The organism is Shewanella sp. SW24, from assembly GCF_025653395.1.
Taxonomy (GTDB): domain Bacteria; phylum Pseudomonadota; class Gammaproteobacteria; order Enterobacterales; family Shewanellaceae; genus Shewanella; species Shewanella oncorhynchi.
The window spans coordinates 1-48,789 of record NZ_JAKKSH010000035.1 but is presented as its reverse complement, the minus strand read 5'-3'; the positions used below and the strand labels follow the sequence as shown (position 1 = coordinate 48,789).

Annotated in this window: 39 protein-coding genes, 1 rRNA gene and 1 pseudogene; 14 read left to right on the top strand and 27 right to left on the bottom strand. The window is 43.9% G+C overall.

Features of this window, described 5'->3' with window-relative positions; translation table 11 throughout:
- Positions 1 to 233, top strand: a pseudogene (locus L5M17_RS20455) (IS4 family transposase); the annotation flags it as partial.
- A gap of 9 nt (positions 234 to 242) precedes the next feature.
- Here the strand turns inward: L5M17_RS20455 and L5M17_RS20450 are convergent.
- From L5M17_RS20450 to murJ, 11 genes are all read right to left on the bottom strand, one after another.
- The gene (locus L5M17_RS20450) at positions 243 to 629 is read right to left on the bottom strand and encodes a type IV pilin protein (RefSeq protein WP_263148976.1); all 387 of its coding nucleotides are present in this window, start codon (positions 627 to 629) and stop codon (positions 243 to 245) included.
- A gap of 11 nt (positions 630 to 640) precedes the next feature.
- On the bottom strand, positions 641 to 4,147 hold the full coding sequence (locus tag L5M17_RS20445; RefSeq protein ID WP_263148975.1) for a pilus assembly protein: 3,507 nt from the start codon (positions 4,145 to 4,147) through the stop codon (positions 641 to 643).
- A gap of 3 nt (positions 4,148 to 4,150) precedes the next feature.
- A complete protein-coding gene (locus L5M17_RS20440; RefSeq protein ID WP_028760917.1) occupies positions 4,151 to 4,612 on the bottom strand; it encodes a PilX N-terminal domain-containing pilus assembly protein in 462 nt (153 codons plus the stop codon).
- A gap of 12 nt (positions 4,613 to 4,624) precedes the next feature.
- Complete coding sequence (locus tag L5M17_RS20435) at positions 4,625 to 5,593, bottom strand: PilW family protein (RefSeq protein WP_028760918.1); 969 nt, start codon at positions 5,591 to 5,593, stop codon at positions 4,625 to 4,627.
- Positions 5,594 to 5,604: 11 nt separating this feature from the next.
- Positions 5,605 to 6,192: a type IV pilus modification protein PilV gene (gene pilV, locus L5M17_RS20430; protein ID WP_212601294.1), complete on the bottom strand. Its 588-nt coding sequence runs from the start codon at positions 6,190 to 6,192 to the stop codon at positions 5,605 to 5,607.
- Positions 6,193 to 6,375: 183 nt separating this feature from the next.
- Positions 6,376 to 7,332, bottom strand: a complete 957-nt coding sequence (ispH, locus tag L5M17_RS20425) for a 4-hydroxy-3-methylbut-2-enyl diphosphate reductase (RefSeq protein WP_028760920.1) — start codon at positions 7,330 to 7,332, stop codon at positions 6,376 to 6,378.
- A 1-nt stretch (position 7,333) separates the two neighbouring features.
- A complete protein-coding gene (fkpB, locus tag L5M17_RS20420) occupies positions 7,334 to 7,756 on the bottom strand; it encodes an FKBP-type peptidyl-prolyl cis-trans isomerase (RefSeq protein ID WP_028760921.1) in 423 nt (140 codons plus the stop codon).
- Positions 7,753 to 8,268: a signal peptidase II gene (gene lspA / locus L5M17_RS20415; RefSeq protein ID WP_173496297.1), complete on the bottom strand. Its 516-nt coding sequence runs from the start codon at positions 8,266 to 8,268 to the stop codon at positions 7,753 to 7,755. Before lspA ends, fkpB begins: the two co-directional genes overlap by 4 nt.
- 9 nt (positions 8,269 to 8,277) lie before the next feature.
- Positions 8,278 to 11,100 carry an isoleucine--tRNA ligase gene (ileS, locus tag L5M17_RS20410; protein WP_263148974.1) on the bottom strand — a complete coding sequence of 941 codons (2,823 nt, stop codon included), beginning with the start codon at positions 11,098 to 11,100 and terminating at the stop codon, positions 8,278 to 8,280.
- 32 nt (positions 11,101 to 11,132) lie between these two features.
- Positions 11,133 to 12,068, bottom strand: a complete 936-nt coding sequence (gene ribF, locus L5M17_RS20405) for a bifunctional riboflavin kinase/FAD synthetase (protein WP_105249940.1) — start codon at positions 12,066 to 12,068, stop codon at positions 11,133 to 11,135.
- A 65-nt stretch (positions 12,069 to 12,133) separates the two neighbouring features.
- Positions 12,134 to 13,693, bottom strand: coding sequence for a murein biosynthesis integral membrane protein MurJ (gene murJ, locus L5M17_RS20400; RefSeq protein WP_105249941.1), 1,560 nt, complete (start codon positions 13,691 to 13,693; stop codon positions 12,134 to 12,136).
- A gap of 252 nt (positions 13,694 to 13,945) precedes the next feature.
- Between murJ and rpsT the strand changes: the two genes are divergently transcribed.
- Complete coding sequence (gene rpsT / locus L5M17_RS20395) at positions 13,946 to 14,212, top strand: 30S ribosomal protein S20 (RefSeq protein WP_011790375.1); 267 nt, start codon at positions 13,946 to 13,948, stop codon at positions 14,210 to 14,212.
- 63 nt (positions 14,213 to 14,275) lie between these two features.
- Here rpsT and L5M17_RS20390 read toward each other — a convergent pair whose 3' ends face one another.
- Complete coding sequence (locus L5M17_RS20390) at positions 14,276 to 14,572, bottom strand: ArsR/SmtB family transcription factor (RefSeq protein WP_006084975.1); 297 nt, start codon at positions 14,570 to 14,572, stop codon at positions 14,276 to 14,278.
- Positions 14,573 to 14,708: 136 nt separating this feature from the next.
- Between L5M17_RS20390 and L5M17_RS20385 the strand changes: the two genes are divergently transcribed.
- Entirely contained in the window at positions 14,709 to 16,112 is a 1,404-nt protein-coding gene (locus L5M17_RS20385) for a M28 family metallopeptidase (RefSeq protein WP_131525271.1), read from the top strand.
- A 65-nt stretch (positions 16,113 to 16,177) separates the two neighbouring features.
- On the opposite strand, the gene yaaA is transcribed toward L5M17_RS20385, so the two are convergent.
- Both yaaA and L5M17_RS20375 read right to left on the bottom strand, forming a co-directional pair.
- Entirely contained in the window at positions 16,178 to 16,951 is a 774-nt protein-coding gene (gene yaaA, locus L5M17_RS20380) for a peroxide stress protein YaaA (RefSeq protein ID WP_131525270.1), read from the bottom strand.
- Positions 16,952 to 17,080: 129 nt separating this feature from the next.
- Positions 17,081 to 18,523 (bottom strand): alanine/glycine:cation symporter family protein, encoded by a 1,443-nt coding sequence (locus L5M17_RS20375; protein WP_028760928.1) that lies wholly within the window; start codon positions 18,521 to 18,523, stop codon positions 17,081 to 17,083.
- A gap of 428 nt (positions 18,524 to 18,951) precedes the next feature.
- On the opposite strand from L5M17_RS20375, the gene L5M17_RS20370 reads away from it, so the two are divergent.
- The 5 genes from L5M17_RS20370 to L5M17_RS20350 all read left to right on the top strand — a co-directional run bounded on the left by L5M17_RS20370 (position 18,952) and on the right by L5M17_RS20350 (position 25,932).
- Complete coding sequence (locus tag L5M17_RS20370) at positions 18,952 to 21,318, top strand: phosphoketolase family protein (RefSeq protein WP_105249944.1); 2,367 nt, start codon at positions 18,952 to 18,954, stop codon at positions 21,316 to 21,318.
- A gap of 238 nt (positions 21,319 to 21,556) precedes the next feature.
- Positions 21,557 to 22,666, top strand: coding sequence for an OmpA family protein (locus tag L5M17_RS20365; RefSeq protein WP_219252935.1), 1,110 nt, complete (start codon positions 21,557 to 21,559; stop codon positions 22,664 to 22,666).
- A 250-nt stretch (positions 22,667 to 22,916) separates the two neighbouring features.
- The gene (gene tal / locus L5M17_RS20360) at positions 22,917 to 23,873 is read left to right on the top strand and encodes a transaldolase (protein WP_263148973.1); all 957 of its coding nucleotides are present in this window, start codon (positions 22,917 to 22,919) and stop codon (positions 23,871 to 23,873) included.
- A 19-nt stretch (positions 23,874 to 23,892) separates the two neighbouring features.
- Positions 23,893 to 25,530, top strand: a complete 1,638-nt coding sequence (gene pgi / locus L5M17_RS20355; RefSeq protein ID WP_263148972.1) for a glucose-6-phosphate isomerase — start codon at positions 23,893 to 23,895, stop codon at positions 25,528 to 25,530.
- A 216-nt stretch (positions 25,531 to 25,746) separates the two neighbouring features.
- Positions 25,747 to 25,932 (top strand): DUF3545 family protein, encoded by a 186-nt coding sequence (locus tag L5M17_RS20350; RefSeq protein WP_006080618.1) that lies wholly within the window; start codon positions 25,747 to 25,749, stop codon positions 25,930 to 25,932.
- A 311-nt stretch (positions 25,933 to 26,243) separates the two neighbouring features.
- Here L5M17_RS20350 and L5M17_RS20345 read toward each other — a convergent pair whose 3' ends face one another.
- From L5M17_RS20345 to L5M17_RS20330, 4 genes are all read right to left on the bottom strand, one after another.
- Positions 26,244 to 26,780, bottom strand: a complete 537-nt coding sequence (locus L5M17_RS20345; protein ID WP_105249947.1) for a hemerythrin domain-containing protein — start codon at positions 26,778 to 26,780, stop codon at positions 26,244 to 26,246.
- Positions 26,781 to 27,016: 236 nt separating this feature from the next.
- Positions 27,017 to 27,751 carry a hypothetical protein gene (locus L5M17_RS20340; protein WP_263148971.1) on the bottom strand — a complete coding sequence of 245 codons (735 nt, stop codon included), beginning with the start codon at positions 27,749 to 27,751 and terminating at the stop codon, positions 27,017 to 27,019.
- On the bottom strand, positions 27,744 to 28,349 hold the full coding sequence (locus tag L5M17_RS20335) for a sigma-70 family RNA polymerase sigma factor (RefSeq protein WP_263148970.1): 606 nt from the start codon (positions 28,347 to 28,349) through the stop codon (positions 27,744 to 27,746). The genes L5M17_RS20340 and L5M17_RS20335 overlap by 8 nt, the downstream gene beginning before the upstream one ends.
- A 45-nt stretch (positions 28,350 to 28,394) precedes the next feature.
- The gene (locus L5M17_RS20330) at positions 28,395 to 30,266 is read right to left on the bottom strand and encodes a vWA domain-containing protein (protein WP_263148969.1); all 1,872 of its coding nucleotides are present in this window, start codon (positions 30,264 to 30,266) and stop codon (positions 28,395 to 28,397) included.
- A gap of 232 nt (positions 30,267 to 30,498) precedes the next feature.
- On the opposite strand from L5M17_RS20330, the gene dauA reads away from it, so the two are divergent.
- The 4 genes from dauA (at position 30,499) to L5M17_RS20310 (ending at position 35,542) form a co-directional block, all read left to right on the top strand.
- Entirely contained in the window at positions 30,499 to 32,262 is a 1,764-nt protein-coding gene (gene dauA, locus L5M17_RS20325; protein WP_173496303.1) for a C4-dicarboxylic acid transporter DauA, read from the top strand.
- A gap of 268 nt (positions 32,263 to 32,530) precedes the next feature.
- Complete coding sequence (purE, locus tag L5M17_RS20320; RefSeq protein WP_168823554.1) at positions 32,531 to 33,022, top strand: 5-(carboxyamino)imidazole ribonucleotide mutase; 492 nt, start codon at positions 32,531 to 32,533, stop codon at positions 33,020 to 33,022.
- Positions 33,022 to 34,125 (top strand): 5-(carboxyamino)imidazole ribonucleotide synthase, encoded by a 1,104-nt coding sequence (gene purK / locus L5M17_RS20315; protein WP_263148968.1) that lies wholly within the window; start codon positions 33,022 to 33,024, stop codon positions 34,123 to 34,125. The genes purE and purK overlap by 1 nt, the downstream gene beginning before the upstream one ends.
- Before the next feature lie 163 nt (positions 34,126 to 34,288).
- Positions 34,289 to 35,542 (top strand): sensor domain-containing diguanylate cyclase, encoded by a 1,254-nt coding sequence (locus L5M17_RS20310; protein ID WP_263148967.1) that lies wholly within the window; start codon positions 34,289 to 34,291, stop codon positions 35,540 to 35,542.
- Positions 35,543 to 35,748: 206 nt separating this feature from the next.
- Here the strand turns inward: L5M17_RS20310 and L5M17_RS20305 are convergent, their stop codons facing one another.
- The 5 genes from L5M17_RS20305 to L5M17_RS20285 all read right to left on the bottom strand — a co-directional run bounded on the left by L5M17_RS20305 (position 35,749) and on the right by L5M17_RS20285 (position 42,289).
- Positions 35,749 to 36,366 (bottom strand): hypothetical protein, encoded by a 618-nt coding sequence (locus tag L5M17_RS20305; protein WP_317629601.1) that lies wholly within the window; start codon positions 36,364 to 36,366, stop codon positions 35,749 to 35,751.
- 167 nt (positions 36,367 to 36,533) lie between these two features.
- Positions 36,534 to 36,998, bottom strand: coding sequence for a hypothetical protein (locus L5M17_RS20300; RefSeq protein WP_263148965.1), 465 nt, complete (start codon positions 36,996 to 36,998; stop codon positions 36,534 to 36,536).
- Positions 36,995 to 38,644, bottom strand: coding sequence for a glutamate--cysteine ligase (gene gshA, locus L5M17_RS20295; protein ID WP_219252925.1), 1,650 nt, complete (start codon positions 38,642 to 38,644; stop codon positions 36,995 to 36,997). The genes L5M17_RS20300 and gshA overlap by 4 nt, the downstream gene beginning before the upstream one ends.
- A 185-nt stretch (positions 38,645 to 38,829) precedes the next feature.
- A complete protein-coding gene (locus L5M17_RS20290) occupies positions 38,830 to 41,682 on the bottom strand; it encodes a M16 family metallopeptidase (RefSeq protein ID WP_263148963.1) in 2,853 nt (950 codons plus the stop codon).
- Positions 41,683 to 41,863: 181 nt separating this feature from the next.
- Entirely contained in the window at positions 41,864 to 42,289 is a 426-nt protein-coding gene (locus tag L5M17_RS20285; RefSeq protein ID WP_263148962.1) for a YqaA family protein, read from the bottom strand.
- A 291-nt stretch (positions 42,290 to 42,580) separates the two neighbouring features.
- Between L5M17_RS20285 and L5M17_RS20280 the strand changes: the two genes are divergently transcribed.
- The gene (locus L5M17_RS20280) at positions 42,581 to 43,834 is read left to right on the top strand and encodes a dicarboxylate/amino acid:cation symporter (protein WP_263148960.1); all 1,254 of its coding nucleotides are present in this window, start codon (positions 42,581 to 42,583) and stop codon (positions 43,832 to 43,834) included.
- A 250-nt stretch (positions 43,835 to 44,084) separates the two neighbouring features.
- Complete coding sequence (locus L5M17_RS20275; RefSeq protein WP_168823570.1) at positions 44,085 to 44,252, top strand: hypothetical protein; 168 nt, start codon at positions 44,085 to 44,087, stop codon at positions 44,250 to 44,252.
- Between the two features lie 166 nt (positions 44,253 to 44,418).
- Here L5M17_RS20275 and L5M17_RS20270 read toward each other — a convergent pair whose 3' ends face one another.
- From L5M17_RS20270 to rrf, 4 genes are all read right to left on the bottom strand, one after another.
- Positions 44,419 to 45,549, bottom strand: coding sequence for a sodium ion-translocating decarboxylase subunit beta (locus L5M17_RS20270; RefSeq protein WP_028760946.1), 1,131 nt, complete (start codon positions 45,547 to 45,549; stop codon positions 44,419 to 44,421).
- An 8-nt stretch (positions 45,550 to 45,557) separates the two neighbouring features.
- Positions 45,558 to 47,384 carry a sodium-extruding oxaloacetate decarboxylase subunit alpha gene (gene oadA, locus L5M17_RS20265; protein ID WP_263148958.1) on the bottom strand — a complete coding sequence of 609 codons (1,827 nt, stop codon included), beginning with the start codon at positions 47,382 to 47,384 and terminating at the stop codon, positions 45,558 to 45,560.
- 11 nt (positions 47,385 to 47,395) lie between these two features.
- Complete coding sequence (locus tag L5M17_RS20260; protein WP_113941635.1) at positions 47,396 to 47,662, bottom strand: OadG family transporter subunit; 267 nt, start codon at positions 47,660 to 47,662, stop codon at positions 47,396 to 47,398.
- A 900-nt stretch (positions 47,663 to 48,562) separates the two neighbouring features.
- Positions 48,563 to 48,678, bottom strand: a 5S ribosomal RNA gene (gene rrf / locus L5M17_RS20255).
- Between the last annotated feature and the right edge of the window lie 111 nt (positions 48,679 to 48,789).

Genomic DNA, 48,789 nt, shown 5'->3' with positions numbered 1-48,789 from the left:
TGATGGTTCAATGCCTGTTGTGGCTAGTTGGTTTACACGCACAGCAACAGGGCTGGGATAAGCATTTTCAGGCCAATACCATTGGGCATCGAACGGTACTCTCAACGATTCGCTTGGGATTGGAGGTACTCAGGCGGCCTGATTATCAAATCACGGAGAAAGAATTGCTGGCGGCCTGGGTATTATTCGCCAATCAGTTGCTCAAATATGGCTATGCTATGGCTGATTTATGAGGGGATCCTTCAGCACTCCGCACTCGGACCTTTTGCCCCAGTATCTGATATTGTTAAAGAAGAGCACGAGGCATCACGACTAGCCTGAACCCCTTGAGCAACTGCCTTAATCGTAAAGCTTGATTCACCACTTGATGATACAGAGTAATGTTTATGCTCAGTGATATAAGGGTTTGCCCCTACAAGTTTTGTTAAATCAGTAGCATATTTTTTATTATCGAGATAATACTGTTCCTGCAAGTTTGCTATACGCATCAAAGCAGCTAACCCTTCTGATCTTGCACTCTGAGCAATGTATTGCGTATAAGAAGGGTATGCAATCGATGCCAAAATACCAATGATCACGACGGCGATCATCACCTCTATCAGGGTAAAACCTTTAAGTTTAACCTTCATAAATTAATAACTCATTCATTTATATGATAATAAATTTTATTAACACCTAACCCAGAAGCAACGTTGATTGTACCTGTATAATCCCCATTTTCATTTTTCTCACCTTTACCAACTCCAATAATATAGATATACGGATCTTTACCGGATTCAGGTGCAGGAATAACAATCTGCGGTGTATCCGGTACACGTTCACCCAGTTCATAATATAATTGAGAAAAGGATCTCGTTCCTTTGTGCAAATCGAACGGATATAACTTGCCAGAACCAGACACCAAACACACGTTATCGGCAACCGAGTCAGCAGGGGGAGAATAAGAAGTGAAATAAACTTTGCCTTGGACAATCAAGGCAGCTGTTAAACTCTTTTCACCTAGACCACTAAAATCATAGAACCAGCCGAGTTTTTTACCGAAACTTATGTTGTCGGCTTCAGACGCAGGTGCAGTAGAAGTCACATCATAGAGATCATTGATTGTGATCGCCTCGGGAACATCACCGCCAGTAAAACTCTTAGTCACCACATTACGATCTTGCAATGTAAAAAACATATCATTGATATCAGTAGATGATGGGTGGGGTCGCGTTCCACTTCCAATCACCACCGCATCATAGGGAACATTTTGATAAGTTTTAGTCGTAGTAGTACCACTCTCTGTTGTCACCTTAACTTCGGATAAATTAGTAAACATCGTTTGTGCTACAACAGGTTCTGCATAAAAACGACGATTATTACTATCAGTACCACCTAAAGAAGCAAATTTAAATGCACTCCAACTCGACTTACTTGCACTTGGAAGATCAATGCGCCAGACATTTGCACCGACATCGGAGGCATAAATCCTATCTGTATACCCATCATTATTACTATCAAGTACGGCGACTGAGTTTGGAATGCTATCCTGAATACCCGAAAGTACTGTTGCACCCGATGCAGAGCCACCAAATGAATGAATCAAAGTTCCCTTCTCTGCATCGACAATATAAACCGCACGACCTACCGGAGAAGATGAAGGAGTTGCATCAAAACTAACATCGTAGCCACCACCAAAAATGAGTACAGGCTTTTCATAACCAACGATTTTCGTCACTATAGGCTCAGACCATGTTTGTCCAAGATCAGAAAAACCATCCGTTGATGGATTAATAGTCCACATTAGAGAAGGGCTATCAGGGTTTGTCACATTGAGGGCATAATAAGACGAACCACCTCGACGCATCCCCATATAGACCCATGCTTTAATCACTTTACCCTCAGCATCAGTTTCTGTGTAAGCAACTGGAGATGAATCCATTCCGTATACTGTGTGTACACCTGAAGGATCATTACTTCTCAGTTCTGTTAAATTAGGCAATAACTCATAGGGAATAAAGCCCCAAGTCTCTGATACAGATTCGCCCGCATCTTTAAACATATGCACAACACCTTGATTAGTGCCAAGCATGATACGAATATCAGTCGCGTTTTTTGTGCCGAAATTGAGTGCAAGTGGCTTAGAATGAAGAGGATCACCCATAACATCATTACGTATATCTGTCGTACTACCATCTTTATTATCGTCGTCGACATCTATCCCATTAAGCCAATTTAACGTATTAGCAAGCTCATCTACGCTAGTTCTCATATAGCTAGCTAGCGCAGCATCACCGCCTGCTGCAGTTTGTGCATTAGCAAGTGTTAAGGGCGTTAAACTGGAGGACCCATTTAAGTTACTTACAATATTCCTAACTTCTTGCTTTCTGATTTGTGCCGCGACTCCGCCGACTTCAACTTTATTCCCATCCTTTTGCGCAACACAATCCGACCATATAGTACAGGCACCATCTTTAATATTGCCGTTATCTGCTATAGCTGCATTCCCTTTACTATCAACCAATGTTCCATCTGCGGTTACTTTTAATTTTTTTAAATTACCGCTCCAACGAGGTCCTTTGCCTGGGAGAAACATAGCGTAATAAGCGGCATCAAATGTCTGAGTCCTATCAAAATTATTACTAGCAATACTTGGAGATGTAAAACTTGAATCAATATTCAAAATATTTGATAACGCATCATTAAGTGCATTCTGTAGTTCAAGACTGTTCTGAGCAGCAAAATATAAACCACCACCTCTTTTAGCCGTCTCAGCAAGTAAAGGTGCGGCATCTTCTGCACCTTTACTAAAACCAATAGTATAAGTACGAACATTCTGCATTTGTTCAGTATTTGAACTGTCCAATTTGTTAATTAAGTCGTTATTAAACATATAACTAGCTAATGCGGGCAAATAGCTTGCTGTATCTAGATTTTTAGAAAATGAAGAGTAATCCCCTTCCTTACTTCCAGTGGCAGTTAAACTAATAACGTCATTATTCGCATTTTTATCAACTGTTGGAGAGCCATCAGTGACATAGATAACATAAGCAATATCCGTACATACTTTAAATGGACTTGCGTAGTTACCACTCTTCTCCACTGAACTATCATACGGGGGTTTATTTCCTACATACGAGCCATAATCAGTATCACTATGACCATATTTAACGCCCTTACCTGCAAAGTAACGGTAAGCTTCATACATAGTCTCACATAATGGCGTATTTGTTTTTGCTGGCAAACTATCAATAGTAGATAATAAACTAGCACGCGTACTATCCGTCATCTGAGTAATGCCAGATACAATTCGACCACCGTCTCGATTACCTTCATTTGGATAATTATAATTAAATACAGCAAGTCCAAAATCCACTGTTGGAGTTGAACTAATAATATTAGAAATCGCTTTCTTCGCAATTTCTAGTCTTGAAATTTTTACCGTTGGTAATTTTCCCGCTTTAGATAATCCGTACCATCTTAAGTAATTATCAGTGTACAAGGTAATAGGTTGTCCAACACCAAAGTCAGTATTATTAGCTGCGGCTAAAGCATTGGTCCAAGTTGTTCCTGGTAGTGAGGAAGTAAAATATGGATACGCTTTCTTTTTACTACCTGACCCCGTTGTTACCCCGTTAGCAGGAAATCCATTAGGATATGATGATGAATTACTCGGATTTATTTGAGAAATATCTTCCCAACAATCAATTACTTTTATTGCTGTACCGTTTGTTTCAGGTAGTTCTTTCCAAACACCAGTAGTACCACTTGATGTGAACTCTCTTATATACCCAGTAAAACGACCAAACTCTGCTAATGCAGCTTTGCTTTGACTACATCCATTTAAACTAGCTTTAAAATTACGCTTATCAGAGCTAGTATCAGGGGTGGGTAATCCTCCACCGCCAACAGCATAATAAATAAGAGTATCACTATACCCAGAACCACTTACGGCTGGGTAGTCATAGTTAGGGTCATAATCTACAACCTGAGTAATTTCTTCAGTCGACATACTTCCTGAGTTATCAAATATAACGAGCACTTTAGGTCTTGCGCCCGTTCGAGTTGTTGATTCTTTTACATATAACTCAGTATCATCGGCAAAAGTTGGTCCAGACGAAACAACCATCGCAGACAATATAAGACTAGCCAGCTTCTTGATTAACATATATCACCACCCTGTCCCAGCGATAACTTCTTGCTCCACTAACATAACAACTGTAAGTTGCCCTAAATTATCACGCCCAAAATTAGCAGTACTTCTAATTTCTACTCGACGACAATCTATAAAAGGTGTTGGTTTAGGGCTTCGTTGACAGGCAACATCTTTCGCACTAATAACTACGTTACCAGCTGCATCCACTTCAAATGGGCTTGGTGTAAATGTTTGCTGGGAACCGAACTCTGTCGTAGTCATAACATTAGATAAGGTTGTTAAACTCGTTCCTTTATTAGCTTCTATCGTAGCTACTAATCCACCATCGGCGATTGATTTTGCTTCTATACGCTCAGAGCCAGCTCCAGACATACGCATGGACTGGGTCGAATTAACAGCCAAAGCGACACCTATAATAGTCATAAGTAACAATATGATAAGTGCAAAAAATAATACAATTCCTTTTTGCTTTTTCATCTTACCAACCTTCTAATTTCTAATTAACACTGGATTAGCCAGCACCATAGTCGTCGAAACTATCTTGCGTCGATAATGATCATTCAAATTTTTAATTTCCTTATCGCCCAGAGTGTAAGTAGTTTCATTGGTATAACTTTTATCTTCATCAATAGCGCGAACCAACAAGAAAACCCTTAAGGCAACAAGTCTTTGAAATAATTCGTTGTCCCACATTAATGTGGTTACATTTTCTGCTGGCATAAAACTATCGGCGGTATCATCTCCATTACTATCAAAACCATAAAGAATACGCATATTCTCAATGCCTTCAACTAACTGCTCTTCGTTATTCATGCCATTATTCTTGGTTAATGTTTTTCGGCGTAGAACAGGTACAGAACCATCATTTTTAATAAAATAAATATGATGCTGATATTCCCAAAAACGAGCATTTTCGAGTACTGGATTGGGAGGATTACCGCCTTTAAACATCACAGCTTCACTCGAAGTTGCAGCCATATAAAAACGCTCGCCATTGGGATTAGTCACTGGTGGGCCAACTAATCTTTTAATTTGAATGACATCCGTATTCTGATTCACACCTGATAAGCAACTTAATGTATCCCCACTCTCGCCCTCTTCATATCCCCATAGACGCCTAAAGTGTGCAGGTTCAGCATTAGGTAAAGTACCGTTATTTACGCCTGCACCAATACAATCATTTGCAACACCATCCCTCAAGGTCATATTGGTTCCAAGTACAAAATCTGTTCCCGTTATGTCCCCCATAAAACCTAACTGACTAATGTCTCTTTCCATGAGTGACAAAGCAATTCGTCCATTTTCTTGCAATTGGTTAAACTGGCTCGTTGTGATCACATTGGAAGAAGACATACTAAACATGCCAAAAAGCCCAAGAGTGAGAAATAAGCCAATGACCATAGAGACCATTAGCTCAACCAGCGACATCCCTTTCTCACAGTTTTTTAAATTATCCATACATAGTTAACCTAAATAATCATTGTCGAAAGAATAAAAAGCCGCCTACGCGTACCAATATCTTCTCCACATTCACTCCCAGAATAACTTGTACCCGCGCCCTCTCGGATCCCTCTCCACGCAATTGCGACCGTTACAGTTGAACCATCTACATTAATGCAAGCTGTTGGAGAGTCTAACCCACCAACATTCTGGCTATCCATAACTTCGGCTGCCCCCATAAAACTCTGTTCCCACTGGTAAAGATCCCAAGCTTCAGTCTCTTCTGGAGTACATATACTCACTGCGCCAACAGCAACGTCACAAACATTACCGGGTTTACCCAGAGAGCCTGTATACTCACCATCGTAATTGACCAGTTGTGTTCTATTAAGCTTCATCCGGTTGATAATATCATTTGCATAATAGGAGGCTTGAGTTTGCTGAAAGGATTCAAAGCTGCCACGCTTTGCAACAATATGCAGATTAAAAATACCAATTAAGCCAATGACTAAGATCACTAACGCAACAAGCACTTCAATTAATGAGAAGCCCCGTTGAAATCCCCTTTGTGTCAACCTTTCGATTTTAGCCATATTTTTGACAAGCTTTTCAGCTATTTACCTTTTAAAATCTTAGTATTACGATAAAAATCACCAACAGTTAATAATAGATGAGTAAAATGTAAGTAGCCAGTAACATTAGCACATAAGCATTGACATCATTATGCTTTGAATGAATTTGAGACAATAAAAAAGAGGCTTATAGCCTCTTTTTTATTGTCGATTAAACAGTACACAGATTTAACGTAATTCGGCTGGCACAGCAAAAACAGTGTCTTCTTTACGCCCTTCAACTTCAGTCACAACACTAGGGGCAAGTTTAGCGATTGCTTGAACAACTTGTTGGACTAAGACCTCGGGGGCTGAAGCTCCTGCAGTGACGGCTACACGTGTAACATTATCAAACCAACTAGACTCAACATCATCTGCAGTATCCACTAGATAAGACTGGGTTCCTGTTTTCAATGCTAGCTCGCGTAAACGATTAGAGTTAGAGCTGTTCTTTGAGCCAACAACAATCAACAAATCAACGTCTGCAGATAAATTGCGTACCGCATCTTGACGATTCTGCGTTGCATAACAAATATCGTCTTTTCGCGGACCTTCTATAGAGGGAAACCTTTTCTGTAACGCAACAATAATGTCCAAAGTATCATCTACAGACAAAGTAGTTTGTGTCACGAAGCAGAGATTATTGGGATCGCGCACTTCCAAAGCTTCAACATCCGCAGGCGATTCAATCAGATAAACTCCACCATTAGGATTATCGTATTGTCCCATAGTACCCTCGACTTCAGGGTGCCCTTCATGGCCAATCAGGATGCACTCAATACCTTTGCGGCTGGCACGCGTCACCTGAAGATGTACTTTAGTCACTAAAGGACACGTCGCATCAAAGACTCTCAGCCCTCGCGCCTTAGCCTCTTGTCTCACCGCTTGAGATACACCATGGGCACTGAAGATAACAATGTTGTTATCCGGCACTTGATCTAACTCTTCGACAAAAACCGCACCGCGATCCTTCAGATTCTGCACGACATAGCGGTTATGCACGACTTCATGGCGAACATAGATAGGAGGCGAAAATAATTCCAACGCCCGTTCAACAATACTGATAGCACGATCAACACCCGCACAAAAACCGCGCGGGTTAGCGAGCATAATATTTAAACTTGGGCTAGTAGGATCGAGTTTCATCTTAAAATACCTTTACTACGTCCAGTTCAAAAGTGATCTTGTGTCCTGCCAGAGGATGATTAAGATCGACTGTGATGGAATCACCCGCAACATCACGGACAATACCTGGGATCTCACTACCACCAGGGCCAGCAAAACTCACAATCACGCCAGCCTCTAAACTCATGTCAGCCGGAAAACGGCTTCGATCTAGATAATGGATAGCATCAGGATTGGATTCGCCAAAGGCATCAATCGCTTCAAGCGTGAAACTGTGCTTATCACCTTCAGCAAGCGTCACCAGCTGCGCCTCAAATGCAGGACTTAAAGTACCATCACCCACATTTAATCGAGCCGGTTTACCCGAGGCTTTAGTGCTATCGGCAGTTGAGCCATCAGCAAGCACAATGTTCATGTGGCATAATAATGAACGTGTCACAGTCACTTTTTAACCCCTTCAGCGCTATCAGCTTCAGACTTATCGCTTACAAATGCATCCCAAATAATCAGCACTGCACCGACAAAAATAGCAGCGTCGGCAATATTGAATGCTGGATAATGGCTCTTATTCCAGAAGAAATCGATAAAATCAACCACGAAACCATGCATCAATCGATCGACTAAATTACCTAAAGCACCACCAATCACTAAGGTGTAAGCTAGATTCAGTTTCCACAAAGAAGACGATTGCTTACGCAACCACACAGTTAATAACGTACTGAATCCAATCGCAACAATCGTAAACAGCCAGCGCTGCCAACCTCCAGCTTCACTTAAAAAACTAAAAGCTGCACCATAGTTACGTACATAAGTGAAATTAAAGAAAGGCAATAATTTCACTGATTCATACAAATCAAAATTGGCTAAGACCCATTGCTTAGATAGCTGATCGGCTAAAAACACCAATACAGCTACCCAATACCAACGTAAGCCACTGTCTTTCCAAGTTAATGGCATACAGATCCTTTACGCAAACTGACGAACTTCGCCGTCACCTTCAATATTGGTTACGCAGCGAGTACAAAGTGTTGGGTGAGCCTCAATAGTGCCAACCTCTTCTCTGTGGTGCCAACAACGCTCACACTTCTCGGCAGTGCTTGAAGCAACCACTAATTTCAGTGATGCCAACTCAGTCTCAACCGCTTCCAATGTAGCATCAGCTAAAGGCAATACTTTGGCTTCAGAGGTCAACAACACAAATCTCAGCTCGTCACCGATATGGGTTAATTGCTCAGTCAAGGTAGCATCCGCAAACAAGGTCACTTCAGCTTCTAATGAGCCACCGATACGTTTGTCGCGGCGAGCTTGTTCAATCACTTTGTTGACTTCATTACGCACGGTTAGCAACTGCTGCCAATAGTCATCGCTCAAATCAGTCGCTAAGGTGACTGATTTCAAGCCTTGATACCATTCTTGGGTAAAGACATAAGCATCACGCTCGCCAGGCAGTAATTGCCATACTTCGTCAGCAGTGAAGCTTAGAATTGGCGCAATCCAACGCACCATGGCCTCAGAGATCAGATACAGCGCCGATTGACAACTACGGCGCGCGTGGCCTTCTTGCTTAGCCGTATATTGGCGGTCTTTAATGATATCCAGATAGAAACTGCCTAACTCAACCGAGCAGAACTGCATCAGTTTTTGAGTCACTATATGGAAGTTATATTGATCATAGGCTTCGATGATTTCCTGTTGTAGCGCAGCGGCACGGCGAACAACCCAACGATCTAACGCCACCATATCTTCAACGGCCACTAAATCCTTAGCGGGCTCGAAACCGTTTAAGTTGGCTAATAAGAAACGCGCAGTGTTGCGAATACGACGATAGGCATCGGCACTGCGATTTAAGATTTCGTCTGAAACCGTCATCTCACCGCTGTAATCAGTTGCCGCAACCCATAAACGCAGAATATCGGCGCCTAATTTGTTGGTTACCGTTTGTGGTGCAATGACGTTACCAATAGATTTTGACATCTTACGGCCTTTACCATCGACGGTAAAACCGTGGGTAAGCACTTGCTTATACGGTGCTTTGCCATTCATTGCGGTTGAAATCATCAAAGATGACATAAACCAACCGCGATGTTGATCGCTACCTTCAAGATACAAGTCAACCCCGTGTCCGTGGAATTCAGGACGTGCGGCTACCACTGATGAGAAGGTTGAACCAGAGTCATACCAAACGTCCAAAGTATCAGTGACTTTACGGTATTGTTCCGCTTCATCACCCAGCAATTCTGCGGCATCAAGATCCCACCAAGCTTGAATACCCTGCTGTTCGATACGATTCGCCACGCGTTCCATTAACGACACGCTATCAGGGTGCAACTCTTCGGTTTCTCGGTTCACAAACAGCGTGATAGGCACACCCCAAGTACGTTGGCGTGAGATACACCAGTCAGGGCGGTTTTCAACCATTTTTTCGATACGACTTTGGCCCCAATCAGGGATCCATTGGGTTTGTTCGATTTCTTTCAATGCTTGCGTACGTAGGCCGTGGTTATCCATAGAGATGAACCACTGCGGTGTCGCGCGGAATATAATTGGTGTTTTGTGGCGCCAGCAATGTGGGTAGCTGTGACGGTAAGCCACGTGATTCAGCAAGGCACCTTTTTCTCTCAGTAAAGCTACGACGTTATCGTTAGCTTTAAAAACATGTTGCCCAGCAAAATACTCAGTATCAGGCTTGTATACACCGTTGTCGCCAACAGGGTTTGCGACTTCTAAGCCGTACTTTTGCCCAACAACAAAGTCGTCTTGACCGTGACCAGGGGCAGTATGAACGATACCAGTACCCGCATCAGTAGTAACATGATCGCCTAAAATTGCAGGCACATCAAAATCCAAGAACGGGTGATTAAAGCGGACAAGCTCAAGCGCAGCGCCTTTGGTTGTACCAAGCACTGTATGGCTTTCGATGTTATAGCGAGTCAGGCAAGATTCAACCAAGACTTCAGCTAAAATAAGCGCTTGCGTCACACCGTCTTTTTCGAATTCGACTAAGCTGTAATCCAGTTCAGGACTCAAAGACAAGGCGCGGTTCGCTGGTAGCGTCCATGGCGTGGTCGTCCAAATTACCATAGAGACAGGATGTGAGTAATCGCTTACCCCAAACTTAACCGCAACAGCTTTGCTATCGGCAGCCACAAACGCCACATCGATAGCAGGTGATGTTTTGTCTTCGTATTCCACTTCAGCTTCAGCTAAGGCAGAACCGCAATCAGTACACCAATGCACTGGTTTGACGCCTTTATGCAAGTGACCACTCTCAATCACTTTCGATAAAGAACGAACGATATTAGCTTCCGTTGAAAAATCCATCGTTAAGTACGGATTTTGCCAATCACCCAGCACACCTAAACGGATAAAGTCTTCACGTTGACCGTTAACTTGCTCTGCAGCGTATTTACGGCATTCTTCACGGAATTCTGCCGCAGAGATTTTTTGACCTGGTTTACCCACTTTTTGCTCAACTTTCAGCTCAATAGGCAAACCATGACAATCCCAACCTGGTACATAAGGTGCGTCAAAACCAGACATGGTTTTTGACTTAACAATAATATCCTTGAGGATTTTATTAACTGAGTGACCAATATGAATACTGCCATTCGCATACGGTGGGCCGTCATGCAAAATGAAGGGAGTACGGCCAATTCGGCTATCACGGATCTGTTGATACAAACCGTCTTTTGTCCAGCGCTCTAACATCTCTGGCTCGCGATTTGCCAAATTACCACGCATCGGAAACTCTGTTTCCGGCAAATTCAAAGTAAATTTATAGTCGCTCATTGATCCTATACCGTTAATTAAACTGATAAATTTCAGCCTGCATCATTACCAAATAAAGCTCTGGCTTCATTTGCATCATTTAAAATCTGTTTTTTTAGCGCATCCAATGAGTCAAAAGGTTGCTCATCTCGGAGTTTAGCCACCAACTCGACTTCAACATGTTTGCCGTAAATGTCACCTTCAAAATCAAAAAGATGCACCTCAAGCTGACACACTTGACCGTTCACTGTCGGGCGAAACCCAATATTGGCTACGCCCTCATAAATATCGCTGTTATCCCAATAACATTTAACCGCAAACACACCGCGTACCGGCACAACATTGCGCTTTAAGGCGATATTCGCGGTGGGAAAACCAATTGTGCGGCCAATTTTTTGCCCATGCGCTACACGACCACTCAAGGTAAAAGGGTGTCCTAATAGGCGTCTCGCCTGTTCAAGATTGCCCTTCGCCAATTGTTCACGCACAGCAGTCGAGCTCACTCTTTGCGAGCCCAGCATAAAACTTTGAGTGCTGACCACAGTAAAGCCATATTGGATACCCGCCTGCACTAGCATCTCAAAATTGCCTTTACGGCCTTGGCCAAAACAAAAATCATCACCGACGACGAGGTATTTGACCCCCAGTTTGCGGACCAACAATTCTTCAATAAAATGCTCAGCAGGTTGATTAGCAAAAGTGCGATTAAAGTTAACACACACTAACCGCTCAACCCCGAGTTCATCGAGTAAAATGACTTTATCACGTAATAAACTTAAACGAGCCGGCGCGTTGTCACCGCTAAACAATTCTTGCGGCTGAGGTTCAAACGTCATTAATGTCGATGGCAGCGATAACTGCTTCGCCTTCTGCACTAAGTTCGCAATCACCTGCGCATGACCACGATGGACGCCGTCAAAATTACCTATAGTCAATACACACCCGTGGTGGGATGACAAAATGTTATGTATACCGCGGATTAATTCCATAACGTTAGACAACTGCCAAGCGCAAATCGGCTGATTATATAACAGCTAGCGATGAGAATCAGCAATCAAGCTCCCCGTTTAATTGACCAAGGACGAATTCCGAGCAAAAGCAGACACAATAAGTAACTGACTGCCCCAACTAAAATTAAGCCTATCAAGGCTTTCGCACGATCGAACAAATGCCAATCTAACCAAATTTGTTGTGAAGGCAAAAAGTAATACAAGACTACCACCATCAAGGCTGTAGAGACCACGGCTTTAGCAAAAAACACCATAGTCGGCCTAGAAACACGATAAACGCCAGCTAAATGCAAGCCTCGGTATAGTAATGTGGCGTTAAGCAATGCTGACATCGAAGTCGCAATCGCCAGTCCAACATACCCAAAAGGAATAGCAAACAGCAAGTTAAAGCCCATGTTTGTGATCATGGCAATAATGCCATAACGCACAGGTGTTTTAGTATCTTGACGAGAGTAATAGCCAGGAGCAAGCACCTTTATCAGCATAAAGCTAAGCAAACCACTGCCATAAGCCATCAAACTATAGGAAGCCATTTCAACATCATGCAATGAAAAAGCGCCGCGCATAAATAATACCATCAGCATGGGCTTTGCGAGCACGATCAACCCCATCATAGCCGGTAGACCTAGCAGTAGAATCGCTTTAATCCCCCAATCCATCGTCTTGCCAAAGCCCGCACCTTCGTCATTCACATGGTTTCGTGACAGCGCAGGTAAAATTACAGTAGCAATCGCGATCCCAAACAATCCTAAGGGAAATTCGAGTAAACGGTCGGCATAATAGAGCCAACTTATTGAACCCGTCATCAAAAAACTGGCGATAAATGTATCAAATAGCAGGTTAATCTGTGAGACAGACACGCCGAACAATGCTGGGATCATCAAAGTTCTGATTTTCACCACGCCCGGGTGATGCCAGCCCCAAGAAGGCTTGACGAGCGCATTTTCACGCAATAAAAAGGGAATTTGAAATAGGAACTGAATCAAACCACCACAAAAAACGCCCCAAGCCAAGGTAATCTCAGGCTGGGTCGATGTAGGCGCATAGAAAATAGCCGCCGCAATAATTGCCACATTGAGAAATACGGGTGTAAAAGCCGATACCGCAAAACGGCCTCGGGTATTTAAAATTGAGCCCGCTAATGCCGTAAATGTGATAAACCACAGATAAGGAAAAGTAATTTTAAGCACAACGGTAGCGAGTTCAAATTTAGCACCATCTGGCTCGTTGTTAAGCCAAGCGATGAACCAACCACCACCGAATAAAGCTGACAACACAGGTGATGCAACCACCCCCAAAAGGGTCACTATTGTCACTAGTAAACCTAATGTGCCCGCAACTTTACTCAATAAATCACGAGTCTCTTCTGCGGTATGTTTCTCTTGGTACTCAGTTAAAACAGGTACAAACGCCTGTGCAAAAGCCCCTTCAGCAAACAAACGGCGTAAAAAATTAGGAATTTTATTTGCAAAGAAAAACACATCAGCACTTGTCCCTGCGCCCATCAAATTAGCAACAACCACATCCCTAACTAGACCTAAAACTCGGGATATCAATGTCATAGCACTAACAATCAGGCCAGATTTTAATAATTTTCTACTCAAACGTCCCCCAGACCCATATCGAATTGATTAGGTGATACATCTCAAAAAATCGATTCAGGCTCTGTCACACTGCGGTAATAGCTGCTAGAATTGCGCCACATATTACACGAGTTGGGTCGAAGATAGCCAAGGCAGGTTGGATTAATTTATCTTTATGATGAATATTCAATCATAGTCATTGACAAAGTGACTAAATGCAGGCATATTCCTCGGCCTTTAAAAGTATCAAATCCAGTTTTTAGGAGTTGCACCTTGGCTAATAGCAAGTCTGCAAAGAAGCGCGCGCTTCAATCTGAAAAGCGTCGTCAGCATAACGCCAGCCGTCGCTCAATGTTACGTACATACGTTAAAAAAGTAATCGCTGCAATTAAAGCAGGCGATCACAAAACAGCAACAGAAGCTTTTGCTGTTGCACAACCAATCGTTGACCGTATGGCGACTAAAGGTCTTATTCACAAGAATAAAGCCGCTCGTCAAAAGGCACGTTTGAACGCTAAGATCAAAGCAATCGCTGCTTAATCTATAACATAGCAAATGAAAAAAACCGGCAATTGCCGGTTTTTTTATACCTGAAAAACACTATTAATGACAATAAATGTTGTTCAATAAGTGAATCATCTCCCGTACTTCATCACTCTTGAGTGAATAAAATACCGTTTGCGCTTCTTTGCGTGTGGTTACTAAATTATCTTTGCGTAACCAAGCAAGATGTTGTGATAGTGCCGATTGACTTAAGCCTAATTTTTTATTCATTTCGCCAACGCACATTTCTCCTTCATTCAATAAATAACAAAGAATAAATAAACGGCGTTCGTTCGCGAGTGCCTTTAATAGCACTACGGCATGATCGGCTCGCTCCTGCATTAATTCAATATTCATTACGCACTTTCTCTCCTAAAACTAACCCCTGCGCTAATATAGCGTCGCCTTACGGATATAGTCGGGACATAAAGCACACTTTTTGCTAGATTGTTTTTAAAAATGGGACATGCTTAATAAAAATAAAGGAAATCTAATGAAGCCCTATCAAACTACACTTCTCTCGAGTCTTTTAATCGGGAGTTTAAGTGCGTGCCAAACTCAAGTAGAAACTGCCCCTAGTGAAGTCATTCAATTACAACAGGCAGCATTATCTTCGCAATTAAGCTATGACTTAGTCGAATCACTCACGGTTGAAGTGGGTCCAAGACTTGCTGGAAGCCCAAAAGATATCCTCGCCGTTAATTGGGCGATAAATAAACTGACCAGCCTTGGTTTTGACCGTGTTTATAAAGAAGCCGTACAAGTGCCAATTTGGGAGCGCGGTGAAGCCAAAGCCAAAATCACCGTCCCTGTAGAACAGCCGTTGGTCATTACTGCGCTTGGTGGCAGTATTGCGACTCCTGCTGGAGGTATACAAGCTAAAATCGCGCGCTTTGATAGCCTAGAGGCATTACAACAAGCCAAGCCTGAAGAGGTGCAAGGTAAGATTGTTTTTATTGACCAAAAAACAGAGCGCCATATCACTGGTGAAGGTTATGGTAAAAGCGTTGGTGGCCGCTCGAAAGGGGCAGTCGCTGCAGCACAAAAAGGCGCAGTTGCTATCGTGATCCGCTCTATTGGCACAGATCATGACCGCATGGCCCATACTGGCATCATGCGCTACCAAGATGGCGTGCCTAAGATCCCCGCGGCTGCCATGTCAAATCCCGATGCTGATTTGGTTGGTGCATTGCTAAAACGCGATCCTAATGCCCTGCTCGAATTGCATATGTCGCCAAAAAACTTAGGTTTTAATACTTCTTACAATGTCATTGCCGAAGTAACGGGCAGTAGTAAGCCCAATGAAATAGTGCTCATTGGTGCTCATTTAGATTCCTGGGATGAAGGTACTGGCGCGATTGATGATGGCGCTGGTGTCGCCATTGTGACGGCTGCAGCCAAGCATATTCAAGATCTCCCCATAAAACCCGCTCGCACAGTTAGAGTCGTGCTATATGCCGCTGAAGAAGTTGGGCTCGTTGGCGGTAAAGCGTATGCAGAGGCTCATAAAGCGGAATTACCGCTGCACTACATAGCTGCAGAGTCTGATTTTGGGGCCGGTAGAATTTATCAAATCGACACTAAAGTGAATGAGAACATATTCACAGAAGTACAGCAAGCGCTCAGCCCTATGTCATTCAATGGCGTTGCACTGGGCAATAACCAAGCTTCAGGCGGGCCAGACGTGTCTATGCTCCCCGCCTTAGGTGTTCCAGTTGCATCTTTGAGGCAAGATGGCCACGATTATTTTGATTACCATCACACACCGAATGATACCTTAGATAAAATCGACCCTGCCGCATTGGCTCAAAACGTCGCCGCCTACGCACAATTTGCTTATATCATGGCAAATTCAACGGTGACATTAACGCCTTTAGTCACCCAATCTGAAAAATAGGCCATCAATGATATAGAGAACAGCATTAGCTGTTCTCTATCAATTAACATCTTATCGATATTTCGCTATTGCTCTTCACGTAAAAACGTTGGATTTGTTAGGGAACTCTGCTCTTCACTATAATAATAACCAGCAACATTAAATGCTTTTAATTCATCTAAAGTGTTAATTTGATGCGTAATGAGATATCTCGCCATCATGCCTCTAGCACGCTTAGCAAAAAAACTGATCACTTTATATTGACCATTTTTACAATCTTTAAATATGGGTGAAATTAATTGCCCTTGAAGTTTTTTAGGCTTTATTGCTTTGAAATATTCATTAGATGCAAGATTGACAATAATATCACTACTCGTTTCAGCAAGCGTTTCATTTACCGCTTGAGTTAACGTCTCTCCCCAAAACTCATATAGGTTTTTACCTTTAGGATTAGAAAGTGCCGTGCCCATTTCTAAACGATAAGGCATAATTAAATCCAGCGGTCTGAGCAAACCGTAAAGTCCAGATAAAATACGTAGTTGTGACTGAGTTCGAGCAATTTCATCTTCAGACAATGTATCAGCATCAAAGCCAGTATACACATCGCCTCTAAAAGCAAAAATGGCCTGTTTTGCATTATCTAAACTAAAATCTGGCCGCCACTCCCCAAAACGTGCCGCATTTAAACCCGCAATTTTATCGCTCACTTTCATTAAAGTGGCGATGTCTGTAGGGGTCAATTGCCGACACACTTGGATCAACTCCTGACTATAAGTTAAAAAATCAGGTTGTGAATACACCTGCGTCAGTGGCGGCTGTTCAAAATCTAAGGTCTTCGCCGGCGAAACCAATATCAACATCAAAAACTCCCAACAGAAACAAAAATATATGCCTATGATACTGAACGAGCATAAAAAAACCACGCTTTAACAGCGTGGTCTTTTCGATTACAACAATCAGTAATGCCTATTGTCGATGCGCTAGGCTAATTAAAGCTTTTTAGCCGGCACAAGACTGGTATCTTGCCAAATATCATCATCAAGCTGATCCATCAACTCAGGAAATTTACTACGATCGAATTCTGGAGTCTTACCCGCTTTGATCTGTTCGCGATAATCATTGATAACGCGAATTGCCAGACCCGATAATAGTAATAGAGCAACAATGTTTACCGTCGCCATCAATCCCATCGAAACGTCAGCCAAGTTCCACACTAAACTTATCTTAGCGACGGCACCAAACATGACCATGCCAAGCACACACAAACGGAATAAGGGCAGTGCTTTGGTACTATTTCCCATTAAATACATCACATTTGTTTCAGCGTATGAGTAATTGGCTATGATGGATGTAAAGCAGAATAAGAAAATAGCCACCGCAATAAATGCGCCACCCCAGTCGCCAACATGTGCAGACATGGCATTAATGGTTAATCGAATCCCATCATCACTCGAGCCAATATCCCCTGATAGCAGGATTATCGCAGCCGTTGCAGTACAGATAACGATAGTATCCGCAAACACGCCCATCATCTGCACAAAACCTTGGGATGCTGGATGATTAGGGTTAGGCGATGCACTTGCCGCGACATTCGCCGCACTGCCCATACCCGCTTCATTCGAGAAAAGTCCACGAGCAATACCCGCTTGCATTGCCTGCGCGACAGTATAAGCCACGCCGCCAGCGGCAGCCTCTTGCCAACCAAAAGCACTTTTCACAATTAAGCTAATAATCGCAGGTAATTGTTCTAGGTTGAAAATAACGATAATGAAGGCTACAAGAATGTAGGCTAAGGCCATAATGGGGACAAGAAATTCAGATACTCGCGCGACTTTACGTAGACCACCGACAATCACAAATCCACTGGCAATCACTAGCCCAATCCCTACATAGGTTGGATTAAAACCAAATACTCGCTCCATGGCACCGGTAATAGTGTTAGCTTGTACTGCATTGAATACTAAACCAAAAGCAATGATCAAAAAGACAGCAAATAAAATGCCCATCCATTTCTGACCCAATCCTTTTTCCATGTAGTAGGAAGGACCACCGCGGAACTGGCCATTATGATCTCGGACTTTATAAACCTGCGCTAAGGTTGATTCAACCATAGCAGTCGCCATACCTAAAATAGCGATAAGCCACATCCAAAATACTGCACCTGGACCCGCTGCACCAATAGCAACAGCAACACCGGCCATATTACCAGCACCGACACGGGCTGCCATACTCGTACAAAAGACTTGAAATGAAGAAAGACCGCTATCGCAACCTTGCCGACTCATGGTCATAACTTTGATGGAATGTTTAAAGTGGGTTAACTGAATAAAGGCAAGTCTAATGGTGAAATAGAGACCAGCTCCTACTAGTCCATATACTAACAACTTACCCCAAAGTAGCGCATTCAAAAAATTAACTATGGTTTCTAACATATTATTTTACTTCTTCCCGTAGCAAATGCTCCTCTAATTGCAATTAAAGGTACAACATCTGTGGTGAATGAATCCTTCCAAGTTAAAGGTAAGAATTTCGGTAGATTTATTTTTTCAAATTATCCTTCCGTGAATTTACAACATCACGGCTACCGAATTCAACGCAGCAAAATAGCACAGTATTCGAAATTGCTCATGTGATCAAGCTCGCGTTTGCACAGTTAAACGTCATTGACATCACGTCTTACAACACTAGCTAAGCTACTGTTAAAGCTAGATTAACAAAAGGTCTAAGTTGAGCTATTATTTTTAACAGCAAAAACAACTTTTAAAATTTGGATGTAGGGCACATTTTTGTAATAAAACTACAAATATAGTAACCCCATAGAAACTTCAATCATCTCTTGTTTGTTTTAGTGAGGCTTAACATGACACAAATACATGAAATCAATGCTCTGAAAAAGTATGTCAGAGCGACAAACTTTCTTGCGACCTCGCAAATTTACCTCAAACAAAACGTCTTACATAAACGTCCACTTGCCCATACTGATATCAAGCCACGTTTACTTGGCCATTGGGGTACCTGCCCAGGTATTAACTTTGTCTATGCCAACATTAACCGCTTGATAGTGAAGCATAACCGCTCTTTTATCTATTTAGTCGGTCCAGGCCATGGTTTTCCCGCTGTACAAGCAAACTTATTCATTGAAGGCTCTTTAAGTCATTTCTACCCAGAAACTATTCCCTACAATGAAACTGGCATCGAAGATATTTGTAAGAAGTTTTCTGCCGCTTATGGTTATCCTTCACATGCAAACCCTGAAGCACCTGGACAAATTCTTGAAGGTGGCGAATTAGGCTACTCACTCTCAGTAGGCTGGGGGGCAGTATTAGATAATCCAGATCTGATCGCAACCGTCTTAATTGGTGACGGCGAAGCAGAAACGGGACCATTAGCCGCATCTTGGTATGCAAACCGCTTAGTTTCACCAGCGACCAGCGGTGCAGTATTGCCAATTGTGCATATTAACGGCTATAAGATTTCCGGTCCTACCCGCATGGGACGTATGAGCCATGAAGAACTGGATCTTGAATTCCGTGGTCTTGGCTATTTCCCCATCATAGTTGATAACGAATTAGAAGAAGATATCTATGTGCAGATGACAAATGCCATGGATACCGCTTATACCATGATCAATGACATTCAACGTCGAGCACGCAGTGGCGAAGACGTAGTTAAACCAAAATGGCCCGTCATTTTAATGCGTACAGCCAAAGGTTGGACTGGTGTCAGTGAATATAAAGGCAAGAAATTAGAAGGTAACTGCGAATCGCATCAAGTAATCGTCAATAAATGTGCCACTGATAAGGGTCATTTAGATGCGCTGGATAATTGGCTTGCCAGTTACGACTTCCAAGAACTCTACCAAATGAATGAAAAAGGCGAACTGATTTTTGATGCCGACATTTGTTCATTAATCCCACCCAAACAACTTGCCTGTGGCCGTCAACATTTAACCTATGGCGGAGAAGTTGTTAGAGCATTAACCAATCCAGATCTTGAAAAACTCAGCTATGGCCCAGAAGTACCACGTGGTCAACGTGGCTATTCAATGCTAAAAATGGGCGAATGGATGCGCGATGCATTCAAGTTAAACCGCGACCAACGTAATCTACGTATTTTTAGCCCTGACGAAACCTATTCAAATCAACTACAAGCTGTATTTGAAGAAACCGATCGTGCATGGCAGTGGCCAATTGAGAGTTGGGATGAAGATATGTCCCGTGAAGGTCGAGTCATTGAACTGCTTTCTGAAAACTTACTTTTTGGCATGCTACATGGTTACACAGTAACAGGCCGCCACGGCATGCTACCCACCTACGAAGCATTCTCACAAGTTATCTCATCGATGGCCGATCAGTACTGTAAATATGTCTACGCCAGCCAAGGCGTACATTTCCGTAAGCCACTGCCAGCCTGTAATGTCGTATTATCTTCATTACTTGAGCGCCAAGATCATAATGGCTATTCACATCAAAACCCATCTTTCCTTGGGGCTATGCTGGAGAAACATCCAAAAATAATCTCGGCTTACTTACCCGCAGATGCCAACAGCACATTGGTTTATACAGAGCGAGCCTTCGCAGACCGTGACAAACTCAATATTCTGGTTGCAGGTAAAAAAGAGTTACCACAATGGCTAAGCTTGGAAGAAGCGCGTAAACAAACAAAAGACGGCGTAATGGTGTGGGATTTTGCCTCAGATGAGAATCCCGATATTGTGCTGGCAGGTTGTGGAGATTATGTCACTCAAGAATGTATGGCTTCTCTAGTATTAATCAGAGAACTCCTTCCAAGAGTGAAAATCCGCTTCGTTAGTGTCACTGAATTAAGCAGTGATGGCTTAGGTAGCCGTAAATTTAAAGAAAAACCTTGGTTAATGGACGAAATATTTACTCAAGATAAAGGCGTGGTATTCAACTACCATGGTTACCCAAATACAATCAAAAAGTTAATTTTTGATTACAAAGGCAGCCGTCGCTTCAGAATTAAAGGCTACGAAGAAGAAGGTTCAACAACAACGCCATTTGATATGGGTGTTCGTAACGGTACATCACGCTATCACCTTGTAATTGATATGGCTTACAAGCTGTTCCAACAGGGCGTTATTGATGAAACTATGCACGTCTCTATCACCACTGATATGCTGCAAAGATTAGTTGACCACCGCAACTATATTAAAGCGAATGGTGTAGACCCAGTGGAAATCGAAAATTGGGTATGGACACGCTAATAGAAACATCTAATTAACATTAGATTGTAATTTAAAGGCATTCTTCGGAGTGCCTTTTTTGCATTAAAAATACCAGTTACAGAATGACAACCATTAAAAGGTTGATCTTAATACTGGAAAAAGTTAACAAACCAAGTGATAATTAACCGCTGGCTAAAATATCAAAGGATCCCCACACTAAGTGCTAGCAATGTTTTGCACAAAACCAGCAAAGCATATTGGTGGAGAATCATAATCAATGGACGTAAATAAAATGATGAAGAACACATTAAAAGTAGTATTACTGACATCTCTGCTTCCACTCGCAGCCAGCGCATCTCAGGAACTTACACCTTGGTATGTTGGTGCCGGTTTAGGCGTTAATAACTATGAGCACGTTGCCACTCAGAACGGTGAAGACAGTCCATACGCTTGGGATGTTTTCGCAGGCTACATGTTCAACGATTACTTCGGTGCTGAAATCGGCTTCCGTGATTTAGGTAATACAGATTGGAACGCAGCGGGTATCAGCAATGATGCAAGCGTAAAAGGTTCTACACTTGGTCTAGTTGGTATTTGGCCACTAGCTAACCGCTGGAGCCTATCTGCTGAAGCTGGTGCAATGTACTATTCACTCGAAAACAGCCAAAACAATGGTGTAACTTCGAGCAAATACAGTACAAATGATTTTGCTCCATATTTAGGTGCTGGTGTTGGTTATAACTTCACTGACAACTTAAAATTACAAGCTAAATATCGTCGTTATGAAAACTTAAATGATGATTACAATATTGTTGAAGCTGATAGCAACTACTGGGGTCTAGAACTGAGCTACCGTTTCGGAACTCCAGTTGCAGCAGCTCCAGTTGCCGCAGCAGTCGTTGCAGCAGCACCTGTTGATTCTGACAACGATGGCGTTTACGACGACAAAGATCAATGTCCAGCAACACCAGCAACTCACAAAGTTGACTCTGTTGGCTGTACTATCTATGAAAACGTGAAGAACAAAGAAGACGTAGGTTCAATCCAGTTTGCTAACGATTCTGCTGTAGTTAAAAATGTTTACTACAAAGACATCGAAAGATTAGCTAACTATTTGAACAAAAACCCAGCTTTCACTGTTGAAATCGCAGGTCACGCCTCAAATGTAGGTAAACCAGAATACAACATGGAATTGTCTGACAAACGTGCTGACGCCGTTGCCAAGATTCTTGTAGAGAAATATGGTATCAGCGGAAGCCGCGTAACTTCTAACGGTTACGGTGTTACTCAGCCATTGGTTGCTGGTGATTCAAAAGAAGCTCACGCTGCGAACCGTCGCATCGAAGCTATCGTGACTACCACAACAAAACAACCTGTTCTGAAGTAATAGTACTTACTGAAGTAAAAAAGTCGCTGCTTGCAGCGACTTTTTGTTTTTGTGGGGTATACACTAGGACAAGCGACGCCCTCTACTGCAGCCAAGATGATAGCCCGTAGCTCGAGCCATACCTTAATAGACATAAAATTGTCATTTTTGTAATTTTTTTACATTCAAGGTTGGAAAAGTTGGCAAAATCGCTTCTAATAGTCATCAGTGAATTCCGAGTTAAAACTGCTACCTGAGAAGGATGTTTTTCATGGCCAATACATTAGAGCAACTCAAGTTATATACCACTATCGTCGCTGACACAGGCGACATCGAAGCGATTAAACGCTACCAACCTGAAGATGCGACCACTAATCCATCACTCATCTTGAAAGCGGCTCAAATTCCTGAATATGAATCCCTTATAGATAACGCTATCGACTGGGCAAAATCACAAAGTACCGATCTCGTGCAGCAACTTGATGATGCCAGCGACAAACTAGCGGTCAATATCGGCGTAGAAATACTGAAACTCGTTCCTGGCCGTATTTCAACTGAAGTTGATGCCCGTTTATCATTCGATAAAGAAAAATCAATCGCTAAAGCCCATAAATTGGTTCGCCTATATAAAGAAGCGGGTGTAGATAAATCACGCATTCTGATCAAACTTGCTTCAACTTGGGAAGGCATTTGTGCCGCTAAAGAGCTAGAGCAAGAAGGCATCAACTGCAACTTAACCCTACTATTTAGCTTTGCTCAAGCGCGTGCGTGTGCCGAAGCGGGTGCTTATCTCATTTCTCCTTTTGTAGGCCGCATACTTGATTGGTACAAAAAAGATACAGGTAAAGATTACAATGCCGTAAATGACCCTGGTGTCATTTCAGTGACTGAAATTTATAACTACTACAAACAACACGGTTTTGACACTGTTGTTATGGGTGCAAGTTTCCGTAATATCGGTGAAATTATTGAGCTAGCAGGTTGCGATCGTCTGACCATTGGCCCTTCTCTATTAGAAGAACTGGCTAATTCGCAAGTTGACATCACACCTAAACTGGCTGCAGCAACGACCACTGTCGCTGCAGAACCCCCATTGACTGAAGCACAATTCCGTTGGGACTTTAACCAAGATCCAATGGCGGTTGATAAGCTTGCCGAAGGCATTCGAAACTTTGCGATAGACCAAGGTAAGCTCGAAGTCATGCTCACGGCTAAGCTCGCGAACTAAGCACTCTGGAGACGGTGAAATGACACTCTTGACCCAAAGCTCAACATGGCAAGCTTTATCAGCACACAGTAAAAATGTTCCGCATATGCGGGAATTGTTTGCAACTGACGCGGCACGTTTCAATAAAATGTCGCTATCAGCCTGTGGTTTATTACTGGATTACTCTAAAAACAGAGCAACAGCGGAAACGCTGGATCTGTTATTTGCGTTGGCAAGCAATAGCCAACTTGAAGCAAAAATCAAAGCGATGTTTGCAGGTGAAATCATTAACACCACAGAGAAGCGCGCCGTACTGCACACAGCGCTTCGCAGTACTGCAGAACAATCGATTATTGCCGAGGGTCAAGACATAGTTCCTGAAGTTCAACAAACTCTAGATAAGATGCAAGGGTTTGTGAACTCAGTGACGTCAGGTCAATGGAAAGGTTACACAGGTAAAGCGATAACCGATATTGTGAGTATTGGTATTGGCGGCTCTTTCCTAGGCCCCAAAATCGTCTCTCAAGCGTTGCGCCCTTATTGGAACCCCGAATTAAATTGTCACTTTGTGGCAAACGTCGACGGGACTTCTATTAGTGAAAAGCTGAAGTTACTGGATCCTGAAACGACCTTGTTCATCATGTCATCCAAATCTTTCGGGACACAGGAAACCTTAACTAATACCCTCACCGCAAGAGACTGGTTCCTGGCGAAAGGCGGTTTGCAGTCTGATGTGGCAAAACACTTTGTCGCAGTCACTTCAAACGTAGCAAAAGCGACAGATTTTGGTATCGATGCAAACAATATTTTTCCTATGTGGGATTGGGTTGGTGGCCGTTACTCTCTCTGGTCAGCGATTGGCTTGCCGATTGCACTTTTGATCGGTATGGATAACTTCAGGGCTCTACTCACGGGTGCGCATCAGATGGATGAGCACTTCGCCACAGCGCCACTGACTGAGAATATGCCGGTTATCATGGGATTACTCTCCCTATGGTACGGAAACTTCTTTAATGCTCAGTCCCATGTCGTATTAACCTACGATCATTATCTGCGAGGCCTACCCGCTTACTTCCAGCAGCTCGATATGGAAAGTAACGGTAAGTCAGTCACCTTAAATGGTACTGATGTTGACTACAGCACAGGTCCCGTCATTTGGGGGGGCGAAGGCACTAATGGCCAACATGCCTACCACCAGTTATTACATCAAGGTACCGCACTGATCCCTGCCGATTTCATTATGCCGCTGCAAAGCCATAATCCTATCGGTGAGCACCATGACCAATTAGCGTCAAACTGCTTCGGTCAAACCCAGGCCTTAATGCAAGGTCGTACTTTTGATGAAGCTTTAGCCGAACTTGCTAATAGCGCATTATCCACCACAGAGAAGCAGCTGATCGCTCAACATAAAGTCATGCCTGGTAACAAGCCGAGCAACACCTTGCTTATGGATAAGCTCACTCCATGTACCCTAGGCGCTTTAATTGCCTTATATGAACATAGAACCTTCGTTCAAGGTGCTATTTGGGATATCAATTCCTTCGATCAATGGGGTGTAGAACTCGGTAAGAATCTCGGTAACGATGTGTTAGCACGCATTGGCGCAGAGCAAGATTCCGATGCTTTAGATGCCTCAAGCAACGCATTGATTAACCTTTATCGACAAGGCAAAATCTAATCGAACAAAAAGCCAGCAATTGCTGGCTTTTTAATTCTACCCCGTTCTTTTTATTAAATTTTCCTGCTTAACTCCGCTCTACTTCTGCATATAACATCAATGACATATCACTCAAAGTTCATTTCAACTTAACACAAATGAAACATAATTCTTGCACCCTGTTTTAAAAATATGTTATTTAATCGCTGACAAAACATACAACAACAGGAGGTTGCCATGGATCGTTTAGATTATGGTTGTGCGCTAGATGAAGTCGTTGAAAGACCCGATCGTTCGCGAGGCTCCAATAAAAAACGTAAATGGCGTGAGATCGAAGCGTTAAAAGATAAGCATCGTTTGCTCAAAGAACTCCAAGAAATCGATAATAACTTTAACTACGACATTGATGCTATCCAGTTGTAATTACATGTTTATATGAGCTAGTTATCATTTCAAACATGAATAGAAAAGCGCCCTTCGGCGCTTTTTTTATTTACAACTATTGGAGCAAACAGAATATAAGCGGGGTATGGTCTTACGAGCAGGAATTTTAAAAAATAAATCAACAACAGTAGCTTACGATGGCACCGAACGTCATCGACACCGATAATACTTTACAAATCCCAACCAACTTTGGCTCACGAGACATAGCTGTCTGAATAAAAGATGTGCTCCTTAGCTGTATAAAAACACCAGCTTAAGCCCACAACATGGGCCCAATAAACTAAAGAGTATTAGTCAGACGCTGTGAGATAAACCCGTAAATCTTCAAATTCTTTCTGCTCTCGATCAAGAAACAAAGGATCATCGATCAGCGATTTCTGACACTCTAACTCAATAACTTGCCAATCTTGCTCAGTTAAACTTTTGGCTAACAAAGGAAATATTTCCCGTTCCTCCATCTGCATATGTCGCTCTTGCAATGCGACATACTCTGCAAAATCAACAATCAGTTTCTCGCGTGCAACCACAATATCACTGAGGATCAAGTTTAAAGTCGCCATCAAGGTGGCCGAGGATTGGATCACCGACTCATGTTCGGCACTCAATTTATCGATAGTATCGTTCGTTTTATGGGCTAGGTAGTAGGCATAAATAATGTCTTCAATGGGATGATGGCAACGTTCAGCATATCCTTGCATATATTCAACAATATCGCGCACGACGCTGAAGTTGATTGACTCACCTTCGGATAGTTTCATCTGCTTGTTTTTTAAAACATTTAGCAATACAGCTATATGTTTATGATCATGCATGAGTCTTTTAAGCATAATGCCTCCTGAATATGGGTCTGACTATTGATACTAGCCAAGTCGTGAACTAACACCAATATAACAGGCTAAAACCTGTTCACTTTATGATGTTGATCAAGTAAATCACATACCAAACAGTAAACAGACCACAAACATTAGCACGTCTCGGCATATTTCAGGGAAATTTAGCTGTTTATCTCACCACTTTGCGATTTCTAATCACTTTTTTATTCGTAAATACCACAACCACATAGTCATTTGGCAAGCTGATGTAATTGCTGTTGTAGCTTTTTAAACTCAAGTCTTAATACTTGCTGCGATTCGATTAGCTGCGCTTCATCGACATCCTTAACTGCAAGATACGGGTAATCCTTGAGCAGTTTTTGTTCCAGCACGAATGCTTGCTCAGTCTCCTTCGCTTCGATAAGGACTTGTAACCGATGTAAATACTCAGTCAATGACACTTGATTGATTTCAGCAGACTCAGATAATTTTGGTGCATTCATAGACCTTGCAGCGATAGCGGGGCTAATTGCATCCTGCTGTTCAGTTGCTCCCAATGCGGCTTTAGCTTGCTGCATTTCCGTCTGTCTTTTATGTTCAGCCACGGCTTCTGTTTGCATGTTTAAAGATTGCATCGCTTCAGTATCAGCCATTCTTGCCATCGTTTGTGGCGCAGGGGCACTCATCACCATAGGACTTGGAGCAAGCGCATCTTCGACTTGAGGTCGATTCAGCACCAGCAGACCAACAACAAGCACTAACGATGCCGCGCTCGATAACGCCCAAGGATGGCGTCGCCAGACGGAACTTGGCGCTTCAACGACGGTTATTTTGCTTTGATGCATTTCAGCTAAGTGAGTTTGCGCCAGCTGTAAGATATCTTGATCAAGTTGCCGCGGTGGAACCTCTAAAGCCTGTTGGCGATACCAAGCTAATACCTGCTGTTGCAGCGCAATCTCATCGGCATTTGAAGAAGAATTACTCATGACCCGCCTCCTGCCATTTAGTGCTGACACAATCTTTTAGGCTTTGGTAAGCATAACGAATACGGCTTTTAGTCGCTTCTAAGGTCACGCCCGCAATGTCGCTAATGATGGCAGCCGTAAAACCCATTTCAATATTCAGGATAAATGCCTCTTTCTGAACTTGGGGTAACAGTGCGATACAAGTCTTTAGCAATAAGCTCTTTTGCGCTTCTTGCCACTGCACATCGGGTTTATCTTGCTCGCCCGCCACAAAAGTATCGAGTCCGGCATCATCTTCATCAGTAGCGACTAAATCCACGGGCTTAACCGCCCGAACATGATCAATCAATAAGTTATGAGCGATACGATATAGCCAAGTAGTAAACTTAGCACTGGCTTCATAGTTAGCCGCAGCGCGGATCACCCGCCCCCAGGTTTCTTGATACAAATCTTCAGCTAACTGCTTATCACCTAACTGGCGCACAAAGTAGCGATAGAGTGCACCTTTGTGCTTCAGATATAACTGTTCAAATGCTTTTGAATCGCCCTTGGCATAGCACAACATCAATTGCTCATCTGAGTGCTCATGGTTTGATAATTGCGCTATTGCTAATGCCACGGGAAATTCCTCATCATTGGGGTTAGCCCCACGAATTTACTTTTACTATTGTAATCTCTCATTGCGCGTATTGCTCTTGTCTCTCACTGGCTCGCCATGAAGCTTATCTTGGGGAGGAAAAGGTTTATCCGTACCATCGAATACCTTCTTAATCGGCACATGACTAGATTGCTCTATGGCCGCGGCGGTTTCCATTAATTGCACAAACTCATGGCGATATCCAAAAGGATCGTCCCCTAATGCCGAACGTGCTAACTGGCTTAACTTAGTATAATCAAATTGATGTAGATAATGGCTGCCATTCAGTAATTGCCCTAATCCTGCAACCGCTGCTGCAAATCTAAAATCATCACTCGCTTGTTCTAACAGCTTAACATTTTGGTCTAACCTGATGGGATAGCTCAGTAACTGACTCTGTGTTTGCTCTGGCAGCTTGTATCTCAGTTTAAGGAAAGCGATTTCTTCACGGCTGTATTTTTCTTGCCCCGTTTGAGCATCAACGCCATATCTGAGTTTATCATTCGCCATCTGCCCTGCTTCAACATATCTTAATTCATATAAGGCAGTCACTGTATGACCCGCGCCAATTTCGCCCGCATCCACCTTATCGTTGTTGAAATCCTCCCGTGCTAAAGCACGATTCTCATAACCGATTAGACGATACTCAGACACTAAGGCCGGATTAAACTCCACTTGCACTTTGACGTCTTTAGCAATAGTGAACAAGCTTGAACTTAACTCGTCCACCAGCACTTTTCGAGCTTCATTCAGGGTATCGATATAGGCATAGTTGCCATTGCCCTTATTCGCTAATTGCTCCATGAGTTGATCGTTGTAATTTCCCAAACCGAACCCTAAGGTTGTCAGGCCAATACCATGATCTTTTTCCTTCTCAATCAAGGCAATCAAATCATCAAAATCTGTCATACCAACGTTGAAATCACCATCCGTCGCGAGGATGACTCGATTAATACCATGGGGGATAAAATGCTTTTTCGCCAATTGATAGGCTTGTGTGATTCCTTGCCCACCATTGGTTGAACCACCTGCGCTCAATTGCTCTAACGCATAGGTTAAAGTTTGAGTGTCATTCCCCGACGCGCCATCGAGCACTACACCAGCAGCCCCTGCATAAACCACAATAGAGACTTTATCCTGCGCGCTTAATTGCGCCGTCAGCAACTTGAGTGCAGTTTGCAGTAAAGGCAATTTATCGGCAGATGCCATAGAACCTGACACATCGAGCAAAAAGACTAAGTTACTCGCGCCTAATTGAGATTTAGGTAAGTCATATCCTTTAAGACCAATCCGTAACAGCATCATGTCATCGTTATAAGGGGATGGAGCAAGCTCTGTCGTAACGCTAAACGGCGCGGCATTTTTAGCAGGTAAGGGATAATCGTAGGAAAAATAATTGAGCATTTCCTCAACTCTGACAGTGCCTTTCTCAGGCAAGCGCCCTTCCCTAAGCATCCGCCTTAAGGTGGCATAACTGCCAGTATCGACATCGATGGAAAAAGTCGATACTGGGATTTCTCCTGCCACCATGATGCCATTTTGCACCAGCGGCTCGAATTTATTTTGTGCTAACGGAATCGCGGCATAGTCTGACGGCATTGGGGCTATGTTCATTCCCATCACTGCACCATGGGTAGACATTTGCATCGGCGCCGCGACTCTGGCCATCTCAATCTGAGTAGCATCACGCATTTCAGCACGGCGCAGTGACACTTCTTTATGACTCTGTTCGGCTTGCAGCTCCGCTTGTCGTTGTTGAGCCTCAGAGCCTTTACCGCCACAGGCCGTTAAACTCAGCATGACTAAGAATAAAGCTGCGCTATTGCTCGCCGATATGCTGACGCTTCCCCAAGATAATAAGGAATGTGCAATGGTTTTCTGGGAGTATATTGTTTTCATGTTGAATGCCTTTGATGTTGACCTAAGGCTGTAAACGGCGCAAATGACTAAAAGGGTTAAAGTATCAAAATATTTTACAAACCACTCTTAAATGAGAATCAAACAGCCTCCAAGCACACTATTTATACAAAACAAAGTATTTTCAATCGTTTTTGCAATCAAGCTCACACTGCGTCTTGTATCAGGTCACTAAAATAGAAGCTTGTTACTCGCCTCGCTATTGGACCCACTCGTGTCACACTCAGCTCATTTGTTTTCCCTAAGAATCGCCCACGCACTCACAGAAGCTTGCGTGAAGGATAAGTATTCGTTTAAACGTTTTGGGCAAGATCTTCTTGCAGGTCTCACTGTCGGCATTATTGCCATTCCGTTAGCAATGGCATTAGCCATTGCCAGTGGAGTAGCACCTCAATACGGTTTATACACTGCGATTGTCGGCGGTTTTATTATCGCCATATCTGGCGGCTCACGTTATAGCGTGTCAGGCCCGACAGCGGCATTCGTGGTATTACTCTATCCAATAGCCCAACAATTTGGTTTAGCAGGATTATTAATCGCAACTGTGATGTCCGGAATGATACTCGTCGGCATGGCAATGCTGCGACTTGGTCGATTAATTTTGTATATCCCTGAATCCGTCACCTTAGGCTTTACCGCGGGGATAGGTGTCGTCATCGCTACCTTGCAGCTCAAAGACTTTTTCGGACTCGAGATAGCCCAGATGCCAGAGCAATATCTGGCTAAGTTGATGACATTAGCTCAAGCGCTACCCTCGGTGCATTTACCTAGCCTACTGGTAGCATCCGCGACCTTAGCGACAATGCTACTTTGGCCAAAACTCAAAACACCCGTGCCAGCGCACCTTCCGGCTATTATACTCGGCACTATGTTCGCCTTGGTTCTCAATGCCATGGGTGCAGATATAGAAACCATAGGAACCCGTTTTCACTATCAACTGAGTGATGGCACCACAGGCATGGGAATTCCTGCCGTATTACCCAGTTTCGAATGGCCTTGGCTGCAAGCTGGCGCGAATGGCCAAGCGTTTCAGTTTAATCTCGCGACCTTTCAAGCTTTATTACCAGCCGCCTTTGCCATTGCCATGTTAGGCGCAATTGAATCGCTACTGTGTGCAGTGGTGCTCGATGGCATGACAGGTAAACGTCACAGTGCCAACAGTGAATTACTAGGGCAAGGTATAGGTAATATCATCACACCGTTTTTTGGCGGTATACCGGCCACTGCAGCAATTGCCCGTAGCGCGGCAAACGTCAAAGCGGGAGCTCAGAGCCCGATAGCGGCCATGATCCACGCCATAGTAGTCTTAATTGGTTTAGTCGCCTTAGCGGGCGTATTAGCTTATTTGCCCATGTCAGCCATGGCAGCCCTGCTACTTGTTGTGGCTTGGAACATGAGTGAAGCCCACAAGGCACTACATTTAATTAAAACTGCGCCCACCAGCGATATCATGGTTTTTGTCAGTTGTTTTTCATTAACGGTTATTTTCGACATGGTGATCGCCATCAGTGTTGGAATTATCCTTGCTGCCTTGCTGTTTATGAAAGAAATTGCCGAGATGACAAAGCTTTACGATATCAGCACCAACAAGCGTTATGTGGATCAAGAGCTACCTGCCGATTGGGCTGTCCTTAAAATTAACGGGCCGCTATTCTTCGCTGCTGCTGACCGCATTTTCTCCGAAATCGCGAGTCTCACTGAAGATAAACAAGTGATAGTGCTTTATCTCGATGGAGTATCTATTCTGGATGCGGGAGGATTAGCCGCACTGACGAAGCTGATTGAAAAATGCAAAGCGAATAAGACTAAGCTCATTATCGCCGATCTGCAGTTCCAGCCCATCCGAACGCTGGCGAGAGCGAAGATCCAGCCAATTGAAGGTGTGTTGAAGTTTTACTCGACCCTACGTGAAGCCATGACAGAAGCGCCAGTTATCACTCAGCAAACTGAAATCACTGCGGATAAGCAGACACAGTAAACCAGTAGCACGATCTCAGGGCTTAATGTTGCTGACTTATCTCAAAGGCCAACCTCAGTGTTGGTCTTTTTTATAGCTCCATCACCTCACCTATTCATCGCCGCGAAAGACGTTTTTTCACACGCAAAAACGGGCAGAAATCGCTAGGATCATGGTATTATTCAGCGCCATGATGCTAGCTACCGATGACGGCTAGACAAGCATCAACTGTACCTAGACCTGAAACAAGGTCAAAATATAATTAAAATTAGTGAGTTAAGGAGTTATCATGCAAGCCCTTGTTGCTGTTGTTATGGGTTCTAAAAGTGATTGGCCCACGATGGAAGCCGCCGCTGAGATAATGGATAAACTGCAAGTGCCTTATCATGTTGAAGTGGTTTCCGCCCATAGAACGCCAGATAAACTCATGGAGTTTGCAGCCTCTGCCGCCGAACGTGGTTTTAAAATCATCATTGGTGGCGCCGGTGGTGCAGCGCACTTACCCGGTATGATTGCCTCTAAAACTCGCTTACCCGTATTAGGTGTACCAGTCCAAAGTAAAGCCCTGTCAGGTATGGATAGCTTATTGTCTATCGTTCAAATGCCAAAAGGCATCGCCGTCGGCACCTTAGCCATAGGTACAGCGGGCGCATTCAATGCGGGATTATTGGCCTGCCAAATCCTTGCGAATAACGATACAGAATTAGCGGCTCGTGTTGACGCTTTCAGAGAAGAACAGACCCGTGCGGTACTGGACAATCCAGACCCGAGGGAAGTCTAATGACCCAGACAAACACTAAACCTAAGGTTTGGGTATTAGGTAATGGTCAGCTGGGCGCCATGTTGACCCACGCTGGTGAGCCATTAGCGATTGAAGTTAACGCCGTCGATATCATGACGCCTACGGATGACATTCTACCACTCGCGCCCCACGACATTATTACCGCCGAGCGCGAACAGTGGCCAGAGTCCGCCCTGAGTTTACAACTCAGCTCACACCCCCATTTTGTTAATGGTCCGGTATTTAGCCGTTTAGCCGACCGTTTTAGCCAAAAAAGTCTACTCGACCAGCTCAGTGTTCCCACAGCGCCTTGGACCTTAGTTGACGATAACACCCAAGTCGATACCCTGTATCAGCACTATGGTCCTAGAGTCTTGATGAAACGCCGTACTGGGGGTTATGACGGTAAAGGTCAACATTGGCTAAAAGAAGCCGAAGCGGGTGATATTCCAAACGATTGGCGTAACCTTGCGATTGCTGAGCAAGCGATTAATTTTGATGAAGAAGTATCATTGGTTGGCGTGCGTACTCGCAAAGGCGAATGTGTGTTTTATCCGCTGACGCTGAACTTACATCAGGACGGCATTTTAATGGCGTCGATTTCGCCACTAGCACGCTTAACCCCCTTGCAAGCCCAAGCCGAAACTATGCTCAGCGTTATTATGCACGAGCTTGAATACGTTGGCGTAATGGCAATGGAATGCTTCCGTGTTGGCGATGAGTTACTGGTGAATGAGCTGGCGCCGCGAGTGCACAACTCTGGCCATTGGACTCAAGCCGGAACCCATATGGATCAATTCCAGCTGCATCTTAGAGCACTTTGCGGAATTGCGATCCCACAGCCACAAGTGAATTTTCAGTGTGTTATGGTCAACCTTATCGGTATCGATAATGACCCTCGCTGGTTAAGTTTGCCCAATGCTGAGTTGTACTGGTACAACAAAGAAGTTCGCCCGGGTCGTAAAGTCGGACATTTAAACCTATCAGTGCCAAATCAAACTGTGCTCAACCAGAGCATAGCCGCACTGCAAACTTGGATGCCAATCCAATACCAAGCACCATTAGCTTGGATATTGGCCGAATACGCAGAAAATTCGCGTTAATTCAGTATTTAGTACCAAAATCACTGATATGAAATTGTTCACAGTTTCATATCAGTTTATATTTCAATTTTCGTTATATACTTAACTGAACTCAGTGTGAATACGTTAGTGATGTATAGCATTCAATGATTACTAGCAATGACACAGATAAAGGAATAGTCGAGTGAAATTAAGGGATAATTTCAAACGTAAGACCATAGATCGCTTAGATTATCGCTATCATCTGCTACTGCTTATAGTGCCGATATGTCTATTCATCCTGCTGTTTATCTTTAATGCATCCACAGAAAATTGGACTATCCTGCCCTTACTGTTTGTTTGCATCATTTATATTTTTGCCTACAGCCTAATTTACTATTTGCATCAGGGTCGTTTAACTCGACTATGGCAGCATTTAGAGCAAGTCGTCACCATCAACGATGCCATCTATGAACTCGCCCATCTCTCGAGTCATTATAAAAATGAGCATGCCTTTCTGGACGCCTTACTCAATAAAGCCGTGTACGTGATTAATGGTGCCGAAATGGGCAGCATCATTAAAATCAACGAGGTGAATAATAAACTGTATTTTGAATCTGTCGTGGGGCTCGATTTAGCAAAGCTCAGACAACTGGATTTTACCTTAGAGCAAACTTTTGAATATCGACTCACTGAAGGGAGATGCGATCAAGTGGTGGTCATCAATGATATGAAGAATATCAATGCGGCTAGCACTTTAACGGAAGATGATCAAAAAGTGTTACTCTCAGTGTCGAAGCAGCCGATACGCTCAACCCTGTCTAGCCCTATTCGTATTGATGGCAAACTGTATGCCATGCTCAATCTCGATAGCAGTAGCATTGGCGCCTTTAGCGATTACGACCGCAATCTTGTCTCTATCCTAACTCACGAAGCTAGCAATGCCATTGCGCTCTATCAGAAGTCACTGCAGATCACTAAACTTGCCAATTTTGATCCATTAACAGGGCTTTATAATCGAAAGAATTTTGAAGATGAACTGCACCACTGGCAGCACAAACCTCACTTAGGCAGTTTTTTAATTATTATCGATATGGACAATCTCAAGTCCATTAATGATGCCTATGGGCACCAGATGGGTGATGTTGCCATCAAGCGAACAGCCACCGCCATGCTCACCTATTGGCAAAATAAAGGCATTATTTCCCGTTTTGGTGGAGATGAGTTTGTCGCTTTATGCCATGGGCCGTTAGCTCAAATTGAACAGGACTTAGATGATATGCGCAAAACCTTGAATCAAGGTTCAGAGCTTAGCCTAGGTTTTAGTTTTGGTATTGCGCCGTTTGAAACCGATTGGTATCAATCCTTTAAGACTGCAGATCATGCTATGTATGAGCAAAAGCGTGCGAAGAAAAAAGCCATTCAGGCATTAGAAACCTTCGCAGTGAAAGCGCAATAAATCAATTGAAGTATGGTGCTGCAGCCGATGTCAAAAGGCTAATATCAACAATCAGTAAGCGTCGGAGTTGAATATCTGAGTTTAAGATTTGAGTTTACTATCTCGATTAGCTATCTCAATTAGCTATCTCGATTAAATATCTAAATTGAACACCGACAGTCAGCCATTCTCACTTAAGTGGCTAACAATGATATAAAAACGTAATCCTAACCAAAAAATAAACGCCACAGCCAAGATGAATCTAAATCTTCTTGGCAGGTTTTATATTGAGACGCGTAGCGTTTCGACCTTTCATCCACCTTATTCGCCACTTTCACTAACCACGCCTTAGATTTATAACTGCCACGGCGATAACCGCCCCAGCCTTCGTGATAATTAAGATACTGCGCCCGCGCATCCCATTTAGATACGCCATTTATCTTATGGGTTTTGCTGATAAACCAGCCCATAAAATCCAAGGCATCATCGAAATCACTGCGGCTCGACCAACTGTTTCCCGTCTCACGCACATAATCATCCCACGTCATGGTCTTAGCCTGCGCATACCCATAGGCATCACTGGCACGGCCAATAGGGATAAAACCTAAAAAGTATTCCATCGGTGGCGCGGCATTGTGCTTGAATGAGCTCTCTTGATACATCATAGCTAACGGCACATGCACTGGCACACCCCATTTATCACGGACATCTTTAGCTGCATCGTACCAATCTCGGTGTTCTTGAAATATCTCACACAAATTTTCGGGAGACTTAGGCGGAGATGTCGCGCAACCTGACAAGATGCCGAGACTTGCGCAGAGTAAGATAGCGGAGGATTTATTCATTAATATCATGTTCTTTGGAGAGTTAGCTCGCGCCATGATGTCATAGACTCAGGCTGAGGCAAGCATAAAAAGCCTTTTTTGTGCTTAGAAGATCTCAGCACTAGAGGCTAAATCAATATGACTTAAATCGAATGCAGCTGGCTTACCACTTGAGCTTAACACTTTGGCTATTTCGTTTCGGGACTCAGCTCAAACTGACACTCATGATCTTCTTGCTGCCACACGCCGGGTTCCCAATACGCAGTGTCTTTACCCATATAGCGCTTATCGGTGTGAAATAACGCACCGATATGATAACGCTGATGACTTTCGACATTGAGCTTGAATACTTTGGGTGTCCGCGCGGCAAGCGTGACTGACAAACTTGGATCATCAATCAGCTCCGCAACGGTAAATTCATATTCGCCAGGCGCTAACTGATAATTAGGCTTAGAAACGACTGCCTGCCCGTTTAAATGGGTCACCACCACTCGATACCAGTGAGTACTGGCATCTGGCTGCAAATAACCCGACACAGTACCACAGCCCAGTGGATCTTCAGGTGACGCGGCGCAGCCAGATAACAAGGCACTAAACCCAATCAAAGCTACGCGGGCACGTAGGCCAGTGAAAGAGAATACCCCCTCTTTCACAGCTTCACTCCAAAGTAATCTTCCAGATAATCATCGAATGAAACTGCACTCTGCGCCGCCTCTAGTTCAGCTTGCTTGTTAAGCGAACTGGATGCTTCAGCTTGATACTGCGCTATGGTCTCGCTCGACAAGGGATAATCGATAAAGTATTGATAGTATTGCTGCGCTAACGTCATCACCCACTGACCATGATCTTGGCCCTTGTTGATCACGTTTTGCAGTACTTGTCCCGACAGGGTTAAATTCGGATCTTCAGCCGCTTTACGCCAATGGGCCAAAGCCACTTGATAATCCGTCCCCTCACCATCAAGCAATACTGCCAAAGGTTGCAAGGCATCAAACAACTCTTCTAACCAAGATTTAAGCGAACGTGAACCGTCTGCAGTTAATAACTCAAGCCCAGGTTTACGGCCTTCAAGCACCACAGCTTTAAGATTCGCGCTTAATCTCGCCTCTTCGCTCGCCTCAGACTTAGGCGACTGCGTTAATAAACAATAGAGTAGGAATAAATCGAGGAAACGTACTTGTGTCGCCTCAATGCCAACTGGGCTAAATGGATTAACATCCAACGCTCTCACTTCAATGTATTCCACCCCAGCACGGGCCAAAGCTTCAGACGGTTTCTCGCCACTACGTGTGACCCGTTTCGCACGGATTGGCGAGTAGAACTCGTTTTCAATCTGCAATACATTGGCATTAAGTTGACGATACTCACCATCGACTTTAACGCCGATATTAGCAAAGTTTGCTGAAGGCATTTTAGTGGCAGCATTCACGCCAGCCAGATACTCAGGCAAAGAGTTATAGCTGATATTTAGATCTTCTTGCTCTTTGTTGGTATAGCCTAAATCACTCATACGCAACGAAGTGGCATAGGGCAGATACAGAGTTCCATGGCCCGTTTTTTCAAACTTGAGGTCGGTTTTTTGATCTTTAATAAAGGAGCTACATAACGCTGGCGAGGCACCAAATAAATAAGGAAGTACCCACACTAAACGGCGATAGTTACGGATCAAGCCGAAATAGGATTCTGAAATAAAATCATCGTAAGTTAACTCTTTATCACTTAACTCATACAGGCTTTGCCATAATTCTTGCGATACCGAAAAGTTAAAGTGCACCCCAGAGATGATCTGCATCAGGGCACCATAACGATAGGTTAACCCCTTACGATACAAGGTTTTCATCATGCCAGTATTCGATGAGCCATAGCGGGCAACGGGGATCTGTTGCTCATCTTTCACATAGCAAGGCATGCTCACGGGCCACAAACGTTGACCATTTAAGTGGCGCACGCTGAAGGCATGAGTCTCAGTTAACCCAGTGAGAAGTTGCTCAACATTGTGATTTACTGGCGTAATAAACTCGAGCAAGGCTTCACTGTAATCCGTCGTAATACGCGAATGCATTAACGCCGAGCCTAATGCTTCGGGATGCGAGTCTGTAGCGAGATAACCAAACTCATCAATCCGCAACGCCTCACGTTCTATGCCACGTAACATACCCAAGAGTGCGGTGCGCCCATTGGCGTCCGAGAGATGTTGTACTAATTCATTGAATGACTTCAATTTGCGCTTCTCTAATTGGTGATTCGCTATCGCGACAAGGTTAACAGTCAGACCTTTATTTTGAGGCTTATCTTGCAAAATATGCCTCAAAATAAATCTAAACCTGTCTGTGGGGCAAGCCAAATTCACACCTTGTATGATTAAAAGCAGACGGTGACAGCTAATGCTGTCACCGTCTTTCGATGTAAATCCGGTAAATATAGGGCAAATAGCCGTTAACTAATGCACCCGTCTATCTACCTATATAAGGGCGAAATACTAATTTACAATACTAAAGTTTCAATTGGATAGCCCAATACCGCTAAATCCGCTTCAATTGTCGCTTTATCTCCCACCACCAGAATCACCATTTTATTGATATCTAGCTCGGAAGCCGCGAGGGCATTGAGTTCATCTTTTGTTACAGTATTAATGATCTTGTCCTGTTGAGTCGTAAAATCTTGACTCAATTGGTAACGTTGGATCATCCGCATAAAGCCCGCTTTTTGATACGGTGTTTCATAATCAAGAGCTTGCCCTTGAGAGACTGAATTACGCATAAAGGCAAGTTCAGCATCTGTCATGCCCTGCTGCTGATAAGCACTGATTTCTTTTACAAACTCAATGAGTGCTTTCGCCGTCACGTCACTGCGAACGTTACTTGATGCGACAAAATCGCCCACTTCAGCACCGCCAGTAAAACGAGTGCGAGCACCATAGGTATAACCTTTATCCTCACGTAAATTCAGGTTGATACGGCTATTGAATGCGCCGCCTAACGGATAATTCATCAGATAGGATTTAAAATAATCGCCTGTGGCATCGTAGGGTAATGCGCGCTTGGCAATATTGATTACCGATTGCGCCGCACCAGGTTTATCAATCACATAAATTGTGCCGCCTTTTAATGCAGGGAGTGGCTTAAGTGGCGGTACCACAGCTGCTTCTCCTTTCCACTGGTTTAATCCCGCTAGTTTAGGCAGCAATGCAGATTCAGATAAATTAGCAACAGTGACAATTTTAGCGTTGCCGCCTTGATACTGCTGGGCATAAAACGCTTTTACATCGGCTAACGTAAGCGCCGCGACTGAATCGAGCGTACCAAGATCATTCACACCTAACGCATTGTCTTTACCGTATAACAAAGACGACAACGCCGTATCAGCCAGATAGCTAGGATCGGACTGCATATGCTGGATCTGTTGTAATTGCTGCTGTTTCACTCGCGCAAAGTCAGCTTCGCTGAACGCTGGCTGAAACAGCTTTTCTTCCATAATCGCCAGCGTCTCATCTAAATGTGCTGTCAGAGCCGATACTTTGATCGAACTTTGATATTCAGACGCACTAAAGTCGACACTACTACCTAGCATTTCTAAGGCTTGTGATAGTGCTTCACTGTTGCGCTTCTGGCTCGATTCATTAAGCATTTCAGCAGTCAGCGTTGCTAAGCCTGCTTTTTCGACGGGTATGAGTCTATGGCCACCATTGAGATAAACAATTAACTCAACTGTTGGTGTTTCAGTACTTTGGGTGCCCATGACTTCGATGCCATTGGCTAAGGTTTTTGTCCAAATTTTAGGTACTTTAAGCATAGGTGCAACGCCAGATGCAGGCATCTTAGTCCGATCAAAACTTGAAACAAGTTCAGGCTTGGGCAAATCCCCCTCTACCGCAGTGTGTGCAATTGGCAGCGTTGCAGGCGTGAAGTTATCCGCATGGGCAATAAGTGACGTCATTCCCTGCGGCACCACACTCATAACCACCATAGGTTTATCTTTAATGTATTGCTTAAACACGCGCATCACATCGTCTTTGGTCACATTGGCATAACGATTCAGATCTGAGGCAATCATGTTCGGATTGCCCGACAGCGTTTGGTTCATCGCTAAGGTCGACACTTTGCCAGAAACACTCTGCAGGCTATAAATGGTATCAGCCTCAAACTGCACTTTGACTTTTTGCAGATCGTCATCGGTAACGCCACGTTGCTCAAACTCCTTAATCGAGTCGAGAATACGTTGCTCCAGATCCGCCAGTTTACCGCCCTTTTCAGGATTGGCTAAAGCATAAATCGACATCTGACACGCAAGCTCTTGACAAGGATGACTCACATTAGCCTGCACCGCATAACCGTCCTTCACCAAGTTTTTATATAATAAGGATGTTTTACCACCACCTAAAATATTGGCTAACAGATCGAGCGCGGCCTCATCTGAATGTCTAGCGTATACAGTTGGAAAACCAATACGGATCAAAGGCAAGTGCACTTGATCTTCCATGGAGAGGTAACGCGTCTTATCTAAGTTAACCAGCACCTTTTGCTCTAACGAGACTTCAGGGCCGCGGGGGATTTCACCAAAATATTTATTTACCCAGGCTAAGGTTTGCATTTCATCGAAATCGCCACCTATGGTCAAGGTCGCATTGTTAGGGCCATACCAACGTTGGAAAAAGTGTTTAACATCGTCAACCGTGGCGCGATTAAGATCGTCCGGCCAGCCAATTACAGGCCAAGAATAAGGATGACCGACAGGGTACATAGCTTGGCTAAAACGCTCACTCATGCGGCCATAGGGCTGATTATCGATACGTTGTGCACGCTCGTTTTTGACGGTTTCGCGCTGCACTTCGAATTTTTCACTAGTGAGTGCGGGCAACAAAAAGCCCATACGGTCCGACTCAAGCCACAACATTTTTTCTAATTGATTGTTGGGTACTGTCTCAAAGTAATTGGTTCTGTCGGTATTGGTCGTGCCATTTAGGGTACCACCGGCTTCGGTAACCACTTCAAAATGCTGTTCATCGGCAACATGCTGCGAGCCTTGGAACATCATGTGTTCAAATAAATGCGCAAATCCCGAACGCCCAGCTAATTCGCGAGCAGAGCCCACATGATAAGTGACGTCAACATGCACTAAGGGATCGGAATCATCTTGATGTAAAATAACCGTTAACCCATTGGCTAATTGGTACTTTTTGTAGGGGATCCCTACTTGCGAATCGGCCAATTGCACATTTTCGATAAGTTTAACGCCTGCGGGCAAGTTCGCCGTAGTCGTTTCAGATGCACAACCCGCAAGTGCGGCAGAAATTGCGACCGCTAATAACCATTTCTTCAAAACATTCCCCTCATACATCAATGGGTCAAAAATACAGCTTCATAATCAAAGTGCTGCGTTTAGTCATAGTGCGCTTAAATGATTAAGCATTGGGATTTATGACTCGCAAAATTAACACTAAGTTCCTATCTATACAGTAAATTCAGTCTAAACGGAAAAACACTCCCCGCCCTTGACCATTAAATGCATCCTAGCGCCATCATGCCATCCATTGCAGCACGGCAGCGGCAACAATTAAGTAACGAATTGTTTTACCGATTAAAATTATCACCAAAGAAGGTATTAGCGGTAGCCTCAACCAACCCGCCAATAAACAGAGAATATCGCCGACAACCGGTGCCCATGAGAGTAACAACGCCCACACGCCGTAGCGTTCAATCAAGGTGAGCCCCTTTGCGTGTTTACCTGTCGCTAACGCTTCTGGTGATTTTGCGAGGCGACCTAAGCGGCCTAAATAGAAACTAGTCATCGCGCCCAACGTGTTACCAATACTGGCCACCACGACCAGCGCAACCCAAGCCTCTGGAGTTTTGTTTAATAGCGCCACGAGTAAGACTTCAGATCCCCCCGGTAACAAAGTGGCCGCTAAAAAAGCGCCGGAGAACATAATACCTAACTCAGTCATAATGGCTTACTCAATGATAAATCTCTCTTTTTGTATTCAATGCGATGAGGTTTGCCATGGGTTAATTGAATGTTTCACTTAATCTTTTTACAACAAACTCACTTATCACAATAAGTTATAAGAAAAACGGTTTGTTATAACCCTAGCTCTGTCGATACAATGGTTAACTATGGCAGGCAATAACCATGCGCATGACTGAGAGCGCGTTAACATCACGCTCAACTCGTTAAATACGAATCCTATCATCGCAGGCCTATTGGCTCACTCTTAATTTATTTTTCTGGAATATGCATGATCCTTCAAACCATTAGCCGCATTCCGTTTTGGCAAAAAGTCTTAGCAGGCTTTATCTTAGGTGCGCTCGTTGGCGTTATTTTAGGTGAAAGCGCCACAGTGCTAAAACCATTAGGTGATCTGTTCATTGGGGCCATTAAGATGTTGGTCGCGCCTTTGGTATTTTGTGCCATTGTCGTGAGTATCACATCGCTCAACTCGCAAACCAGTCTGAAACGCCTGAGCTTGAAAACTTTGGGTATGTTCATGCTGACAGGCACAATCGCCTCTCTGATCGGCTTAGCTGTGGGCTCAATGATCGACATGGGTGGCACCATGCAACTCACAACGACTGAAGTGCGCGAGCGTAATATTCCCGGTTTCGCACAAGTGTTGCTCGACATGATCCCTGTCAATCCTTTTGCTTCAATCGCTGAAGGCAAGGTACTGCAAATTATCGTGTTTGCAGCTTTGGTAGGTATCGCTATCAATAAAGTCGGCGAGAAAGCAGAGCCATTAAAACGCACCATTGAAGCAGGTGCTGAAGTCATGTTCCAACTGACTCGCATGGTCCTAAAACTCACTCCCATCGGTGTGTTTGGTTTAATGGCATGGGTTGTGGGTGAATATGGTTTATCAACCTTACTGCCTTTAGGTAAGTTTATCGGGGCTATCTACATTGCCGCCTTTATCCACATCATCTTCGTTTATGGCGGGTTAGTGAAGTTTGTTGGTGGTTTAAGCCCACTGCAATTTTTCCGTAAAGCTATGCCAGCACAGTTAGTCGCCTTTAGTACTTCCTCAAGTTTTGGTACTTTACCTGCGAGTACTCGTGCAGTCGAAACCATGGGCGTATCAAAGCGTTATAGTGCCTTTGTGATGCCATTAGGTGCGACCATGAACATGGACGGCTGTGGGGGTATTTACCCTGCGATAGCCGCTATCTTCATCGCTCAAATTTACAATATTCCGCTCGACACACTGGACTATGTGATGATCGCCGTGACTGCGACAGTGGCTTCTGTTGGTACCGCTGGCGTACCAGGAAGTGCGATGGTGATGTTAACTGTCACCTTAGGTGTGATTGGTCTGCCACTTGAAGGCATTGCCTTTATCGCCGCGATTGACCGTATTATCGATATGATCCGCACAGCAACTAACGTGACGGGCGATATGATGACTGCTGTTGTGATTGGTAAATCCGAAAATGAACTCGATGAAGTACAGTTCTATTCGAACGACAATCAAGACGTTACACCTGTGAGTTCGTAGCAATAACAATACTTGGTCGAAGCTACTGCGCTAAGCCATTAGTAACATTAGGTAAATTACGCAGATGATGTAAATGAAGAGACCGCTTCGGCGGTCTCTTTTATTATCCTGCAAACAGTCTTTGATCTATTGGCTTTAGAGACCACAATCGACTTCGACAGTCTCTATTAACTGCAAAATAGGTTACTCAACTAAGATCAAGCTGTTAGACTCTAAAACTACTCTAACTCACACTTTAGCAGGACAGACAATGACGAGACTCTTCCTTATCCCGCTGATCCTATGTTTGTTTTGGGCGTTATTTTTAAAAGCCAACAAACTCACGCTAAAACAAGGCCGGCGAGGTTTTATCTACATTATCGGTATAGGTGGCGGGCTGATTTTAATCCTTATGGCATTACTCTGGTTAACGGCTTAGGTTAATACCAAGGATTCATTTCCTAAATTAGTGACTTAACAAAAAGCCAACTCAATACTGAGTTGGCCTTAGTGATAAAACAGCGTTAACGACTAGAATAAATTCGAAGATAAACCCGCTAAATTTACCCACTCAGTCAAGCCCAATCAGTTAACCCACTCTGTCATCAACCCAGCACGGCAAGTAAAATCCCCGCAGCCACAGCAGAACCTAGCACTCCCGCCACATTGGGACCCATGGCGTGCATTAACAAGAAGTTGTGTTGGTTGGCCTCTAATCCAACTTTGTTCACGACTCGTGCTGCCATAGGTACAGCCGACACCCCTGCGGCACCAATCAACGGATTAATCTTACCACCCGACAACTTACACATCAGTTTTGCCATCAATACACCTGCAGCAGTACCAATGCCAAATGCTAAAGCTCCCAATACCAAAATTCCTAAGGTTTCCAGTCGCAGGAATTGGTCGGCAGATAACTTAGAACCGACAGCTAGACCTAAGAAAATCGTAACGATATTGATAAGCTCGTTCTGCGCCGTTTTCGATAATCTATCCACCACGCCCGATTCACGCATCAAGTTACCAAGGCAAAACATGCCCACTAACGGCGTGGCAGCAGGTAAAAAGAGGATCGTTAATCCCAGCACCATCAAAGGGAAAATGATCTTTTCCTTCTTGCTGACTTCGCGCAGCTGCTCCATTTTAATTTCGCGCTCAGCTTGGGTTGTCAGTAAGCGCATGATCGGCGGTTGAATAATCGGGACTAGTGCCATGTAGGAATAGGCCGCGACCGCAATCGCCCCCAATAACTCAGGCGCCAGTTTGGAGGCGAGGAAAATCGCCGTCGGTCCATCAGCACCGCCAATAATCGCAATGGCCGCCGCATCCTTCATGGTGAACTCAAAGCCCGGCACTAAGTTCAGCGCTATTGCGCCAATCAGTGTCGCAAAAATCCCAAACTGCGCAGCCGCCCCTAATAACAGAGTTTTAGGATTCGCGATCAAGGCACTAAAGTCGGTCAGCGCGCCGACGCCCATAAAGATCAACAGTGGGAACACCCCAGTCTCAATCCCCACATGATAGGCGTAATACAGCATGCCACCTTCTTCGGTAAATCCCGCATGGGGAATGTTAGCCAGCACTGCACCAAAACCAATGGGCAACAATAGCAAAGGCTCAAATCCACGCACGATGGCGAGATACAAGAGCAAAGCGCCCACTGCCATCATTAACACTTGCCCGCCAGTAAAGTGAGCGATACCTGTCTCGGCCCAAAAAGCCATTAAACCTTCCATTATGACTCCTACGCCAAGGCCAGTAATTGAGAACCCACAGACACTGAGTCACCTTCTTTCACCCAAATCTTAGCGATAATGCCATCGCCCTGTGCACGAATTTCGGTTTCCATCTTCATCGCCTCAAGGATGATCACGACATCGCCTTCACACACTCTATCGCCTGGAGAAACATGCACTTTGAAGATGTTGCCCGACAAAGGCGCGCTCATTTCAAGCCTGATTTCACCATGGCTTTTTGCTGGCGTTGTACTATCAGTCACAGCTTGCATAGCATGAACACTTTGTCCCTGTGGCTGGATTTGCGAGATCTCACCGCCTGCGGCGACTTCAACTACGTACTCTTGCCCTTCGACTGTTACCGTGTAAGTTTCTGGGCCACGATCCGCAGCATTAGAAGCAGCAAGTACCGAAGTCAATTCAGGTTTAGGCTCAAAGGCACTCGGATCGTCACGATTCTTTAAGAACTGCAATCCTATCTGTGGGAAGAGTGCATAGGTCAGCACATCATCGTCATGCTCTGACGATAGGCGAATGCCTTGTTCCTGTGCTTTATCAGCTAACTCAAGCCGTAATTTAGCCAGCTCTGGCGTTAATAAATCAGCAGGGCGACATGTAATGGCTTCGGCTCCTTGTAAGACTCTCGCTTGCAATGCGGCATTGACTGGCGCAGGTGTCGTGCCATATTCGCCCTTAAGCACGCCTTCAGTCTCTTTAGTCAGTGACTTATAACGCTCACCCATTAGCACATTGATTACCGCCTGCGAGCCGACAATCTGCGATGTAGGTGTCACTAAGGGCAAAAAACCTAAGTCAGCACGCACGCGGGGAATTTCTTCCAAGACCAAGTCCATCTTATCGGCCGCGCCTTGTTCCTTAAGTTGGCTCTCCATATTGGTCAGCATGCCACCAGGCACTTGTGCACGTAAGATCCGCGAATCAATGCCTTTCAGCGCGCCTTCAAACTTAGCGTACTTCTTGCGTACTTCACGGAAATAAGCGGCAATCTCCTCAAGCAATACCATATCGTAACCAGTCGCACGCTCAGTATCTTCCACCATAGCGATAACGGTTTCAGTAGCAGTATGTCCATAGGTTTGGCTCATCGACGAAATTGCCGTATCGAGCACATCGATACCCGCTTCAATGGCTTTCTGATAAGTGGCGGTACTTAATCCTGTCGTCGCATGACAATGCATAGATAACACGAGTTGCGTTTGGGATTTTAGTCGACTGATAAGCTCAAACGCTTCCATAGGCTTAAGTAAGCCCGCCATATCTTTGATACACAAAGAATCACATCCCATATCTTCGAGACGTTTTGCCATATCAACCCAAGTCTCTATGGTATGCACAGGGCTAGTCGTGTATGAGATAGTACCCTGCGCATGGCCGCCAACTTGGCGCACCGCTTTCACCGCAGTTTCGAGATTACGAGCATCATTCATTGCATCAAAAATACGAAATACATCGACGCCATTAGTATGAGCACGCTCAACAAAACGCGTGACTAAATCATCGGCATAATGGCGATAGCCTAATAAGTTTTGGCCACGCAGCAACATTTGCTGCGGCGTATTCGGCATCGCCTTTTTCAACTCACGAATTCTGTCCCAGGGATCTTCACCAAGATAACGAATACAGGCATCAAAAGTCGCCCCACCCCAAGATTCCAACGACCAGAAACCAATCTTATCGAGTAACGGCGCTATAGGTAACATGTCATCAATGCGTAAGCGCGTCGCTAAAATGGATTGATGTGCGTCCCGCAATACGACATCAGTTAAAAATAATGGCTTAGCCACTGCTGTCGTAGAATTAGATACAAAAGTCATACTGCTCCCCATTACTTAATCTGTGAACGATACTGCTTTACCGCTAGTGAAATCGCAGCGACCAAACTTGGCTCTAAAGGTTTAGCATCAGATTGCGCTACCCTCTGCTGACTCTTAGCATGATTTTTAGCAAAACGTGCAGATGCAGCATCGACTGCACACCAACGCGCAACCAAATGAATCCCAAGGATTAGTACACTTAAAAATAAATAAACTAAGCCCATCCCCAAAAACATAATGCCAACGGCATCCAATAAAGATTGCGTTACATCCTCCATAGCTCCCCTCCCCCTTACGCTCTAGATCCCTATCAACAGCGCGATTGCCCCAAAATCATCGCTATCGCATTACAAGTTCAAAATTCATCAAATGAACTGCTCACAAACTATGGTTCTTCCGTAAACAGACACATAGCAATCACCAATCAGAAAAAATCGAATAAAAAATCACATTTTAAAGCTAACTAATCACACAACAAGAAAACCAGCTGAACTCAACCTGCTACGAACATAACCAATTGATAACAAAAAAACCATATCAGTGTAAATTGGTCTTACCAATATTAAGTAAATCTACAGGCGACAAGTTATTAATCCTCATAAATCGAGCGATTAATTCAATATTCCATAATGAAAAAAACATAATGTTGGATTTAAGCTGAAGTGATGTCTTAGGCTAAAAATGATTCCTAAATTGAAAACAACGAGCATAGGAATAAACCAAGTGAAAAAATATGCAAATTTAACAATCCAAGTCACTGCTATTTGATTCTGAGAGAAGATAAAAAGGAATGTCGTTCTGAAGGCATTGATTGAAGAAGAGGAATGGGTTCAATCTAGACAAATTAAATCATCCATTTTGACAACTTAAGTATCCGCCTTGGTATCAACGCCGAGAAGTGCCCGACAATACGATCTGTGTCTCGAACAGTTACCTTGAGAGATACGTAACAGTATTACCTCAGAAAACCTTAGCCTCTTAGTTATGCGCAGGATTAAGCAATAGGACTAGGGCAAGAACGAAATGAGGAAGCCTAAGAGCGACAAGTGAGTTGGTGAGTAAAAATAGCGGAGAAACATGCAAGTTGAAAGAAAAATGGACTAATTTCTACAAATTGCAGATGCAAAAAAGCCAGCTTATTCAGCTGGCTTCGTTACATCTCAATGAGATAATTAGGCGCTTGGCGATGACCTACTCTCACATGGGGAGACCCCACACTACCATCGGCGCGTTTGCGTTTCACTTCTGAGTTCGGGATGGGATCAGGTGGTTCCACAAGGCTATTGTCACCAAGCAAATTCTGTTTATTACCGTGTCCATCTCTGGCTCACGTTAATAATAATTCGGAAAGCTGATTTTCTGTTGAGTCTTTAACTTTATCAAGTGTCGATATTCTGTCTAAGGC

Coding starts and splice junctions, on each gene's coding strand:
- L5M17_RS20450 (WP_263148976.1), bottom strand. CDS start 629: ATGAAGGTTAAACTTAAAGGTTTTACCCTGATAGAGGTGATGATCGCC.
- L5M17_RS20445 (WP_263148975.1), bottom strand. CDS start 4,147: ATGTTAATCAAGAAGCTGGCTAGTCTTATATTGTCTGCGATGGTTGTT.
- L5M17_RS20440 (WP_028760917.1), bottom strand. CDS start 4,612: ATGAAAAAGCAAAAAGGAATTGTATTATTTTTTGCACTTATCATATTG.
- L5M17_RS20435 (WP_028760918.1), bottom strand. CDS start 5,593: ATGGATAATTTAAAAAACTGTGAGAAAGGGATGTCGCTGGTTGAGCTA.
- ispH (WP_028760920.1), bottom strand. CDS start 7,332: ATGAAACTCGATCCTACTAGCCCAAGTTTAAATATTATGCTCGCTAAC.
- lspA (WP_173496297.1), bottom strand. CDS start 8,268: ATGCCATTAACTTGGAAAGACAGTGGCTTACGTTGGTATTGGGTAGCT.
- ileS (WP_263148974.1), bottom strand. CDS start 11,100: ATGAGCGACTATAAATTTACTTTGAATTTGCCGGAAACAGAGTTTCCG.
- ribF (WP_105249940.1), bottom strand. CDS start 12,068: ATGGAATTAATCCGCGGTATACATAACATTTTGTCATCCCACCACGGG.
- L5M17_RS20390 (WP_006084975.1), bottom strand. CDS start 14,572: ATGAATATTGAATTAATGCAGGAGCGAGCCGATCATGCCGTAGTGCTA.
- L5M17_RS20385 (WP_131525271.1), top strand. CDS start 14,709: ATGAAGCCCTATCAAACTACACTTCTCTCGAGTCTTTTAATCGGGAGT.
- yaaA (WP_131525270.1), bottom strand. CDS start 16,951: ATGTTGATATTGGTTTCGCCGGCGAAGACCTTAGATTTTGAACAGCCG.
- L5M17_RS20375 (WP_028760928.1), bottom strand. CDS start 18,523: ATGTTAGAAACCATAGTTAATTTTTTGAATGCGCTACTTTGGGGTAAG.
- L5M17_RS20370 (WP_105249944.1), top strand. CDS start 18,952: ATGACACAAATACATGAAATCAATGCTCTGAAAAAGTATGTCAGAGCG.
- L5M17_RS20365 (WP_219252935.1), top strand. CDS start 21,557: ATGGACGTAAATAAAATGATGAAGAACACATTAAAAGTAGTATTACTG.
- tal (WP_263148973.1), top strand. CDS start 22,917: ATGGCCAATACATTAGAGCAACTCAAGTTATATACCACTATCGTCGCT.
- pgi (WP_263148972.1), top strand. CDS start 23,893: ATGACACTCTTGACCCAAAGCTCAACATGGCAAGCTTTATCAGCACAC.
- L5M17_RS20350 (WP_006080618.1), top strand. CDS start 25,747: ATGGATCGTTTAGATTATGGTTGTGCGCTAGATGAAGTCGTTGAAAGA.
- L5M17_RS20345 (WP_105249947.1), bottom strand. CDS start 26,780: ATGCTTAAAAGACTCATGCATGATCATAAACATATAGCTGTATTGCTA.
- L5M17_RS20340 (WP_263148971.1), bottom strand. CDS start 27,751: ATGAGTAATTCTTCTTCAAATGCCGATGAGATTGCGCTGCAACAGCAG.
- L5M17_RS20330 (WP_263148969.1), bottom strand. CDS start 30,266: ATGAAAACAATATACTCCCAGAAAACCATTGCACATTCCTTATTATCT.
- purE (WP_168823554.1), top strand. CDS start 32,531: ATGCAAGCCCTTGTTGCTGTTGTTATGGGTTCTAAAAGTGATTGGCCC.
- purK (WP_263148968.1), top strand. CDS start 33,022: ATGACCCAGACAAACACTAAACCTAAGGTTTGGGTATTAGGTAATGGT.
- L5M17_RS20305 (WP_317629601.1), bottom strand. CDS start 36,366: ATGAATAAATCCTCCGCTATCTTACTCTGCGCAAGTCTCGGCATCTTG.
- L5M17_RS20290 (WP_263148963.1), bottom strand. CDS start 41,682: ATGTATGAGGGGAATGTTTTGAAGAAATGGTTATTAGCGGTCGCAATT.
- L5M17_RS20285 (WP_263148962.1), bottom strand. CDS start 42,289: ATGACTGAGTTAGGTATTATGTTCTCCGGCGCTTTTTTAGCGGCCACT.
- L5M17_RS20280 (WP_263148960.1), top strand. CDS start 42,581: ATGATCCTTCAAACCATTAGCCGCATTCCGTTTTGGCAAAAAGTCTTA.
- L5M17_RS20275 (WP_168823570.1), top strand. CDS start 44,085: ATGACGAGACTCTTCCTTATCCCGCTGATCCTATGTTTGTTTTGGGCG.
- L5M17_RS20270 (WP_028760946.1), bottom strand. CDS start 45,549: ATGGAAGGTTTAATGGCTTTTTGGGCCGAGACAGGTATCGCTCACTTT.
- oadA (WP_263148958.1), bottom strand. CDS start 47,384: ATGACTTTTGTATCTAATTCTACGACAGCAGTGGCTAAGCCATTATTT.
- L5M17_RS20260 (WP_113941635.1), bottom strand. CDS start 47,662: ATGGAGGATGTAACGCAATCTTTATTGGATGCCGTTGGCATTATGTTT.